Below are 56194 nucleotides of genomic sequence, written 5' to 3' on the forward strand. Positions count from 1 at the left end.
CGGTCCTTTGCCATACGTCGACAGTACGGCCTGTTTCCGACAACGAACGATGTGGCGGTCCTACTTGCGCCTATCTATATGTGGCGCGTTAGAGGCCAGTCACACCGCGGATCAGTTCCCCCGCTGTCCTTGTCGTCTGAAGCTGACAATCATCCACACGAGCGCAGTGATCCACAGTGCTGCGAGCACGTACTGGACGATCCCCCACGGCAGGTCGGGCGGCCAGGACACCACGAGGTCGACGAGCACCAGGACAGTGCCTAGGCACATTGCCACCAATAGACCGTGCACGAGCCGTCGGGTCGTCATGGACGTTCATCCCTCCCGTGACGACGTCGGCCGTGCTGCCACGCGTAGACCGTGAGTGAGACGGCGAGGAGGGTCACGGCCACGGTCAGGCCGGTCAGGATCCGCTCGAGACCGGACTCCGGTGGCCACGCCACCAGCTGCCCCAGCACCATGAGCCCGGCGCCAACAAGCATCGCGATCAAGAACCCGCGCAGCTGCCGGTTCCGATTCATCGCGGTGTCTCCATTCCGGGGTCGCGGCGGGGCCGGGCGTCCCAGGCCATCCGGGCCCCCAGGGCCACGATCCCGATGCCGGTAATGAGCCAGTCCCACTCCCCGAGGATGATCCGGATCCCGATCACCCAGGCGACGAGAATGATGACGTCCAGGGTCAGGAGCTTGGCTCGTCTGGACATGGCAGCCCTCCCGGATCGTCCTGGTGGTCTTCGCATCGTGCCACGGAGCACTCAGGCTCGTCTGACCCCTCATCGGCGGTCGGCTCAGTGCAGGCGCAGTCCCAGTTCTGCCCCGGCTTGGCGGTAGGCGTGGTCGTTGCCGTCGATGGGGCCGGCGCCGAGCAGGGACAGCTCGGTGCCCTCGAAGATCGCCCAGCACTCGTGGTTGCCGATCTTCGAGACGTACCTGATGCCGCAGTACATCGCGTAGTTCGTCTCCGGGTCCGCAGCGCGGTAGGCCCAGGTGGCGATGAGTCGGGTCACCAGCCGGCGTTCGGAGCGCACCGCGGAGACGTCCAGGTTGGCGATCCCGAGGGCGTCCAGTTCGCCGGCCAGATGGTGTTCCAAGGCCCGGTGGGTTCGCGGGGACTCGATGTCCACGAACGGGGTGGGGCTCTGGATGAGGAACTGCGCCAAGGACCGTCGTGCCCGCCAGTCCCGGGGTACGTCGCCGGCGAGCATCAGGTGGGGCTGGTGGGCCTGGGCGGCGGCACGGGTGGCGGTGGTAGGCCGGAATCTCTGCAACGTCTCGGCGTAGGCCCCTGTGGGGTTCGAGGCGGCGTAGAGCACTCCACCCCCGAGGACGTCGAAGCGGTTGCCGGCCCGGTCGTCCTCGGCGATCTCCAAGTCGAGCCGCGAGAAGTGCAGGGGCCCGGTGGAGCGCCCGACCCGCCACAGCTCTGTCTGTGGCTCGCAGACCATCACGTTGTTGCGGTCGACCCGCTCGTGGGTGCTCACTCGTCGCGGAACGCGCGTGCTGCGGCCAGCACGGCCTTGAACCGGCCGGCGGCCAGGGCCTCGGCCGGGGAGTCGTCGCCCAGCAAGGGGTTCGAGCCCATGAACCACGCCCGCACCGTGTGCGGGGAGTCCACCCGGACCAGGTCGGTGTAGATCGTGTACGCCTCACGCACCCGGCGCTCCATCGCCGGCCTCGGGTCCTTGTTCTGCCCCGAGGCCCACCGGCTGACCGTCTCCGGGCGGACCCCGGCGATCAGCGCGAGAAGCCCGTTGCCCAGGTTGGTGTTCAAGGCGTGCACGATGACCTGCCAGTCGGCGCGCACGGCCTGGTGATGGGTCGACTGCCGTCGGAAAGACAGGGCATCGGGGCGCGGCACCAGTGGAATCTCAGACATAAATCAAGTCTAGATCAGCTCCACATCAGAAAGAATAGGGTAGCAGGCGTAGCCACAGACTTTTGGGTCTGTCTTGAGGTTCGCGCCCATGCGGACGCGAGGAACTGGGCAGTGCCTCAATAGTATGTTGACATATCAACAAAAGAGGAGTTAGCTGGTGCGTGTTCTCGAAGATGGTCGTGGAGGTGCTGGGTAGCGTGTGAGGGAGATTCCCGATCGCAATCAGGAGATCCCCCCATGGCCAGAGCCCGCAGAAGGACACAAGTCGAGGGGCAGCTGAGCATTGATGCCTTTCTCTTCCCGGAACCCGAGGAGGTTCGTGATGAACACGTACGGCAAGTTCGCGCAGGAAGCGTGGAAGACGACCGCGCCGGCGGAGTACGCCCTGATCCCGGACCCGCAAGCGTGGTTCGAGGCGCTGGGGGAGGAGGCCTCGATCAGGGTGGAGGACCTGACGAGGGAGCTGGCCGGCCCGGACCCAGCGGGGGAGACCTTCCTGGAGAAGTGGGGGCGATTGAACGCGGCGAAGATGCAGGCCGAGGAGATCGTGCGCGCGGAGATGCTGACTCCGGATCCGTCGGTGCAGGAGGAACCGGTCGAGGAGGACGAGGAGGAGTCTGGGGTGGCGCGGAGGCTGCGGATCGTGCAGCAGCTGAACCGGGAGGACCGGGAGTACTGGGACGAGGTGCGCCGGCAGGAGACCGAACAGGCGTAGTTCAGGCTTTTGCGGACCTTGCGGAGTCTGTGGCCTCGGGGCGCTTTGTCCCGCGTGCCCATGACGAGTTGGCCCCGTCCGGGGCGCAGGCGAGGTTCCGGGCCAACCTGGCAGCCCTGCGGGTGCTGCGCACCCTGCAGGCCGAGGAGCGGGCGGCTACCGAGGCTGAGCGCGCCACGCTGGCCCGGTGGGGGTCCTGGGGTGCCAGTGGGGTCGCGGAAATCTTCGACGAGTCCCGTCCCGAGTACGAGGCCGAGCGGGCCGAGTTGCGCGAGCTGCTGGATGCGGCCGAGTACGCGGCCGCACGGCGCACGGTCATCAACGCCCACTACACCGACCCGGCGATCGCCGCCGAGGTCTGGGGTGCCCTGGAGGGGCTGGGTTTTGAGGGTGGGCGGGTGCTGGAGCCCGGCTCCGGTGCCGGCACCTTCATCGGCCTGGCCCCGGAAGGGGCGCGGATGACCGGGGTGGAACTGGACCCGGTGACCGCGGCGATCTCTCAGGCCATCTACCCGGAGGCCACCATCCGCACGGAGTCGTTCGCGGACACCCGGATGCCCGGTGGCGCCTTCGACGCCGCGGTGGGCAACGTCCCCTTCTCGAAGAATTCCTTGCACGATCCCCGGCACAACGCGGCGGGGCATTCGATGCACAACCACTTCATCCTCAAGTCTCTGGCCCTGACCCGCCCCGGTGGGGTGGTCGGGGTGCTCTCCAGCGCGTTCACCCTGGACGCGCAGAACCCCGCGGCGCGCCGGGAGATGGCTGCGATCGCCGATCTGCTGGGCGCGGTGCGCCTGCCCACCGGGGCTCACCGGCGGGCTGCCGGGACAGATGCGATGACCGACGTGCTGGTCTTCCGGCGCCGGCTGCCCGGGGAGGAGCCGCTGGATCTGTCGTGGGTGGAGTCCGCCCCAGTGGAGCTGGGTGGCCAGCAGGGGCGGATGAACGCCTACTTCCTCGCCCACCCTGAGCGGGTGCTCGGTGAACCGGTGATCGGCAATGGCATGTACGGGGCCGCCACCCTGACCGTGCGCGCGGAGGACCTGGCGGCCATCGGGGTCCGGCTGCGTGAGCAGCTGACCGACATCACCGAGCAAGCCGTCTCAGTCGGGCGCGGGATGGCGCAGCGCGGCGACGAGCAGGAGCTCGAGGCCGCGGCGCTGATCCCGGCGGGTGAGCAGGAGCAGATCGGGCACATCACCGACCGCGGGAAGGCGGGTTTCACCCAGGTCACCGTGGAAGGGGTGAACGCTCTGTTGAAGGTGCCGCTCACTCAGCAGACCGAACTGCGGGCCCTGCTCGGGTTGCGCGATGCCGGGCGGGCTGTGCTGAGTCTGGAGGCGGCCAACGTCGAGGACACCGACGAGCTCAATGCCATGCGCGAGCAGCTGCGCGGCAACTATGAGGCGTATGTGGATCGGTACGGGCCGATCAACCGGTTCACGGAGCGGCGCACCGGACGCACCAACGATGCCGGTGAGGACATCCTGGCCCGTATCACCCCTCCGCCGGTGCGCCTGTTGCGTGGGGACCCGTTCGGGCCGTTGGTGAAGGCCTTGGAGCACTTCGACGAGGGCGCAGGTACCGCGGCCCCGGCGGGATTGCTGTCGGAGCGTCAGGTGCAGCCGCGTCGGCCCGTGCTCGGTGTCGACACAGCCGATGAGGCCCTGGCCGTCACCCTGGACACGGTGGGGACCGTGGATCTGACCCACATCGCCCGGCTGCTAGGCACCGACGAGGAATTGGCGCGCGAGACATTGGGGGAGCTGGTCTACGAGGTGCCCGGCGAGGACGGGGTCTATGAGACCCGGGCGGAGTACCTGTCCGGGGACGTGCGCGAGAAGCTGGACACGGCCCGAGCCGCAGCGGCCGCCGGCGGGCGGTTCCAGCCCAACGTGGCCGCCCTGGAGGCGGTGTTGCCGGCCCCGTTGGGGGCCGATGAGATCGAGGCCCGCATCGGGGCCGTGTGGGTGTCCCCGGAGATCCATGAGCAGTTCTTGCGCCACATCCTCAGAGACCACAGTGCCCGGGTGGACCGGATTAGTGGGGCCACCTGGGAGGTGCGCGCATCGCGCCACGTGTTCGCCGCCCGCAATGACTGGGGCACCGAGCGGATGGCCGCTGGCGACATCTTCGCCCGCCTGTTGGAGCAGCGTCGGGTGCAGGTCACGGACCCGGACCCGTCGGATCCGGAGGGCAATCGGCGGGTGGTCAACGCCACCGAGACCACGGCCGCCCAGGAGAAGGCGTCCCTGATGCAGGAGCGGTTCGGGGAGTGGGTGTGGGAGGACCCTGCTCGGGCGGCGGAGTTGGTGGATGAGTACAACCGTCGGTTCAACTCCATCGTGCTGCGCGACTACACCGTGGAGGGGGAGCGGTTGTCCTTCCCCGGGCTGGTGAAGAACTTCACCCCTCGCCCGCATCAGCGGGCGGCGGTGGCGCGGATGCTTTCGGAGCCCTCGGTGGGGCTGTTCCACGAGGTGGGGGCGGGCAAGACCGCGGAGATGGTGATCGGTGCGATGGAGCTGCGCCGGTTGGGCATGGCGCGTAAACCGGTGATCGTGGTGCCCAATCACATGCTCGATCAGTTCTCCCGGGAGTGGTTGCAGCTCTACCCCCAGGCCCAGATTCTGGCCGCCTCTTCGGAGGATCTGGCCGGAGACAAGCGGCGGGTGTTCGTGGCCCGGGCTGCGGCCAGTGACTGGGACGGGATCATCATGACCCGCACCGCGTTCGAGCGCATCGAGCTCTCCGAGGAGTCCAAGGCCGCCTACGACCTGGCCGAGATGGGCCGCCAACGGGCCGAGCTCGAGGCAGCCAACGAGCGGGCCGCGGCTAGTGGGGCGGACACCATGTCGATCAAGCGGATGGAGGCCCGGCTGCAGGCGAGGGAGGAGAAGCTGAAGGAGAAGTCCGACCGGGCGACGGATCCGGGGATCACCTTCGAGCAGACCGGCATCGACTACCTGCTGGTCGATGAGCTGCACGAGTACAAGAACCTCGACACCGCCTCGAACATTCAGGACGCTGCGATCGACGGGTCCAAGCGCGCCAGCGACCTGCACTCCAAGGTGGAGTACCTGAGGGCCAAGCACGGGGACCGGGTGATGACCGGGGCGACCGCGACACCGATCGCGAACTCAGTCACGGAGATGTACGTGATGCAGCGTTACCTGGGCCCGGAGCTGTTGGAGCGGGCCGGGATCCACGACTTCGACACCTGGGCGGCGACCTTCGGTCAGGTGGTGTCCGAGATGGAACTCTCGGTGGCCGGCGGGGACACCTTCAAGATGAAGGAGCGCTTCGCCAAGTTCCAGAACGTCCCCGAGTTGCTGAAGATGTTCCACACCTTCGCCGACGTGAAGACCGCCGAGGACCTCAAGCTCCCCACCCCGGGTCTGGTGGCGCGGGAGGACGGGAAGCGGCTGCCGCGCATGGTCCCGGTGGAGGCCTCGGCGGAACTCGAGGCGTACATCGCGGAGATCGGGAGGCGGGCCGAGGCGATCCAGGCGCGGTTGGTGCCCCCAACCGAGGACAACATGCTCAAGATCAGCTCCGACGGGCGCAAAGCCGCCCTGGACCTGCGCCTGGTGGATCCCGAGCTGGGCTCGGTCGTGGCGGAGACCAAGATCAGCGCCGCCGCGGACCTAATGGCCCGGGTGTACGAGGAGCACCGGAACGACGTGTTCCTGGATCCTGCCACGGGGGAGGAGCACTCCACCCGCGGTGGGCTGCAGATCGTGTTCTGCGACCTGGGCACGCCCTCGGAGTCTTGGAACGTCTACGACGAACTGCGCGCCCAGCTAGCCGAGCGGGGGGTGCCGGCGGAGAAGATCCGGTTCATGCACGAGGCCAAGAACGATGCGGAGAAAGGTCGGCTGTTCTCGGCCGCGCGCACCGGGGAGGTGGCGGTGCTGATCGGGTCCACCCAGAAAATGGGGGTGGGGACCAACATCCAGGCGAGGGCGGTGCACCTGGTGGATCTGGACGCTCCGTGGCGCCCGGCCGATGTCGCCCAGCGGCACGGGCGGATCATTCGGCAGGGCAACCAGAACCCGGAGGTCGCGATCTCGCAGGTGGTGACCAAGGGGTCTTTCGACACCTTCATGTGGCAGACGCTGGAGCGGAAGTCGAAGTTCATCGATCAGATCATGCGCGGGCGCCTGGACGTGCGTGAGATCGAGGACGTCGGGGACAACACCCTGTCATTCGCCGAGGTGAAAGCAATCTCCAGCGGCAACCCGTTGATCCTGGAGAAGTCGAAAGCCGACCAGGAGCTCGCCCGGTTGGAGCGGTTGAACCGGGCCTGGCACCGCAACCAGTCCTCGCTGGTGTTCCGCAAAGACGCCGCCCAGACGCGCGCCGACGCGCTGGAGCGGGAGATCCCCGTGCTTCGCGCAGCGGCGGAGCGCACCACCGATGAGCTCGGCGGGGAGAAGTTCCGGATGACCATCGACGGGGCCACCTACGACAAGCGCGCCGAGGCGGCGGAAGCGTGGCAACGGTGGGCTGGGGTACACGCCACCTCCCGCCCGCCCCGGGGCGGGGAGATCGACCTCGGTGTCGCTGGTGCCATTGGTGGCCACGACATCCGGGTGGTGCAGCGCCCAGGGAACCTGGCCGACTTGAGTGCATCCCCCGTCGAGCTACGCATCGACGACGCCCCCGGGGTGGCCGTGGAAGTCACCCGGGCGACGTCGTTGAATCCGAGCGTGGGGATGATCCAGCGCCTGGAGAATCAGGTACGGGCACTGCCGGAGGAAGTCACCAAGCGCGAAGCGAGGCTGGCCTCCGCTCGGCAGGAAGCCGTCGAGGCCCGGGAGGCGTTGGGCGTGCCGTTCAAGCACCAGGACGCCCTGGAAGCCGCCCGGTGGGAGGTCGAGCGAATCGGGCGCGCGATGCGCGGTGAGGAGACGCCGCAACCGACTTTGGATCCGGAGCTGGAGGCGTTAAAGAAACGGATGCGCATCAACTTCCCCGACGCTCCTACCGCGGGTCGCAGCACTGCCGGGCGTGGTGAAAACGGCTCCGGGCGTCCGCTCGAAATGGCGCGGCGGCACGACGAGCAGCGTCCCCAGCAGGGCGGCTTGGAGCTGTAAATACTCGCTCTGCTTGGTCTGCTCAGACAGACGGTGCCCGCTCCCCATCGGGGGAGCGGGCACCGTTATTGCGTGGTGACCACCGTGGAGGAAGCCGTCCACAGCCGGCGGCTACGGAAGTGGAACGGTCCGTGCGTGAGGTGACCTGCCGGCTGTGGTCGGGTGGTCGGATGGGGTCCCCGTGTCCATCATGTGTGCGGGAAAAGCCGCGGAGCGGTGGGAGCTTTTGCCGTGCCCATGTGGGCACGGGGCCAGGAACTCAGCCACGGTTGTCGAGGTCGCGTTTCGCGCGCACCTGGTGTGCTTCGCGCCAGATGACGAGCAAGGACACCACCAAGAACAGGCCGGAGATCAATCCGATCTTCGAGCCCCGGGCCACCAGGGCGATGGAGAGGATTAGGAGCGTCCCGTAACACGTCGTGAGAATCCAGCGACTGGCTGTCACTGCTCCGGCTCGGTGTCGCCACCGTTCTGAGCGGACGAGGCCTGCACGTCCGGGGTGGACTGAGTGGTCTTCCGCCGGCGCTGTACGCGCTGCATCTTCTCGGGTGCCGCCAGCCCGATCTTTTTCAGTTCGTCGGCGGTCCAGCCGCCGTTGTTCACGGCGGCCTGGAACGCGGCGGTGTCGTTCTTCTCGGCCTCCTTGAGTGCCTCGCGGGCCTCGTCGAGAGCGCCTCGTGCGGTGATCGCCCGGCGGATGTAGTCCATCCGGTCGTTGAGCAGCCGCTGCGCGGCTTCTTCTGCTTGCTGGGGGTCGGTGAGCTTCGCCATGCCCCCAGGTTAACGGACGCACACGATCCGTTCCAGAGGAAGCGCCCGCTCCGCCGGCGCTTCGCACCCGTGGTGACCCAGCGGAGCAAAGCTATGTTTTATGTGCCATAAAACGGATGCACCGCTAGCCCGTGGGGCTTTGCGGTGGCACACTGGTCGTGTGGGGCCCACCGGTGTGGGGGCGCTGCGCTGGGCCGTAAAGAGAGGAGGTGCTGTGGTGGAGCAGGAGAATCCGCGCCACGTGTGGAAGTCGAGGCGGAAGCGGATCGAGGGCAAGACCCAGTACGTCCGGGTGTCCATGTCGGAGTCGGAGCGTGCTCAGTTGATGGTGTTGGAGCAGCAGACCGGGCTCTCACCGTCGGCGCTGATGGTGCAGGCGGTGTTCGGTTCGGCGGATCCGGTGGCGGTGCAGCTGCGGCGGAACCAGTTGGTCGAGTTGCTGGCGATGCGCCGGCTGATGGCCACGATTTCGAACAATGTGAACCAGATCGCCCGGCACGCCAACAGCACCGGTGAGGTGTTGCCGGAGGCGGTCGAGACGATGCGGGAGGCTCGGCGGTTCGGTGAGGAAGTGCTGGCGAAGCTTGAGGAGCTCGCGCCGTGATCCCGAACATCACCAAGGGTGACAAGCCGGTCGGTTTGATGAAGTATCTGGTGGGTCCGGGCCGTTCCAATGAGCACACCGACCCGCACCTGGTGGGCGGCTCGCCGCTCATCATGGCGTGGTACGACGATGTGCAGCTCAACGAGGAAGCCGCGGTGGGGATCGCCCGCGAGGTGGACCTGAACCGGCGGATGCTGGGGTTTGATGCAGACACCAAGCACATCTGGCACTGCTCGTTGTCGATCCCGTACCAGGACCGGGAGGTCACCGATCAGGAATGGTCGGACATCGCGCAAAAGTTCATGGACGAGATGGACTTCACCGAGGCCGGAGCCAAGGCCGGCTGCCAGTGGGTCGCGGTGCATCACGGGCGTTCCACCAAGGGCAACGACCACATTCACATCATGGCCTCCACGATCCGGGAGGACGGGACGAAGTGGGCCGACGGCAACGACTACGCGCGGGCGCAGAAGGTCGCCCGTAGCATTGAGAAGGACTTCAACCTCATCCAGCTTGGCAACCACTCCGAACGGTGGTTGCAGCAGGGTGAGATCTCCCGGGACAGCACTCGGGAGCCGACCCGGTTCGCGCTGGAGCGCACCGTGCGGGCGTGCGCGGTGGCAGCCGAAACCGAGGCCCAGTTCGTGCGGCAGATGCGCCGGGCGAACCTGCTCGTGCACCCCCGCTTCGCCGCTGGAACTGATTCGGTGGTGACCGGGTACTCCGTGGCGGAGCGTCCGCCGAAGGGGATGCGGCCGCTGTGGTTCGGTGGTGGCAAGCTCGCCCAGGACCTCACGCTCCCGTCCCTGCGGACCCGCTGGCCGGACACCCCGCACTCCTCGCAGGAGGCATCGGATGAATGGATGGCGGCCAAGCGGCACCGCCGCATCGTTCACCCAGACGCCCCCGGTGCGGTCCTGGACGAGGAGACCGCCCGACGGCTGGCCGGGGAGTTGAGGCAGGTGCGCCGGCGGCTGGTCAAGATCGCCCCGGACGATCACCAGTCGTGGGCGCACGCGGCCCGGGAAGCCTCCGGGGTGTACGCAGCCTGGTCCCACGCAACCGAGGACGGCCAAGGGCCGCTGGGGCGCACCGCCCGGGTGCTGGCACGCTCGGCGCACCGGTCGGGGCTGAAGATCACCACCCCGTTGGAAGCTCCACTGCGTACCAGTGGCACCACGGCGTTCCTGCTGGCGGTCACGAAAGCGCCCTCCCCGATGGCCCAGGCATTGATCATGAACCAGATGCTGCGGATGACTCGGGCGTTCCAGGACATGCATCAGGCCAACAAAGAACTGCGCGAGACCCAGTTGATCGTGGACACCTTCCGGCAGCACCTCTCGGTGGTGGCGGAGCCGCTACCGGAAGTCGAGCCTTGGTCTCCCAAGCGCAGTGCCTCCCACGCCGGACCCGCCCGTGCCCGTGGTGCGCTGCGCGAGACCCAGGGGCCCACGGTTGAGCACCCTTACGTAGATCACACCCCCCGCACGGACTACGGAATGGAGCTGTAGAGATGAGCACACAACCCGATGGCGTGAACGATTTGATCGGCCGTGACCTTCAGGCAGCGATGGCCGTCGCCGGGCGCTGGGGCGAGATGATGGCCCGTCAGCGCGCCGAGCAAGTGCGTCAACGCCTGATGGAGCAGCAGCAGCGGCGACGGGAGCTGGAAGACCGGTTCGAAGCCGAACGAGCAGTGATGCGCACCGAGCTCGCCCCGGTGGATCAGGACCGTTTCTGGGAGTCCGCCAAGCCGGAAGACATCGCTGCCCACTACGGGCTGGCCCGGCAGTGGGAGCAGCACGACGAGGTCGCCCGCACCGCGCGAGGACGGATCGAGTCGGAGGTAAAGGACCGCTACGGGCTGGCCGTGGAGGACTACCTGGAAGAGCGCATCCCGCAGCAACAGCGCACTGAGACCGTCGAGCAGGGGACCGCGGCCCGCGAAGCCGTGGACGCCCAACGTGACCACGCCGAGGCCGCCCTCAACGCCGCAGAGGCCGTCCGGGGGGATCTGCAAAACGACGCCGACACCCGCCACTCGACTGCCGAAGCCGAGGAACTCTGGGACTCCGGAGACCGGCGGGCGAACCTGGCCAAGAAGCTCATGGCGGCCTTTGGTGGCACCGAGGAGGGCCGCGATGGGGTACGGGCACGCCTGGCCGCCGACCGGGACCAGGGCACGCCTCCCATCGAGGCTGTGCGCTCCACCAAGCGTGGCCCCAAGGCCCGCAAGAACACCGGGCGCCCAGCAGGACGAGAAAGAGGCTTGGAACTCGGCTGATGCCATGAGGGCAACAGCGAGAGGGGCGCAACCCGTGATGACGGGTTGCGCCCCTCTCGCTGTGACGTTCAGTCGAACAGGCCCTCTGGAGGTGGCTCCAAAGTCAGTGGAACTCCCTTGGGGCGGTGCTCCCTGGGAGTGCAGCCGTGGAAAGGACCCTTCTCCTCAAAGAGGACCCGCATGGTCGGGTCGGCGTAGTTCTGCCACCACACCGCCAGCCCGGTAGTGGGATCCAAGCGCAGGTTTTCCCACGCCCTCCACAGCCCCGTCAGACGGCTCACCGCTTCATCATGCCGCCACCACTGGGCACACCAGGTGAACGTGTTCGAGCGACCAGCTGGGTCCAGCTGACGCCGGTACATCGGCGCCAACATCTCGGTGACGAACTCCACCACGTTCGCGTAGACCAGCTCCGCAGGAGGCTGCTCCTCCACGTCCTCGTTGCCCTCACTGGACGATTTTTCTTCCCAGTCCATGACCTACTCCTTCACCAGCGCCGCCCACCGGTTCCCGGCAGGCTCAGGCACCACTGGCTCGGCGGCCGGCGCTGAGGGCTCGTGATCGACGGTGTCCACTGTGGGGCGGTTGTGGGCCTCTTCGGAAGCCCTGGACGCACCCGCGTAGGGGCGGTGGTCAATCGGAATGGTGCGCAGCAGCACGGCCCTCGCCCCGGAGCCGAACATCACAGCCCTGCCCTTGGGCAGGGCGGACAGGTCAGCCACCGACATGATGTCGTCGGTGGCGTCCTGGCGGGAGGTGGACCCGCTGTCCATCTGCCTCGAGGAGGAGACAGAGGTGTAGGTGTACTTGCCGATCAAATCGACAAGCATCTTCAAGTAGCCCTCCTCCTTGACGTTGCCGCCGTAGGTGACGACGTTGGCGGTGGAGAACAGCTTGCGCATCCCGGACTCCCCCCACACGTCCACGCCCTGGGACCAGGACTGCAAGAACGTGGAGACCACGATCCCGCGAGACCCGTAGTGGCTGTAGAGGTCGGGCAGACTCGCCCACCGGCACAAGGACGTCAGGGCAGAGGCGCGGGGCCTCACTCGGGACTGTCCATGGTTACCGGATTATCGCCGTCAGCATCAGTGGCCTGCTCCTCGGCGCCGGCTTCCGCAAGGGGCGGCTCGCTCAGACGCTGCTCAACGGCTTGCTGGAACTTCTCAGCTGTTTGCGCATCGACTAACCCGTCCGAGATGTCTGCGGCCGGGTTGGATAGGTCCTGGGCGTTCTCTTCCTCTGGCGCGGAGGTGCGGGGGTTACGGGCATTGGGGTTCATCGATTGCCTTTCGTCTCGGCGGGGCAGATCCACGCCGGCTCACCGCCGGAGAGCGCGGGTCGTGGGGCGGGATCATCTCTCGGTGCTAGAACACCGCGGTGGGGGGGAGTCATCGTGATCGACCCGAATCGCCAGTCGGGGGCGGAAGGATCGTGGTCTCTTCTTTCCGGAAGCTCCTCGAGGAGCTTCCCTGCTGTCGTTCCTATCGTGGCCTGACCCGTGGTGACAAGAGCCGCGGCCGCACCGTCTCGAGTGCTTCTCGTCCAAGGTGAAGGACCCAACGGCGCAACTTCGCCGGCCCCCACTCGGCCGCGACGGTCGCGGGAAGTGGGACAACGGGTGTTGCCAGAGGTGACATTCGATATGTGATTGTGCTGGGGATTTGGTGGGGGAGCGGGCATGATGGGGGTATGTCCACCGCTCCCATGGCACCGCGCACCGGTCTTCAAGCCCACCGTGATTCCCAGCGGTGGTCGATCCCGCAGGTCGTCGAGGCGCTGCGGGAGATCCTCGGTGCGCGTCTGGTGGCTTATCTCGGGGGCGTGAAAGAGACCCGTGCGGTCCGGGAATGGGTCGAGGGCACGCGCGAGCCCGGCTCCGAGGCCGTCAAGCAGCGGTTGCGCGATGCCTACTACATCGCCGCCCTGCTGGCCGAGCGCGAAGCCCCCGGGGTGGTTCAGGCCTGGTTCACGGGGATGAATCCGCAGCTGGGGGACCGCGCCCCGGCGCGACTGCTGCGTGAAGGCGACCCGGAGCGCACGGTCGCCGAGGTCACCGCCGCTGCTCGCGCCTTCGTCGCCTCGGCGAGATAGCGGTGGGCCTGGTCATCGTTGCGGCGCCACAGGAGCCGGTTTGGAGAGTCGGGTACCGACCCGAGCCGTTGGCCTGGAGCGGGTGGGAGCACGCCACCGATGGGCGCTTCCACGGCCGCTGGGACGACCCGGACGGGACGTTCCGCACCCTGTACCTGGGCGAGTCCCTACTGGCGTGCCTGCTCGAGGTCCTGGCCTTCGCCCGCAAGGACAAACACCTGGCCGCGGCCCTGGCGGAGATCGACGAAGACCCTCAAGACGCCCGGGAACACCCCACCGCGGACCCCGGGACCCTGGATCCCGCGTGGCTGGAGCCCCGTTGCGCTGCCTCCGCGGTGCTGAGCGGTCGGTACTGCCAGGTGGGTGCGGCAGACACCGTGGCCACCCTCTACCCACGGTTCATCGGAGACGCCCTGGATGCCGGCTATGACGACTTCGACGCCAGCCTGCTCAAAAACGGCGCCGCCCGGGCCATTACCCAGGCCGTCTCCGCCCACCTGTACCTCCAGGAAGGCATCGACGGCATCGAGTTTGCCTCCCGGCACGGCGACGAACTGGACCTGTGGTGCCTCTATGAACAACCCCACGACGCACAGATCAGCTCACACCTGTTGAGACTGACCGAAGTCACCCTGCACCCGGACACCCCGGAACTGCAGCAGGCCCTCGACATGCTCGGACTGCACTGGGCCCCCACGTCCTAAGGCGCGACCTGCGTCCCGTGCCAGCAAAGTGGGACGAGTCGCTGCATTAGATGCGAGAACTCCCCTCTGACCGTTGTCCGATAATCTGCGTTATGTAAAGTCGAAGGCGCCATGTTGGCGAAATGTGCGAATTCGCCAGCGAGGACGACTCTCCCGTCACCGAGCCAGCGTGATGAGTCTCTGGATGCGGTGTTGGCCCCGCGTGAAGCCTCGAGGCTTAGAAGGTGGTCGACGGGCCGTGCTCTGACCTGCGGTTTCTATGGGGGTTGACCGGATTTCGCGTTTCGTGCGAAGGTTTCGCGTATTATGCGAGATGATCCGCGGGGTCCGGCCGGTGCGGTGCCGGGCGTGCTGCGCTCCGGGACGGGCGTGCTCCACGAGGCCGAGACGGTCTGGATCGCGATGTTGGATGGTTGGGCGGCCCAGCAGTTCGCGCGGAATCTTTCCCCTGGCACGGTCGAGGCGCGGCGGGCGACGGTGCTGCGGTTTCGCCAGTTCGCCGACTGCTACCCGTGGGAGTGGACGGCGGGGACCGTGGATGAGTTCTTCCTGGAGCTGCGGGCGCTCAAGGGCGCGGCCCGCTCGACGGTTCTGGGGTATCAGAACGCGCTGCGGATGTTCCTGGAGTACCTCACGGACCCGGCCTACGGGTGGGCTGAGCAGTGCTGGGACCGGTTCGGTGATCACCCCGCGCAGGTCTTCCACGAGTGGAACACCGCCCGGCACGCCCAGGACACGGTCGGGGCCCCGGGCAAGCGCCCTTACACCCGGGATGAGCTCGAGGACCTCTTCGACTGCGCCGACGAGCGGGTGCTGCGCATCCGTCGGGCCGGGGCCAAGGGCTGGATTCCGGCGTTCCGCACGGCCACGATCATGAAGGTCGCCTACGCCTGGGGGCTGCGCCGCAATGAGGTGCGAAGCCTGGATCTGGTCGACTTCGCCACCAACCCGCAGGCGAGGCAGTTCGGCGGGGCCGGGATCGTCTACGTCCGGCACGGCAAGGCCATGCGCGGGTCCCCGCCCAAGCGCCGGGCCGTGCTGACCGTGCCGGAGTTCGGCTGGGCGGTTGATTGCGTGCGGCAATGGGCCGAGGACGTCCGTCCCCTTTACGCCCCGGCCGGGTCGACGGGCATGTGGCCCAGTGAGCGTGGCCAGGATGCGATCACGGCGGATTCGCTGAGCCGGGCGTTCACCGAGGTCAAGCGCGAGGCCGGCCTGGACGAGGACCTGGACTTCCACTCGCTGCGCCGCTCCTACGTCACCCACCTGGTCGAGATCGGCTATGACGCGTTCTTCATCCAGCAGCAGGTCGGCCACGAGCACGCCTCGACGACCTCCATCTACACCGGCCTGTCCCCCGACTACCGGGCCCGGGTCGTGGACCGGGCCATCGCCCGCATGGCGGAGGCGGCGACGAGCACCGACACCGACAAGGAGTCCTGAACGATGAAACGGCACGTGGAGTACACCTGGCGGCTACGAGAGATCATGGCCGCGCGCGGGATGAACAACCTCTCCGACCTGATCCCCCTCCTGCAGGACCGCGGGGTGAGTCTGTCGTCCTCCCAGATCTACCGGCTGATTGGGTCCAGGCCCGAGCGGATGAACCTGGCTCTGCTGGCGGCGTTGCTCGATGCCCTGGACTGCACCTTCGAGGAACTCTGCCCCACCACCGTCGTCGCCACCGAGACCCGCCACCGCCTGACCGGCACCGAGGCGGGCATCGCGAAGAAGGACGCCATCCGCCCGATCCGGGCCCGGATCCACCGACCCGAATGAGCAGGCCCGCCCACGGCGGTGGCTGCACCCGCTGCCACCGCACCGGGGTCAGGATCGTCACCATCTGGCCCGAGGGGCGGATCTGCCGGCGCTGCTACGAACGCGCCACCCGCATCCACGGCACCTGCCCCGGCTGCGCCCAGCACCGGCTGTTGCCCGGACTCCTGGAAGGCGCCCCGGCCTGCACCGACTGCACCGGGATCCCGAGCAACTTCCGCTGCACCCGGTGCGGGCGCGAGGACGAACCCGTGCGCACCGGGCTGTGCGCGCACTGCTGCCTCGCCGATGACCTCACCACCGTGCTCGATGACGGCACCGGCACCATCGCCGCACCGCTACGGCCCTTGTTCACCGCCCTGACCTCGCAGAAGAACGCACGCAGCGCCCGGATCTGGCTCACCGTCAACCGGCAGGCCGAACAGCTGCTGCGGGACATCGCCTAGGGACATGTCCCCCTGACGCATGAGACCTTCCGGAACCACCCGTCAGCGGCCAAGGTCGCCTTCCTGCGCGCCCTGTGCATCGAGCACCAGCTGCTGGAGCCGGTGAACCTCGACATCGAAGGCTTCCACACCTGGCTGCAGACCAAGACCGGCGCCCTGCCCGACCCAGACGCACTGCTGATCAGCCAATACGCCCGCTGGACCCACCTGAATCGGATGCGCCACCTCGAGAGCACCGGGGCGCTGAAGAAGGGCACCTTCCTGGCCGCCAAGCAGTCCACCACCATGGCCATCGGCTTCCTGGACCACCTCAGGGCACGCGGGCACTGCCTGCAGGAATGCACCCAGCACGATGTGGACTCCTGGCTGGCCGAGGGGCCCACGACCCGCAGCCTGGCCCGAAGCTTCGTCCGCTGGGCCATCGAGCACGGACACCTGCCAGCCGTGGAATTCCCTTACCGCACCGCGCAGACCACACCGGTCATCAGCCAGGCCCAACGCCTGGCGCACATCCGCGCCCTCGCCGACCCCTCAGCGCCGATCCCCGGAGCACAACGAGTCGCGGCCCTCTTCCTGTTGCTCTACGGCCAGCCCCTCACCCGCATCTCGCGCATGAGCCTGGATCAGGTCCACGACACCGGAGACCGGCTCACTGTGGCCTTCACCAATGATCGGCTCGAGATCCCGCCCCCGTTCGACGAGATCGTTCGCGCCCACCTGAATGCCCTGCCGAACACGAACACCTCCGCGCACCGCCAGAACACCTGGCTCTTCCCCGGCACCCGGCCAGGACAGCACATGCACCAAAACTCGATCATGATGGCCCTGCGTGAGCGCGGCATCGAGATCCTCGGCGCCCGCAACGCCGCACTCCGGGCCCTGGTCCTGGAAATGCCCGCGCCCGTCGTGGCCGACGCCCTCCACTACAGCTACTCCGTCACCGACCGCCACCGCCGCGACGCCGGCGCAACCTTCACCGACTACATCACCAGCAGAAGCACCGGCCCCTGACCGCCAGACTCCCCCGCCCCGAACCGCCTTGCTCACGCAGAAAGTCGATCGAATACGCCGGTCTCGAACACGTAAGGCCAGCACTCATTAGGACAAACTCCCCCGTCGCCCAGTATCCAGGACCGACCGGTAAATGCACAGCGGCACCCTCGGACCTCGGCTGTGCCCGCCCTGGGGGCAAGTCAGATCAAAATGTCACCTGATCGCGCGGCAGTCCCCTGCCAGCACTGGCTCGACGAGACTGACCGACAACACCTTAAACCGATTGACGCCAATAGGAGCATCCGTTCCTGCGACAGTTCCTCAGAAACCGGTAGGGCTCTGGCCGGCCGGAGTGCTTTGGCAGGATGAGGCCATGAGCATCGATGTCAAGGCCGCGCGCGAGGACACCCGGGGGACGGGGCACGTCACCCACCTCAACAACGCAGGTAGCTCCCTGGCTCCGCACCCGGTGATGGACACCGTGGTCGGACACTTGCGCCGTGAGGAGGAGATCGGCGGGTATGAAGCCGCCGCGGAGGCCGAAGAACGGATCGCGAGCGTGTATTCGTCCCTGGCTCGATTGATCGGCGCGACCCCGGGCGAGGTCGCCGTGCTGGAGAGCGGGTCCACCGCGTGGGCCGCCGTGGTGTCCCGCCTCCCGTTGACCGGTCGGCGCATTCTGCTGGGCCGCACGGAGTACTGGCACAACGTGCTGGTCCTGCGTCAGCTGGCCCGCCGCGACGGCCTTGAGCTGGTGGTGCTCGACGACGACGCGCACGGGCAGGTGGATGTGAAGCACCTGCAGTGCGAGCTGGACCGGGGCGGGGCCGGGATGGTGGCCCTCACCCACGTGCCCATGGGCGGGGCGCAGGTCCAGCCGGCGGCCGAGGTGGGCCGGGCCTGCCGGGCTGCTGGCGTGCCGTTCGTGCTGGATGCCTGCCAGTCGGTGGGGCAGCTGCCATTGGACGTGGAAACGCTTGGTTGCGATGTCCTGGTCGGTACCGGGAGGAAGTTCCTGCGCGGGCCCCGGGGCACCGCCTTCGTGCACGTGCGCCGCGAGCTGCTGGACCGGCTCGAACCCGCCCTGCACGACCGGCACCGCTCGGCCGGTGGCACAGACAAGATCGAGGCCCGGGCGCTGGAGAGCTGGGAGACCAATGTGGCGGGCCGGTTGGGGTTGGGCCGGGCGGTGGACTACGCCCTAACGCTGGGGCTGGAGCCAATCCGTGGACGGGTCACCACGCTGGCCGAGGCCCTGCGGGCCCGGCTCGCGGCGGTGCCCGCGGTGCGGGTGCACGACCGGGGGCTCCGCCGCGGCGGGATCGTGACGTTCTCCGTCGACGGGCGAACGGCCGAGCAGGTGAAGAACCAGCTGAGCAGGCAGACAATCAACGTCTCCACCGTTGCGCTGCCGCCGTCGGCTGCTCCCCTGGTCCTGGACCCGGCCCCCGAGCAGCACACCGTGGCGGTGCGGGCATCGGTGCACTACTACAACACCGAGGACGACCTCGACCGGCTGATCACCGCGCTGCCTTGAGCAGGGGCGGGTTCTGTCCGTCGAGGGACGATGGGGCGCACGTCCACGTGCTCGGCGGTGGCGGTGAGCACGGAGCCGTCCGGGACCTGGTGCCATCCCGGACCGTCGTCGGAGGGTTCGCTGGCCACCACGGTCCCGGAACCGTTCCGGCGCCAGCACAGGGTGTCCCCGGCGGCCGTGGCGGCGATCGTGGTGCCGTCGGTGAGCAGGAAGTTGAACCGGCCGGTGGTGGCAGCGGAGACGTCGGCGACCACCGTGGCCAGTGCCTCCGGCGCGGCAGCCCCGGCGGCGAGCCGGTCCTGGACCAGGGCCCACAGCACGGCCGAGTCGACGCGCGCCTCCAGGCTCAGCAGGCGGGCCGGGGGCAGCTGCGCGGCCAGTGCGGCCACGGAGGTCGGCCAGCCGTCCACCCGTCCGTTATGGCTGAACAGCCAGTTGCCGTCCGTGTAGGGGGCGGCCGCGGCCTCGTCGGGGGTGGTGCCGGGTGTGGCCGAGCGCACCGCGGCCAGTACCGCGGTGCTGGTGGTCACCCGGGCCACGTCGGTGAAGGAGGCATCCGCCCACATCGGTACCGCCCTCCGGTATCGGGCCGGCACCGGGTCCCCGGGGGCGTACCACCCGGCGCCGAAGCCGTCGGCGTTCATGGTGCCGTTGCGTTGGCGCCGCGGTGCCCAGGACTGGGTGAGCAGCCCGTGCGCCGGGGCCAGCAGGAGATCCGCTAAAGAGGTCGGCGGGCCGAGGAAGGCCAGATGGCGGCACACCCGTCTACCGCCCCTCGGCCGCGGCGTCGCGGGCGGTGCGGAAGCCGGTGAAGATCTGCCGCCGGATGGGGTAGTCCCAGTTGCGAAACGTTGCCCGGCAGGCGGCCGCGTCGGTGGCCCAGGACCCGCCGCGCAACACCTTCTGCTCGGATCCAAAGAACACCTCGCTGTACTCCCGGTAGGGGAAGGCACGGAACCCTGGGTACGGGAGGAAGTCGCTGGAGGTCCACTCCCACACGTCGCCGATGAGCTGGCGCACGCCCAGCGGGGAGGCGCCGTCGGGGTAGGAGCCCACCGGCGCCGGGCGCATCGCCGTCCCGCCGAGGTTGGCGTGGCGGGCCGTTGGCTCCTCGTCCCCCCATGGGAAGCGCCGGGACCGGCCGGTGCCCGGGTCCCACCGGGCGGCCTTCTCCCACTCCGCCTCGGTGGGCAGCCGGCGTCCGGCCCACCGGGCGTAAGCCTCGGCCTCCCAGTAGGACACGTGCTGGACCGGTTCGTCGTCGGGCACGGCTTCTTCGACGCCGAAGCGCCGCCGCCACCATTGTCCGCCCTCGCGCCGCCAGAACCCGGGGGCGCCGAGCCCCGTGCGCTGCCGGTGCGCCCAGCCCACGGGGCTCCACCATTCCTCCCGGTCGTAGCCGCCGTCGGCCACGAACCCCGCGAACTCAGCGTTGCTGACCGGTACGGTGTCGATCCAGTAGCCCGGCACGTGTACCTCGTGAGCGGGGCGTTCATTATCCAGGGCCCACGGCTCCACGGAGGAGCCCATGGTGAAGGGCCCCGCGGGCACGTGCACCTCCCGCGGCAGATTCGCTCCCCGGGTGCCGAGCACGGCCGGATCCAGCGGCTGCGCGTGCAGCACCGGTTCCCCGGCGCGCAGTTGGTGGGTGGCGAGCATGGTCTCGGCGTGCTGCTGCTCGTGCTGGATGATCATCCCGAAGGCGAAGCCGGCCTCCAGCAGGGGCGAGCCTTCCAGGGGCACGCGGTCCAGGATGTCGAGGGCCTTGGCGCGGACCTCGCCGATGTAGGCGCGGGAGTCGGCCGGGTCGAGCAGCGGCAGCGACGGGCGGGCGCTGCGGGAATGCTCGAAGGCGTCGTAGAGGGAATCGATCTCCGGGCGCAGAGGATCCAGCCCGCCCACATCCCGCACCAGCCACAGCTCCTCCTGGCTGCCCACATGGGCCAGGTCCCACACTAGCGGCGACATCAGCGGGGAGTGCTGGGCGAGGAGCTCCTCCTCATCGCAGGTGGTGAGCGCGTGCACCCGGCGGCGGGACCGTTCCAGGCCGCAGGCGATCCGTTCCTTGAGCGCGCCGGCGGCCTCGGGGCCGTGCGGGGGGAAACCGGGGTGGTTCATGCGGCGTTCTCCTTGTCGTCGGTGATGTCCCAGAAGTTTCCGGTGCGGTGCCAGTGCTCCAGCCGCTCGTCGGCCGGGCACCGCCCACGGGCCGTATGGCGCTCGAGGAAGCGCTCCACCAGGAAGCGGGTGCGGGCGTCGACGCCCAATCGGCCAAGTGCCCCTAGGGCGGCCTCCGCGCATAAAAGCCCAGCACGTGCCAGCGCCGGCTCGGCCATGGCGTTCCGGGCAGCGGCGCGCATCGGGTCTATCAAGACGCCCACCGGGCCGCAGGCTTCGGCCGCTGCGTCCGCGGCCTGCTCATCGTCCACCACCGCGGTGGTGATCGCCGCCACTGCTTCCCAGTCGGCACCAGCCTGAGCGTCGATCACCCGGATCTCCAGGAAACCGCGCGGACGCACGAACGGGAACAGGGTGCTGAGGTGATAGTCCAGATCGGCGCGGGTCACCGGCCGTGGGCCCTGCCCGCGCAACCACCCCCGCATCGTCAGGCCGCGGGGTGCGTCCCAGGACCCGTCGTGGGACGGGATGCACAGCACCGAGGCGTCCAGCGCGTAGTCCGCCCAGGCCTGCGCCGGATCGCCCGAGGGCGGCACCGGGGCGGTGCGGGACGGGTCGGTGGCCAGCCACACCGACTGCCGGGTGCTGGCCCAGCCACTGGGAGTGCCGTTGCGGAAAGGTGAGTTGGCGAACAGTGCCACCAGTACCGGAGCCAGCCGGTGCAGGCGCTGCCACCGCTGCACCGCGCTGCCCGTGCCGGTGCCCGGCAAGCCGGCGTCCAGGCACACCTGCAAGGAGGCGGTGGAGCACATCATCGTGCGCCCGGCCACCCCGTCACGGTCGAAGTGGCGTTCCATGGTCGCGTACCGCGGATGCTCCAGCGTGCGCGCCGGGGCGCGCACCGGGTCCATCCCCAGCGGCCCGAACCGCAGTCCGGCATCGGCGAACCGCCCGTCAATCGCCGCCAGGTCGGCCCGCACCGCACCGATCACGGAGGGAAGGTCCGGTGCGCAGGCTGAGCTCAACTCCAGCTGACCGCCCGGTTCCAGGGTGATCGCCCCGGCACCCGGCAGATGGCCCTCAAGGCCTGCGGCCACCGCCCTGACCTCGGGCACCGGCACCGGGCGGGCGCAGTTACCGGCGTCGTGGATGGTGCGCTCCAGTTCCAGCCCCACGGCCCCGGCGGGTCCAGTCCGGAAACAGCCGGCAGTCACATGCTCCTCGGCCTCCGCCTCGGAGAGCACCTCGAGATCGTGTTCCAGACCTGGATGGATCATGACCACACCTCGCCCTTTCAATGGACACCCCCGGGGACTGACAACGACCTCCAGTACCGGCCTCAGGGATCACCGGCAACGGGCGCACCTGCTCGTGGCCGCAGCCGTCAAGAACGCGCAATGCACCGTGCATGACGCCTCGCTGCTCACGGCATGACAGCCAGCCTTCCGGGGACAACCGAAATACTCAACCCGTACCGCCACGATCGCCGCTGCTTCCCGAGGCGTCATGTCTGGCCGAGGACCGGCCAGAGCGGAAAAGACACGCAGCCCGCCACACACGCGCCGAAGGCCCCACCAGCGCCTGTCCGCCTCATCCGTGCTGACCGCTGACCGTGAAGACCGGGCCAGAGCTCGCCGCGTCGCATAAGCTGACCATCACGCCAAATCAGGGCCGGACACTCTCGGTGGAGGAACCTGACATCGGGAGGCCCCAGCGGAAGCACAGCAGCAGGTCACCGGCGGCAACACCATGCGCTGGTGCGAACACGGGAGAGGGAAGCCCATCCCTTGCTGCACGGAATCCCGGCCTCACCGACGCCATCGGGCCACGGCATGCCTTTCATCACGGGTCCAGCTTGACCCGGCAGATGCCCCGGTGGGCACCTGCAAGACACCAACTGATAGGAAAACCACGATGACCCTTGGTGCTGCAACCCGCCCAGCTGTCCCCGTATCGACCCTGGGCGCAGCCCTGCTTCTGGGGCTGACCGCCTGCGGGGGTGGCGGGGACCCCCTCGCCGGGGACGGCGGGTCCGCGGAGTCGGCGGTGGAGACCGTGACCGTGGGCTCGGCCGACTTCCCGGAGAACGAAATCCTGGCCCAGCTCTACGCCGGAGCACTGGAATCAGCCGGGATCCAGACCGAAACCAACCTCAGCATCGGTTCCCGCGAGGCCTACGTCGGGGCCGTCCAAGACGGCTCTATCGACGTCATCCCGGACTACTCCGGCAACCTCCTGCTCTTCGCGGACCCCGAGGCCACCGCCAGCTCCGCCGAGGAGATCATGGACGCCCTGCCCGAGGCCCTGCCCGAGGACCTCATTGTCCTGGAACCGGCGCAGGCGCAGAACAAGGACACCCTGGTCGTCATCCCCGAAACCGCCCAGCAGTACGAGCTGGAGAGCATCGCCGACCTGGCCGAGGTCTGCGACCAGCTGGTGCTGGCCGCCACTCCGGAATTCGCCGAACGGGCCTACGGGCTGAAGGGGTTGGAGGAGAACTACGGGTGTGTGCCGGCTTCCTTTGAGCCGATCAACGACGGCGGCGGACCTCTGACCCTCCAGGCGTTGTTGGACGGGGACGTGGACGTCGCTGACATCTTCAGCACCACACCCTCGATCGCCGAGAACGACCTCGTGGTCCTGGAGGACCCGGAGAACAACTTCATCGCCCAACAGGTTGTGCCCCTCACAGCACAGGATCGGCTGCCCCAGGAGGCTGTGGACGCCCTGAACGATCTCTCCGGCAAGCTCACCACGGAAGATCTGATCGGGCTCAACCAGCAGGTCAGCGGAGAGAACCCGATCAGCACCGCCGACGCCGCACAACAGTGGCTGTCCGCCAACGGCTACTGAGCCCAGCAACAGCACACCATCCCAGCTACACATGGTCCTCATGGAAGGCAGTCCTTGTTGGGGTCGCCAGTGAAACTGGGATCGCCGCGGCGAAAGCACCACCACCAGAACCGATGATGGCCAGATCCGTCTCGATCACTGCAGTTCCACCCATGACAACCTCCGCAAATCGGTGAGGACCACTCCCACCGGAAACTTTCCGTGTGCCCTTCTCCGACCCAGCCTGCACCCTCCCCCACAGGGGAAGGTCAAGGTGTCACTGCGACAACAGCCCCCTGCCGGCGCCGGCTGAATACTGACCCTCGGGCGCCGGGCGGATGCAACGGTGGGTTCACCCCAAGCTCATGGCCCCATCAGCATCAGCCTGGTCGACCCTGACGTGGCGATCCCGCCCAGAACGCAGGACGCCCACTGGGCCGTCCCGACCGCACTACTCAGCTCCTCAGGGGCCTCCTCAGGATGGCCGGCCGATAGTCAGCTGCTGCCGGTGATGGTCGTAGTGCTGAGTGCCGTAGTGGTAGATCTCGGCCAGGCTCATCCAGTCCCGGAAGTACGGGTCCCAAGACACGGGCATGTGCATCCCACGGGCCAGTGCGGCCGCGGCCTCGGTCTCCAGCTGGGCCTGCAGGACCTCGACGGTGCGGTCGAACCACCGGATCAGCCGCGGACCGTGGATCACCCGCGCGGCCCCACGGTCGCTGAAGTAGTTGATCAGGTGGAAGAGCCGGGTGCCGGCCTCCAGCACCCGGGCGAAGGTGCGGCTGACCGGCTCGGGGAGACGACCCATCAGACGCACCAGCGGCAACAGGCGCCGCACGATCAGGTAGCCGAAGAACATGTGGAACAGCAGCTGCCCGTTGGTCCACCGGGTGCCTGACGAGAGCCGGTGCACATCCGCAGGGGTCGCTTCAGTGACCAGGGCGTGGAAGTCCGCGCGGACCCGCTCCAGCTCCTCATGGATGGTTCCGGGGGTGATGGGCGCGCTATTCATCGGCTGCTCCTGGAAGTGATGTCGCTGCCGGGAGCGTTCTGGGCATTGCCTGGCTTGTGGGCGATAAAACGTATGACCCGACCGCCGAAGGACAGCCGGAGGGCGAGTGGGGCAAGGCCGGCCTGGTCGAAGACTGGTCCGAAGGCTTCCGGTTCGATGAGCCGGTGCGGTGACCGGTCGGCACGGTGCACCAGGGATGCCATCGGTGAGGCCAGCAGGTCGTACCCCACGAAGGCCCCGCCCGGTCGCAGGACTCGGGCCGCCTCGGTCACCGCGTGTTCCCACTCGATGACGTGGTGGAGCATCAGAAAGCTCAGAATCGTGTCGAACGACTCGTCCTCGAAGGGCAGCCGAGTGGCATCGGCCTGACGCGCCTGGACCAAGGGGTGTCCGGCCAGGCGGTCCTGCGCGGCCTCCACCATCACCGGGTCGGCATCGGTCATGGTGAGCCGCACCCCGGGATGGGCTCGGGCGATGGCCTCGGCCATCGCACCGCTGCCTCCACCGATCTCCAGCACGTCCCCGGTGACGGGGAACCCCTGGGTCGCCCAAGGAACCATCCGCCGGGCCACAAGGCCCCATGGCGCGCTGCGACAGAAAGAGGCCTCTAAGGCGGACATCCTCGGCATGGTTTCCACCTTTCGGCGTACGCATCGTGTGCGCCGAGCCTAGTTCCACGATCGACGGTAGTGAACCGTTTAGGCAAAGGATGGGGGCGACCTGGCCATTCACACCGCCCGGGGGCGGGCCCGAGGGAGCCGGGGTCCCGTCGTAGGGCTGAGCTCAGCAGGCGGATGGGTTAGAGGCCGAAGGCGCCGCCTTCGAGGAGGATGACCACGCCCAGGCCGATCAGCACGATCGGGAACAGGATGTGTTCCCATCGTTCCAGGACTTCGGCGATGGGTTTGCGGGTGGCCACGTACTTGGCGATAGCCACCAGCACCGCGACCATGGCCAAAAAGGCGATGCAGTAGGCCACCATCGCGGTGGGGCCCACGGTGACGAATACGGGCACATAGACCCCGATGTTGTCCCCTCCGTTGGCGAAGGTGACTGCGGCGACGGTCCAGATGCTGACCTGTTTGCCGGCGACCTTCCCCTCGTCATCGTCATCATCGTCGTCGCTGCGCCAGACCTTCCAGGCCGCGATGAGGCCGAGGATCAGGGGGATGAGGCCGAAGTAGGGAATGGCCTCGGGCGGCAGGAAGGTGCTGGCGCCCAGGGTCACCAGCACGGAGGCGACCAGGATGCCGCCGAAGCCCAGGTACTGGCCGATCCCGATTTTGGCGGTGGTGCCGCGGGCCCCGGCTCCGCGGGCGAAGAACAGGGAGAGCACGATGATGTCGTCTATGTTGGTGGCCGCGAACAGCCCGATCGCCTGCAGCACGGGGGAGATGAGTTCCATAACCTGTCTTTTCTTCAGTGGGGAGAACCGCCGACCGGGACCTGGCGTGCTGCGCTGTGTCGGGCGGCCGAGCGCGCAGGCAAGGGAAGGCTGCCGGGAGCCGATGCCCCGGGCACCATCACCGGGGCACTGTCACCGGGTATGGGTCGCGGCGCCCGTCATGGGCACCCGAAGGCGCATCAGCACCCGCTTTCACCCTCAGTGCGTGGGCGGGCCCGGTGAGGGTGATGTATTTGTCAGTGTTCTTGGGTGGAGGTGCCGTAGGCGGGACACAGCGCGACCTGGGAACCGGTGGCTGCCAGCAGGGTCTCGGCGGCGGCGAGCACATCCATCAGCTCCGGGCGGGTCAGAGCGTAGAAGATCTGCCGCCCCTCGACGCGTCCGGCCACCAGCCCGCACTCGCGCAGGCAGGCCACATGGGCCGAGACGGTGGATTGAGCCAGGCCCGTTTCCTCCACCAGGTCCCGCACTCGGGCTTCACCGCCGGCCAGGCGCCCCACGATGGCCAGGCGAGTGGGATCGGACAGGGAGTGAAACAGGGCCACAGCCGGGGCCAGGCCGGTCGTACAACTAGTGTTCGTCATGACCCGATCCTATCGCCTAATTCCGATTGATTGGACGGGGTGGATCTGACGTTGCCCGCAAGGGACGGTGCAGGGCCTTTTGTCCAGGGAGTGGTGGGTCTCGGGCTGAAGACTACCTCGACCCGAGCCTACCCGGCAGAGAAGCTGTTGTGGCCGCCGTGCAGGGGCCTGAGATAGTCATCGGCTCGGTGCGACGGGAGGCCCGGGGGCCTCGCCTGCGGTGGCTGTGGCCAAAGAGCGGCGGGCATGGGCGTGACGAGTAAAGGCCCGGGGCGGGACCCGTGGTGGCCTGGGCCAGGGCCGCCGAGGAGGTCTCGGCGGCCCTGACGTTACGCGATGAGCAGGTGGGGGCTATTCGGCGGAGATGTCCTGGGGGCGCGGAGCCAGCAGCGTACCCAGGATCAAGAGGCCGACCCCGGTGGTGACGAAGACGTCGGCGAGATTGAAGGTGGGGAACCACCCGGTGTGCAGGTAGTCCACCACCCCTCCCCCGTCGAGGCGGTCCAGGAAGTTTCCGATAGCGCCCCCGAGCATCAGGGTCGCTCCGGTACGGGCCAGCCCGGTCAGGGTGGGTGCCGCAACGAGCAAATACCAGATCAGCCCGGCGATGATCGCCCCGGTCGCGGCGATGATGACCCAGGAGGGCAGGGCCGCCCCGAGGCTGAAGGCCACCCCGGTGTTGTGGTGCAGCTGCAGCGTGAGCGGCCCCAGATCTACCGTGGTCCCGTCGGTGAGACGGGCTGAGGTCACGGCTTTGAGAATCAGATCGACGGTGGCCAGCGCCGCTGCCCCGGCCAGCAAGAGGGTCCGGGACCGGCGAGCAGATCGGGACGAAGGGCCGACCTGCCCGGCGACGGGGGCGCTCATGCGGCCGGTTCCAGAGCCGGTGCGGGCTGGGCGGTGGGCAGCTGGGTGCGGCGGGAGATCCGCCCGGCGCGTACCCCGTTGGCGATGATCAGGATTTCGGCCACCTCGTGTACCAGCACCACCGCGGCCAACCCGAGGATCCCGAACAGGGCCAGGGGGATCAGCACCGCGATCAGCGCTAGGGACACCCCGACGTTCTGCAGCATGATCGAGCGGGTCCGCCGGGCGTGCTCCAGCGCTTGGGGCAGGTGGTGGAGGTCCTCGCCCATCAAGGCGATGTCGGCGGTCTCGATGGCCACGTCGGTGCCCATTGCGCCCATGGCGATGCCGATGTCGGCGGTGGCCAGGGCGGGGGCGTCGTTGACGCCGTCACCGACCATCGCCGTGGGGCGCTGCGCCTTGAGGGTGCGGATGATCTCGGCTTTGTCCTCCGGGCGCAGGTCGGCGTGGACCTGGGTGATGCCGGCGGCTGCGGCCAGGGCATGGGCGGTGAGAGTGTTGTCCCCGGTGAGCATCGCGGTGGTGTATCCGGCGCGGTTGAGCCGGGTGATCACCTCTCGGGCTTCCGGGCGCAGCTCATCGCGCACCGCGATCGCCCCAAGAACCTTCCCGTCCTGCTCGATGAGCACGGCGGTGGCCCCGGAGCGCTGCATCCGCTCGATCTCGGCGGCCAGGGGCCCGGGGTCGATCCACCCGGGCCGGCCCAGGCGCAGGCGGGCGCCGTCCAGGGTGCCGTAGAGCCCGGCCCCGGGCACGGTGTCCACCTGGGTCACCTCGGCCCGCTCAGGTGTGGCGGCGAGGATGGCCCGGGCCAGGGGGTGTTCGCTGCGGGCCTCCAACCCGGCGGCCAGCCCCAGCACCTGCTGCCGGCTCACCCCGCCAGTGGTGGCGACCTCGATGACGGCCGGGGCGTTGCGGGTGAGGGTGCCGGTCTTGTCCAAGGCGATGGTGCGGATCTTGCCCAGGGTCTCCACCGCGGCCCCGCCCTTGATCAGCACCCCGATGCGGCTGGCGGCTCCGACCGAGGCCACCACGGTGACGGGCACCGAGATCGCCAGGGCGCACGGGGAGGCGGCGACCAGCACGACCAGGGCGCGTTCGAACCACAGGGCCGGCTCCCCGACGATGAACCCGTAGGCGATGATCAGGGCGGCGACGATGAGGATGCCCGGCACCAGGCGTTTGGCGATCGCATCGGCCAGTCGCTGGCCGGGGCCTTTGCGGGACTGCTCGGTCTCGACGATGTGCACGATCTTCGCCAAGGAATTGTCCTCGGCGGTGCTGGTGACCTCGACCTCCAGCGGGCCGGTGCCGTTGATGGACCCGGCGTAGACTTCCGCGCCGGGGCCGGCCTCCACGGGCACGGACTCCCCGGTCAGCGCCGAGGTGTCCAGGGAGGTGCGCCCGGTGAGGATCCGCCCATCGGTGGCCACCCGCTCCCCGGGCCGCACCACCATCCGGTCCCCCAGTACCAGCTCAGCCGGGGGCACGGTGACCTGCACCCCGGCCCGGAGCACCGTGGCCTGATCCGGGACCAGCTCCAGCAGCGCGCGCAGCCCGCGCCGGGTGCGCGCCACCGAGTACTCCTCCAGGGCCTCGGCGATGGCGTAGAGGAAGGCCAGCATCGCCGCTTCCTCGATCTGCCCCAGGGCGACCGCTCCGACGGCGGCGATGGTCATCAGGGTCCCGACCCCGATCTTGCCCCGGGCCAGCCGGCGCAGCGTGGAGGGCACGAACGTCCATCCGGCCGCCAGCAGCGCGCCCGTCTCCAGGCTCAGCGCCACCCACAGAGGAACCCCGGCCAGCGACAGGATCCAGCCGGCCAGCAGCAGGATCCCGGCCGCGGCGGCGAACCGGACGTCGCGCACCTGCCAGAAGCCCTCGGCCTCCTCCCCGGCCTCACCGGTTTCGTTCTTCTCGTCGCTGCATCCGCAGGCATCGCTCATCGGGTGATCTCCTGAATCTGGGGGGTGTCACGGGCATCCAGCCCGTAGTTCGGGCACAGACTCACGGCGTTGCCGGTGGCCGCCAGCAGCACCTCAGTGGCGGCCAGCACGTCCATCAGCTCCGGGCGGGTCAGCGAGTAGTACACGCTGCGCCCCTGCGCCCGACCCTGCACCAGCCCGCAACCACGCAAGCACGCCACATGGCCGGACACGGTCGACTGGGCCAGCCCCAGCTCGCTGGTGAGATCACGCACCCGCACCTCCCCGGAAGCCAAGCGCTGCACAATCGCCAGCCGGGTCGGGTCACTGAGGGAGTGGAACAACGCCGCCGCCGGATCCAGCACCTCACAGGGGGCATCCGGAACATACTCTGAAATCGTCATGGACCGATGATAACCGTGTTTTGGGCTGACAGTGGTCATGTGCGGTAGTCTCAGGGCGCCCCCTGGCCCGAGGAGATGGTGATGACGATTGGCGGCTACTTCGCCGAGACGGTGAACTCCGGGGCCCTGCTCATCGCCGTGCCCTTGGCGGTGATCGCCGGGATCGTCTCTTTCATCTCCCCGTGCATCCTGCCGTTGGTGCCCGGCTACCTCGGCTACGTCTCCGGGCTGACCGATCCGACCCGGGCCGACAACCGGCGGCGGATGCTGGCCGGGGTGGGGCTGTTCATCCTGGGTTTCGCGGCGGTGTTCACTGTCTACGGGGCGGCCTTCGGCGCCATCGGGGGCTGGTTGGTGCGGTGGCAGGATCCGCTGATGCGGGTGTTGGGGGTGTTCGTGGCGCTCATGGGCCTGGTGCTGGTCGGGAAGTTCCCCTTCCTGCAGCAGACCAAGAAGCTGTCCTTCCAACCCCGCACCGGCATCGCCGGCGCCCCGCTGCTCGGGGTGGTCTTCGGCCTGGGTTGGACCCCCTGCATGGGCCCGACGCTGAGTGCGGTGCTGGCGCTGAGCACCACCACCGGCGGGGCCTGGCGCGGAGCCCTGCTGGGCTTCACCTACTGCCTGGGCCTGGGCATTCCATTCGTGCTGGTCGCGGCCGGGCTCAACTGGGTCACCACGACCCTGAGCTACATCCGCCGCAACATCCGCACCTTCAACATCGCCGGCGGATCCGTACTGATCGCCGTGGGGCTGCTGATGGTGACCGGGATCTGGATGCAGTGGATCTATCAGCTCCAAAGCCTCGCCGGCACCTTCATCACTCCTGTCTGAGCCCGGGAGAACATCCCCGGCTTGTGACGCACCGAATCCCAACACCCACCGATTCACCACACCACCACCCAGGAGCACACCATGGCGAAGATCTACCACGACGTGACCGAGCTCGTGGGTCGCACCCCGCTCGTCCACCTCAACCGGCTCGACGAGGGCCTGCCCGGCAACGTGGCCGTGAAGCTGGAGTTCTACAGCCCCGCCAGCTCCGTCAAGGACCGCATCGGCGTGGCCATCGTCGACGCCGCCGAGAAGTCCGGGAAGCTCAAGCCCGGCGGCACGATCGTCGAGGGCACCTCCGGCAACACCGGCATCGCCCTGGCCATGGTCGGCGCGGCCCGCGGCTACAAGGTGATCCTCACCATGCCCGAGACCATGTCCACCGAGCGGCGGGTCATGCTGCGCGCCTACGGCGCCCAGATCGTGCTCACCCCGGGCGCGGAGGGCATGCGCGGGGCGGTCGAGAAGGCCCAGGAGATCGTCGAGTCGACCGAGAACGCCGTGCTGGCCAAGCAGTTCGCCAACGAGGCCAACCCGGCGATCCACTACGCCACCACGGGCCCCGAGATCTGGGCGGACACCGACGGCGAGGTCGACGTCTTCGTCTCCGGCGTGGGCACCGGCGGCACCATCACCGGGGCGGGCCGCTACCTGCGCGAGCAGAAGCCGGACATCCGCCTGCTCGTGGTCGAGCCGGCCGACTCCCCGCTGCTGACCGAGGGCAAGGCCGGCCCGCACAAGATCCAGGGCCTCGGCGCGAACTTCGTCCCCGACAACCTCGACCGGCAGATCTACGACGACGTCTACGACGTGACCGTCGAGGACTCCGTGCGGGTCGCCCGCGAGCTCGGCACCAAGGAGGGCATCCTCGGCGGGATCTCCTCGGGCGCCATCGTCTGGGCCGCCCTGCAGGAGGCCGCCAAGGAGGAGAACCGGGACAAGCTGATCGTGGCGATCGTGTGCGACTTCGGGGAGCGCTACATCTCGACGCTGCTCTACGAGGACATCCGCGGCTGAGGCCCTGCCAGGGTTGCCGACCCACATCACCGATCCGCAGCTGCCGCAAGCCATCACTAAGGCCGAGCTGATGGCCCGCGTGCTGGCCGAGAACGGCCTGGGGCACGTGGGTCTCGCCCTCGATTTGGAGTCCCCGTAGCTGTCCGCCGGAGGAGAACTGCGCGTGGTCATTCCCTGGAGTCCGCCCTAACCGCGGCACCTCCGTCTCGGGCCGCATCGCCATTGCCCGGAGAGCCAATGCCCCCGCAGCCGGTGGTCGCCGCCCCGACGGCAACGGTGATTCCCGTTGCTATGATCGACGTATAACGATCATCTCTGAGTGTGCCGGCGTGCGCCTCAGGTCCTCGACAACAGGCCCGCCGTGTTGCGCTCAGAGGCCTATCGGCTTCCCGGTTCATCGTTTCCGGGGTCAGCCCCTACCCGTCCCCGAGCCCGTTTCGACCCTGAGGTGAAATGCCCGTGCCCTCGAACTCTTCACTGCCCACCCACCCGTCCCGCCGCCGTGTGCTCTCCTTGGCCGGTGCAGGAGTCCTCGGGGTGGTCATGGCCGGCTGCGGTGCGGAGGAAGATCCCCTGGCCCAACAGGCCAACACGGGAGATGAGAAGGGCTACATCGCCGGGGACGGCACCGTCTCGGAGTACGCCCCGGATCAGCGGGGGGAGCCGGTGCAGTTCAGCGGCACCCTTTTCGATGGGACCGAGCTCTCGGCCGAGGACTTGCGGGGGAAGCCCGCGCTGCTGAACTTCTGGTACGCGGCCTGCCCTCCGTGCCGGGTGGAGGCCCCGGACCTCGCCGAACTCGCCCAGCAGTTCGAGGGGCAGATCGCCTTCTACGGGGTAAACCTGCGCGATGATCAGGCCACGGCCGAGGCCTTCGAGCGGACCTTCGGGATCCCGTACCCCTCCTTCGAAGACAAGGACGGGAAGGTGGTGATGGCCCTGAACGCCTATGTGCCCCCGCGGGCGGTGCCCACCACGCTGGTGCTCGACGCCCAAGGCCGGGTCGCAGCCCGCATCCTCGGGATCGCAGACCGGTCCATCCTCGAGACCCTCCTCGAGGACACGGTGGCCGAGACAGCATGACTTCCGGCACCCCCTCCGCCGTCCCCGCACAGGGAGCTGAAAGGTCACCATGAGCACCACTAGCAGCAGGCAGAGCACCCCTGAGGACACCCCCGGCAGGGGCCCCCGAGGCTCTTCGCCCACCGGACCCGGCAAGAACCCCAGGGATGTCGAGCTGCCGGCGCTGGGGCCGGTCGGGATGGCCCGGTGGGCGTGGGCGCAGCTGACGAAGATGAACACCGCCCTGTTCCTGCTGCTGTTGCTGGCGGTGGCGGCGGTGCCCGGCTCGACCTTCCCGCAGCGGATCCAGGACACGGGTGCGGTGGCCGACTACATCGATGCCAACCCGACCCTGGGCCCGTGGCTGGACCGGCTGCAGTTCTTCGACGTGTTCTCCTCCGTGTGGTTCTCCGCGATCTACATCCTGCTGTTTGTCTCCTTGGTGGGGTGCGTACTGCCCCGGGCGGGCAAGCACTGGCGGGCCTGGCGGGCGCAGCCCCCGCGCACCCCTAAACGGCTGGAACGGCTGCCCGAGCACCGCCGCCTGGTCCTCGGTGGGCCCGCGGACGCCCCGGCCCCGGACGAGGTCGTGGCCCAGGCCGCCCGCCTGCTGGGCAAGCGCGGCTACCGGGTGGCCGTGCGCGACACAGGAGGACCGGCGCCGTCGGTGGCCGCCGAGCGGGGAATGTGGAAGGAGGTCGGCAACGTCGTCTTCCACCTGGCGCTGCTGGGCGTGCTGGTCTCCGTGGCCGTGGGGTCCCTGTTCGGCTTCAAGGGCCAGAAGATCCTCGTGGAGGGCGATTCGTTCGCCAACTCGTTGATCAACTACGACGCGTTCATCCCGGGCACCAACTTCGACGCCGACCAGCTGGAGCCGTTCTCCCTCACCCTGGAGAACTTCGAGGTCGAGTTTTACCGCGACACCGCCGTTCCCAGTCAGTACGGGACTCCGGTGGACTTCACCGCCGAGGTCACCGTCCAGCAACCCGGAGGACAGCCGCGGCAGGAGACCCTGAAGGTCAACGCCCCGGTCAACGTCGACGGGGTGAAGTCGTTCCTGATCGGCAACGGCTACGCCCCCCTGATCCGGGTGACCGACGGCAACGGCGACGTCGCCTTCGAGGGGCCGGTGGTGGGCATTCCTTCCGACGGGGTCTACACCTCCTCACTCGTGCTCAAGGTCCCCGACGCTGCCCCGGACCAGCTAGGCTTCACCGGCCTGCTGCTGCCCACCGCCGTCACCGGGGCCGATGGGCTCCCGCGGTCGGCGGATCCGGGACTGGCCAACCCGAAGCTGATCCTGTCCTCCTACTCCGGGGACCTCGGACTGGACTCCGGAGTCCCCCAGAACGTCTACGCGCTTGACGTCGAAGGGCTCACCGAGCTCAACGGCATGCTCACCCCCGATGGGCCGATCACCCTGGATGCCGCGGGCCCGGTCTACGAGCTGCCCCAGGGCAAGGGCAGCATCGAGTTCCTCGATGTGAAGCGCTACGTGGGCCTGGATATCGTCTACGACCCGGGACGGACGGGCGCCTTCGTGTCCTTCGTGCTGGCCTTCACGGGCCTGTTGATGTCGATGTTCATCGCCCGCCGCCGCCTCTGGGTGAGGGCCTCGAAAGGCGTCGACAAGGACGGGGCCCCAACCACAATCCTGGAGTACGGTCTGCTGGCTCGCGGGGAGGACCCCCGGCTGGCGGCCGAGGCGCAGCGGCTGGGCGAGCTGTTCACCCAGCAGTGGGGCACCGCGCCCCCGCCCGCTGACGCTGCCGCACACCCCAAAACGAGCAGGGCCCACAGCGGGCCGGCCCACAACTGAGAGGACATCACCGATGACCGTCAATGAGGACCTGGGCGCCTGGAGCCAGTTGTTCATGCTCCTGGCCGCCATGACCTACCTGGTGGCCTTTGTGGCCTTCGCCTGGGACATGGCCTCCCACTCCAAGATCCTGCGCAGGGCCCGACCCGAGCAACACAACAGATCGGAAGGGCAACTGGTCGGCGCGGCAACCACTGCCACGGTGAACACGGTGGAGGCCGATGATTCCCGGGCCGGGCTGGGCACCGGTGACCGCGGCCGCGGGTACCCGGCCTCCGCCCAGTCGGTGCTGGCCGAACACGTCGCTGACTCCTCCATGCGCTACACCGGGACCCGCCGCCCAGCGGCCCGGGCGGCCGTGACCGTCATGGTCCTGGCCTTCGCCCTGCACGCCGTGGCCGTGATGGCCCGGGCGGTGGCCGCCGGACGGGTGCCCTGGGGCAACATGTACGAGTTCGCCACCACCGGGGCACTCGTCGTGGCCGGGGTCTACCTGGGTGCGCTGCTGCTGAGGGACCTGCGCTTCGTGGGCACCCTTGTCACCGGGCTCGTGGTGATCATGCTCACCGCCGCCACCATCGGCTTCCCCACCCCGGTGGGCCCGCTGGTCCCCGCGCTGCAGTCCTGGTGGCTGGTCATCCACGTGTCCATCGCCGTGGCCGCCTCCGGGATCTTCACCATCACCTTCGCCATGGCCGTCCTCCAACTGCTGCAGGCCCGCCGGGAGAAAGCCATTCTGGCCGGTGAGGCCCCCGGCATGGGCTTCCTGGGCATGGTGCCCTCCGCCCAGGCGCTGGAGAACCTGTCCTTCCGGCTCAACGCGATCGGCTTCGCGTTCTGGACCTTCACCCTGGCCGCCGGCGCCATCTGGGCCGAGCAGTCCTGGGGCCGCTACTGGGGCTGGGACGTCAAAGAAGTCTGGACGTTCGTGATCTGGGTCGTCTACGCCGCCTATATGCACGCTCGCGCCACCCGCGGCTGGACCGGCACCCGCTCAGCCTGGCTGTCCATCGTCGGATACCTGTGCGTCATCTTCAACTTCGCCGTCGTCAACACGGTCTTCACCGGCCTGCACTCTTACTCCGGGCTGTAACCCCGGCGGCGTAGACCGCCAGCTACGGGGCGGGATTCGTCGTGATCCAGCAGGGAACGGATTGCAGAAACAGGCACGGAAAGAACCCATGGGCCGCTGCCCCGCGGCGCTGGGGCGCGCATCAGGGATACTCCCGGCGCCGCCCTGCGATGGCGTCCCGATCACGGCACCCCGCCCCAGCACTTCCTTGATTTCCGGGCCCGAGAAGGGCCCCTTTCGCAGCGCCCATCCAGGCACCACCACGGCCAGGCGGATATCTTCTTGGCGCATCGACCGGCCGGTGCCGGTGCCCGGTACTCAGACATCCAGCAAAGGTCACCCGTGAAGCGCTCTGCCACCATCACCGCCCTCGTCCTGGGGTGCGCTCTGGTGCTGCCCGGATATACCGGCAGCATCGAAGAAGCAGCCGAGGAGAAATCCTCCGGAACTCCCTTTGCTGCAAGCGGAGTCAGCGCCCTGGAGGCGGTTGGCATTCACCTAAGGCTTCCCCCCAGTAACATGCACGCGAACCACGTGCCGGAGTGAATCGCACCAGGTCCCGTGGAGGCTCTGTCCCAGGTTTCGCCCTATCAGCGGCCGCCGGCTCCGGCCAGGAAGAAGAGAACGGCGGCAGTGCACAGGAGATATGCGATCAGAGCCCCACCGAGCATGACGACATCGCGGAGGATGAACCCGTAGGAGTCGTGGCGTTCGCGGCGGTAGCTCAGAACGGCGAAGAGCACCGGCATGAGCGCAACGAAAGCCATGACGGTGAGCACGACCGGGTAGTTCTGCACCGGCACGGTCACGATCGCCAGAGGCAGCACCGCAAGCGTGAAGGTCATGGTGTGGTCGGCGAAGACGCTGGTGATCCCGCTGGTCACCTGCCCACTGCGGACCACGGACCAGGTGGTGAACACCTGCGGCAGAGCAGTCATGAACGCGGTGATGAACAGCCCGCTGACCAGCGGTGCCAGGCCAAGCGCTGAACCGATCTGCTGGGTTCCGGTGACGAGGACGTAGGAACCCACGGCAAGTGCGGCTACACCGCCGAGCGTCAGCAGGGTCTGTTTCCCCGACCACGAGACCTGACCACGTTCACCACCACGACCGCGGAAGAGGGCCTGCCCGAGGTAGATGACGTATGCGACCACGGCGATCAAGCCATCGATCGGCTGCAACCCTCGCCAGGCCGGAGGCAGGATGAGCACCGCGAACAGGGCGACGACGGCAAGGTAGGGCAGTGCATCGATGAGCACCGCGCCCTTCTCGATCCGCAGGCCCTCGCCCTGCTCGGCAGGTTTCTTGTCGCTGGTCGCCCGGTTCTTCCGAAACGCCGCGTAGCCGACCGCGACGGTGATCGGGATCGAGACCACGGTGGAGCCGAGCATGCTGCCCAGTCCGACCGCTCCGGCCCCGGTGGCCGCGCTGACGACGTTGATGCCGACATCGGGGCTGGCGCTGCCGAGAGCGACCAGTGGGCCGCCGGCGGCGCCGGTGAACCCGTACCGCTGCCGTACCGCCTTCAGGGGAGCGGCCAGCTGCTCAGCGCCCCAGCGGGTGGCGAATGCCGCCAAGACCAAGCCCACCACCCACACCCACGTCATCGCGGCCCTCCCCCCACCGTTGCGCTCGACGGTACGGAGCGCACGTCGGAGATCACGAATCCGCTGGATGGCAGGGTGGGCATGCGACGCAGGCTGATCCGCAGATCCTGGGACGGGACGTCATAGGTCATCTCCCGCGTCAGGATGGCCAGCGCCGCCTTCATCAGGGCGATGGTGATCCACTCCCCCGCGCACCGGTGGCCGATGTGGTGATCCCCGCCGCCTTGTGGGATGAGACCGTAGGCGCCGCCGTCCCAAGTGGTGAAGCGGTCCGGATCGAAGATCTCGGGGTTCTCCCACAGGTCGGGGTGGTGGTTGGTGCCGTACAGGTCCAGGAGCGTTCTACGCCCCTGGGGGAAGTGCACGCCCTGCCAATCGAAGGCAGTGCGCACCCGAGCACCGACCATCGGGAAGAAAGGATAGAAGCGGCGGACCTCCTGAACGAACAACTCGGCGTCGCGGTCACCGCCCTGGCGCAACCGGCTTCGCCACTGGGGGTGCTGGTGCAGGGCCAAGGCCGCGAAGATGATGAAGCGGTCGACCGCGACCGTGGGACGCACGAGGTTGAGCAGCTCGACCGCGGCAATCCGGCTGCCCAACAGCTGCCCACCAGGCTCGCGGTGAGTGGACACGACCTGCAAGGCGCTGCCCTCCGGGGCAGCGTGCTCCCCGCGGCGTACCCGATCCACCAGGTCCGCAATGGCTTGTTCGGCCCCGTGGCGGGCGCGCCGGCCCCGCCAGTGCCGGGGACCGACCGCAGCGGGAGCCTCGATCATGGCGTGCAAGGACTGGGTGCGGCCCCTGACCTGGGACTCGGTGACGGGGACACCGACCCAGCTACTGACCGCCTGGCACAGGATCTGCCCGACCTCCTCGTACAGCACGATGCGGTCAGCGGCTTCCCACCCGATAATCCGGGCTCTCCAGCCGTCGGCGACCAGGCCCGTCAAAGTACGGATGTCGTGCGGGGTCATGAGATCCATGAACATCTGCTTGCGCGCCCGGTGGGTCTGTCCGTCTAGGCCCTGCACGCCACCGACACCGAGCAGCGTCTTCTGCACCCGCATTGGGAAGGCACCTCGTCGCTGGAACCGGTCGGCGTCGTAGAAGACCTGCGCGGCCTCCGCACCGCGCAGACACACCGTCGGCTCCAGCAGCAGGCGGGTCTGGAACACATCGGTTCCGTACCGTTCACACCGCCGGGACACGAACTCATAGCCCTGCCAAGCCAAGGCCAGAGTGCTGTCCATACTGAGGTCGTACGCCATGCGTCCCATCAGGACTCCCTCTCACGGTGGACTCGCGGCATCGTGGCCTCGGACCTCGGACCTCGGACCTCGGACCTCGGAAAGCATGATCGCGACTGAAGGATGACATTACCCTGGCGAGGTACCAACGTCAGATGCCGATCGAAGCGCTACAGCGGTAATACCTTCCAAGACGGGATCCCGAGCCCCTGCGATGGCGACCTGATGCAACGCGTCCGACCGGACGCGGCCGGCGATCACCCGATGTCTGTCAGCGGAACATGGGCCACGGATGATGAGTCTGATGGGCAAGCTGGGTCTGACACCGTCGACGGTGTCGACCCCCGTGGGAGCACCGCGACCGGTGGGTGTCAGAGGCCGGTGAAGGCGGTGAAGAAGCGGAAGAACACCGAGGCGGCCACCGCGACGTAGGTGATGGACACCAGGGTCCAGGCCCAGTCGGCGGCGAAGCGCACCAGCCCCGCCGGGGCGGGGATCACGCCGTGGGCGAGGTTGCGGACGGTGAGCAGGATGGTCAGCGGGATCATCGCCGCCCACACGATCATGCAGTACAGGCACAGGATGTAGATGGAGAACAGCGCCTGGGACCACAACCAGATCGCGAACACCGCCCCGGCGGTGACCCCGACCTGCAGCCCGATCCAGTACCAGCGCCCGAACCGCGCCCCCGAGAGGGCCGCCATGGCGGTGGTAATGACCACGGCGAAGGCGACGATGCCGATCAGCGGGTTGGGGAAGCCGAACAGTTCCGACTGCCAGGTGCCCATGACCTGCCCGCAGGAGACCCAGGGGTTGATGTCGCAGCTGGTGACGTGGCCGGGGTCGCGGTAGAGGGCCAGGCGCTCGAGCACCAGGACACCGGAGGCGATCCAACCGATCACCCCGGTCACCAGCAGCAGGACCGCGAAGGGCCGGTACCGGGCGAAGCCGGGCAGGTGGGTCTCGGTGGCCGGGCCGGCGTCGGTGTGATGGGTGGTGCTGGTGGTGGGGTCAGCCATGGTGGGTGTCCTTGACGGTTCCGTTGTCGATGACAGGGGTGTCGGCCTGGGGTCTTCGGGCCAGGACGGCCAGGGCGGTGGCCAACAGGGGCAGGGCCCCGGCCAGGAGGATGGAGCTGGCCGCGGATTGCTGGTCCGCCAGCGGGGCGGGGCCCCAGTCCCTCCCCAGCCCGGAGAACCACTCCGGTTGGATCAGCGCTGGGGACAGGGCGGTGGCCCCCGCCCAGAGCCCCAGGGCGGTGGCTGTCCCGACCAGCGTCAGAGCTTGGGTGTGCACCGCAGCCCGGTCGCGTGGTGGGACCAGCACGGCGGCGGCGAAGATCAGGCCCAGGACCAGGGCGGTGGTATTCATCAGTTCGTGGCCGACGTGGGTGTGCAGGGCCAGGGCGAAGGCGGGGGTGTAGTAGAAGACACCGAGCCCGGCCAGGACCAGGACCGCGGCCGGGATCGGGTGGGCCATCAGCGCCCCGGTCCGGGAGGTGCGCCATGCGGTGGTGAGCTCGCGCGCCCCGGTGGAGCCGTCGGTGCGGGCCGGCACCAGGGCCGCGGCCAGAAGCCCGGGTCGTCCGGCGATCAGCAGCAACGGCACCGGGAAGGCCAGCAGCAGGTGGGCGGTGGTGTGGATGCTGAACAGGATCGGGGCGTAGACGGCCGGCAGCCCGCAGGTGACATAGACCAGCAGCACGAGTCCGGCCAGGAACGCCACCGTGCGCGCCACCGGCCACGGTGTCCTGGTGTAGCGCAGGCGTCGCGCCCCGGCCAGGTAGAGGCAGGCTGCGAGGATCGCCACGGCGATCCACAGCCAGTCCAGGCGCCACTGGGTGACCCACCCGGAGGCGCTCAGCGGTGGGGGCAGCAGGTAGCCGGTGAGGATCTCGGCGGCGGTGATGTCCGGTTCCCGTTCCAGGGGCACCGGGGTGGGGGTGCGCCCCAGGGCCACGCCCAGGGCCATCACCGCGCAGAGGATGAAGGCCTCCACGGTGATCAGCCGCCACACCCTGCCCCGGCTCGCAGGCCCGGCAGCAATGACCCGGCCGTTGAGGTACCCGAGCACCCCCAGGGCCACGGTGGCGATCGTCTTGGCGATCACCAGTGCCCCGTAGCCGGAGGCCAGCCCGTCCCACCCACCGATCCGGTAGACGGTGTTGATAACCCCGGAGACGGCCACCACGACGAAAGCCACCGCGGCCAGGGCGGAGAAACGCACCAGCACGCCGTGCGTGGCCTGCGGGGTGGTCAACAGCGGGACGAGCAGGGCGAGCACGATGATCCCGCCGGTCCAGATCCCGGCCCCGAGCAGGTGCAGGGCCAAAGCGTTGACGGCCCCGTTGTGGTCATCGACCCCGGCCACGTGCCCGAGCTGGGACAGCGGAATGACGGCGGCCAGGGCCGCCACGGTGGTGGCGGTCACCGGCCCCGGGGAGCGGGCGAGCACGGCCAAGGTGGTGGTGAGCGCGGCCATCACCGCGGTCACCGCCCACGCCTGGCCGGGAATCAGGCGGGTCACGTAGTAGCCCAGCTGTCCGGTGAACTCGGTCGAGCCCGAGACGGGGGCACCGATGGTGTCGGCGTAGCTGAGCACGATGATCGCCACCGCGGCCAGCGTCCACACCGCCGCCGCCCCCGCGGCCACGTTCAGCACCCGGGCGAAGGCCGGGTGCTCGGCTCCGGGTGTTCTCGCGCCGTGGGCCGGGGTGGACCGGGGCACGACGGTGGTGGCGAAGACCAGCCCTGCCCAGGTGATGGACATGGCCAGATGGTGCACGGTCGTGGCCGCCGGCAGTCCCCAGCGCACCATCGCCCCGGGATCGAGCACCTCCCGGGCCGCGGTGGCCCCGGAGGAGCTCAGGGCCACCCACAGCACGGTGAGGGTCATCAGGCCGACAACGATGAGAGCAGCGGTGGCGACGCCCCGGCGCCGTCCAACCACTGCCAGGGCCGGCGCCGACGGGGCGGGCGGTGGTGTGGTGGTGGTGCGGGATGGACTGGTCATCGGGTCAGTCGGTGGCTGCGGTCTCGACAGCGGCCCGGAAGGCTTCCAGGGATTCGGGGTTGAGCACTTCTCCGTCGAGGTAGAACGTCGGGGTCCCGGCCACGCCCAGGGCTTCACCGTCAGCCACATCGAGCTTGATCCGCTCTTCGGTGGCCGGGTCGGCCACCGCGGCATCGAAGGCGGCCATGTCCAGGCCGAGGTCCTCGGCGAAGCCGCGGAAGAGTGCGCTCTGGTCCTCGGCCGATTCCCCCCATTCGGCCTGGGTCTCGAACATGCGCTGATACATGGCCTCGTACTGTCCCTGCTGGGCGGCGGCCTCCACGGCCACCGCGGCGTTGACGGAGTTGCGGTGACCCGGCAACGGGAAATAGCGGTGCACGAAGGTGACGGTGTCGCCGTACTCGGCCCGCAGGTCTTCGACGAAGGGGTAGGCGGCCCGGCAGGCCTCGCACTCGTAGTCCAGGAACTCCACCAGCACCGCCTGCTCATCCGGGGCCTTCGAGAGCACTCGGCTGTTCTCTCGCACCAGCTGCCCCACATCTTCGGGTACTTCAGGGGTGGAATTGGCACGGGCGATGAGGATCGGGATGGCCACGGCGGCCACGATGGCGACCAGGAGGATCCACACGAGGATCTTGGCCTTCGAGGGTTTCCGCTGGGGGGCGCTCGTACTGGCGGTAGTGCTCACAAGGGGTTTCCGTTCTGTCTCAGGCAGCAGGGCATACCGGGAGTGGAGGGGTTCTAGTGGCGGAGAGTCTCGTCCCCGCGGTGGGAGGCCGGTTCGATCTGGAAGGTGGAGTGCTCGATGGCCACGTCGAAGTCACGGGCCACACAGGCCTGCAGATCCGCCAGCACGACACCGGCGTGCTCGGCGCTCAGGCAGCCGTCGTGGACGGTGACGTGGGCCGAGAGCACCGGGGTGTCGGAGTCGATGCGTGAGGCGTGCAGGTCGTGCACCCCCACCACGTGGGGCAGGGACTCCAGGCGGGTGCGGACCTCATCCAGATCCAGACCCTTGGGAGTGGTTTCCATCAGGACCTCGATGGTGTCGCGCAGCAGAATCAGGGCCCGGGGCACGATCAGGGCGGCGATCAGCAGGGACACGATCGCATCCGCCTGGGTCCACCCAGTGGTGGCGATGACGATCGCGGAGACGATGACCGCCACCGAGCCCAGGGCGTCGTTGGCGACCTCCAGGAAGGCGGCCTTCATGTTCAGGTTCTCTCCCCGCCCCGAGGCCAGGATGATCAGCCCGATGATGTTGCCGACCAGCCCGATCACCCCGAACCACAGCATGGCCGAAGACTCGACCTCCGGGGGCTCCAGCAGCCGGCGGATACCTTCGACGGCAACGAACCCGCCCACGGCCAGCAGCACCGAGGCCTGGGCGGCCGCGGCGACGATCTCCGCCCGCTTGTACCCCCAGGTGCGTTTGTCCGTGGCCGGCTTCAGGGCCAGGGTCGCCGCGATCAGCGCGATCAGCAGCCCGGCGGAGTCGGTGAACATGTGCCCGGCATCGGCCAGCAGCGCCAGGCTGCCCGAGATCACCGCGCCGATGATCTCGGCGACCATGATCGTGGCGGTGATGGCGAAGACTACTGCCAGCTTTCCCCGCCGCCCGGTGGCACCGTGGGCGTGATCGTGCTCACCGCTCACGCCGGAACCTCTTGGGTGCTGGCCGCACCGGCGAGCTCCTCGGCGGCGCACTCCGGCGTGCCGCACTGGCACACCGCCTCGACGGTGAGAATCGTGCCCAGCAGGTCCTCCAGGGCGTGGGCCAGCTTCGGGTCCGAGAGCTCATAGCGCACATTGCGTCCGGCCGGCACGCCCACGACCAGCCCGCAGTCGCGCAGGCAGGCCAGGTGGTTGGACAGGATCTGCCGGCTCACCCCGATCTGGGCCGCCAGTTCCGAGGGCACCGCCGGGCCCTGCTGCAGCTGCAGCAGCACCGCGGCCCGGGTGGGATCGGCCAGTGCTTTGCCGAACCGGGACATCACCTCGACCGGGGACAAGATCCTCATGCCACAACCGTACAGCAGAATCTGTATCAAAGAGGGGCGGGGTCGAGCGAGGCTCGGGCAATGTCCAGCTTGTGTCCCTACGGTGTGGGCGGATGGGGGTGCCGTCCGCCACTGCGGCGCCCCCGTCCTCGAACCACCACGGCACCTCGTGCGGCCGTTGCCGCAATGCCCCTGCGGGGAGGGAAGGCGATTGTCTGCCTCCGGCAGGAGACGGGTGGAGCCCATGATCACTTTCTGCGCTGCTCCGCTGGGCAGCCCGCCCGTGCGCCGTTTCCCGACCGGGTGCAAGGCGGCCGGGCCGTGGCGACCGATCGACTCTGCGATCCAGGCACGAAGTACCCCAAATATGTCGCCGATGACGATCCTCTCGGAGCACTTCGCACCTGACGGAAGGCCTCCCGTCAACCGGCCACCACTGGTGGGGCGAAGCTCAGCGGTAGGTGTAGTACCCATCGAGGGGCATGGCGTTGACGGAGTGGACGAAGGTGCCCTGGGTCGGGTTCAGCGCAGAGACCATCTTGCCGCCACCGATGTAGATGCCGATGTGGTTGCCACCGTTCTGAGACACCAGGTCCCCGGGCTGCGGAGTGGAGGTCGGGGTGGCGGCTGCGATCTGCTGGAAACTGGTGCGGGGAATATCGATACCCTGCTGGGCGTAGACCCACCCGGTGAATCCAGAGCAGTCCCAGGCACCGAAGGAAGTGCCGCCCCAGACATAGCCGGTGCCCACACCCTGCATGGCCGTACCCACGATGCCGCCAGTGGCGGGGGCGATCTCGGTGATCGCGGTGGACTGCGGGCTCACGCTCGAAGCCGTCTGCGCCGCCACCGGGGCCGGGGTGACGTAGGAGCCCTGGCTCCCCAAAGAGGACGAAGCCGGGGCCCACGACGTGGCGGCCGGGGCAGCCGGGAGCTCCGCATAGGCCTGGGCCGGGGCCACGGATCCAAGGATTGCCACGCCAGCAGCAGCAGCGATGGTGGTGTTACGCGCCCGGCACGAGGGGGTCTCGGCGCGGTGACGAGCAGAAGTGTGCTTGAAGAATGCCATGGATGTACTCCTCCCTTTGCCTACGAGGTGAGCTGTCGGATGCGGGTGGGAGACACCCGGTCGCAGGGCGGGATGCTCTGGCGACTTAACCCCTAGGACCCGAATCATCGGGACCGCATGTGGTTCCCCCGCTTCTGCCAAGCAGTTTCTGTGTAATGAACCTCGGGCACCGGCAGAATTCGGCGATGTGCCCGAAGGCGCCGACAGGATCAGTGGCCGGCACGCATCGAAGAGTACAAGAAGATCACGAAACAATCACAATCCCATTCGGGAATGTATAGGAACTATAAAGAAAACAATCAAGATTTGATGAAGTTGTAAATTTTTCTCGACTTTTTCCTATTAATGTCCTGCAAATTATGGCGCCTCGTGGCGGGCGGCACATGCCTTTGTGGTGCGTGCGGACGGTACGGGGAGCCGTTGACCGCGCTGTGGCGGGGACGCGTGCCGCCCTAAAAGGCTCGGTGGCCGATGTCAGGGAAATTTCCACGGATGGCGGTACAAGAATCGTCCCCGAGCAGCTCCAGCTATGTGCGCTACGGTAATCGGCGTTTGAATACGTACGGCATTTGGGCCCGAGGAGACCGCATGGCTATTTATGATTACACCGCCGACCAGCTCCGAAGCACAGCCCACCCGACGGTCGTGCCGCGCTCCAAAGGCCGGATGGTGGTGCAGTGGTTGACCTCCACCGACCACAAGACGATCGGGTACATGTACCTGATCACCTCCTTCGCCTTCTTCTGCCTCGCCGGCGTCATGGCGCTGCTGATCCGCGCCGAGCTCTTCGCCCCGGGCATGCAGATCCTGGAGACCAAGGAGCAGTACAACCAGCTGTTCACCATGCACGGCACGCTGATGCTGCTGATGTTCGGCACCCCGCTGTTCGTCGGCTTCGCCAACGTCATCGTCCCCCTGCAGATCGGCGCCCCCGACGTCGCCTTCCCGCGGCTCAACGCCCTGGCGTTCTGGTTCTTCCTGTTCGGCTCGCTGATCGCGACCGCCGGCTTCCTCACCCCGCAGGGCGCGGCCTCCTTCGGCTGGTACGCCTACGCACCGCTGAGCAACGCTTCTTTCACCCCAGGCTCCGGTGGTGACCTGTGGGTGTTCGGCCTGATTTTGTCCGGTTTCGGCACGATCATGGGCGCGGTCAACTTCATCACCACGATCATCGCGATGCGCGCCCCCGGCATGACCGTGTGGCGGATGGGCCTGTTCACCTGGAACACGCTCATCACCTCGCTGCTCGTGATCATGGCGTTCCCGCCTTTCACCGCTGCACTGTTCGCCCTCGGCATGGACCGGACCCTGGGTGGGCACATCTTCGACCCGGCCAACGGCGGGGCGGTGCTGTGGCAGCACCTCTTCTGGTTCTTCGGCCACCCCGAGGTCTACATCCTGGCGCTGCCGTTCTTCGGCATCGTCTCCGAGATCATCCCGGTGTTCTCCCGCAAGCCGCTGTTCGGCTACAAGGGCCTCGTGTTCGCGACCATCACCATCGCCGCGCTGTCGGTGACCGTGTGGGCCCACCACATGTACGTGACCGGAGCCGTGTTCTTGAGCTTCTTCGCGTTCATGACCATGATGATCGCCGTACCCACCGGGGTGAAGTTCTTCAACTGGATCGGCACGATGTGGCAGGGCTCGATCACCTTCGAGACCCCCATGCTGTGGGTCCTGGGGTTCATGTTCACCTTCCTCTTCGGCGGCCTGACCGGGGTGATCCTCGCTGCCCCGCCGCTGGACTTCCACCTCAATGACTCCTACTTCGTGGTCGCCCACTTCCACTACGTCATCTTCGGCACCGTGGTGTTCGGCATGTTCGCCGGCTTCTACTTCTGGTGGCCCAAGTTCACCGGCAAGATGCTCAACGAGCGGATCGGCAAGATCCACTTCTGGCTGCTGTTCCTCGGCTTCCACATGACCTTCCTGATCCAGCACTGGCTCGGGGTCTCAGGGATGCCCCGGCGCTACGCGGACTACCTGCCGGAGGACAACTTCACCTGGATGAACCAGATCTCCACGGTCGGGGCGATGCTCCTCGGCGTCTCGATGATCCCGTGGTTCTGGAACGTCTACACCACCTGGCGCAACGGCACCAAGGTCGAGGTCGACGACCCCTGGGGCTTCGGCGGATCCCTGGAGTGGGCGACGTCCTGCCCGCCGCCGCGGCACAACTTCACCTCGCTGCCGCGCATCCGCTCCGAGCGGCCGGCGCTGGACCTGCACCACCCGGAGCTGGCCGCGGAGTCCCCGCAGCAGTCCCCGGTCGACGACGCCGCCATCGCCACGCGGAAGGAATAATTTTCTCGCTGCCAGGATCTTCATCGGTGCGGTGACGGCCAGGGAAACCCTCGTAGTGCTGCGGCACGGGAGGGGCGGATTGGCCCTGCAACCGAAAAGGGACGAGGCTCCTGCTGGTCGCCGACACACCACGGGGCTTCTCCGAAAAAGGGAGATGGCATGTCCGCTTCACCTCCCGGCCGAGTTCTACTGGTCGACGGCGAAACGAACCGGGCGCCACTCATCCAGGGACATCTGCCCAACGCCGGTGGTGAAGTTGCGCTACGGCACACCGGGACAGGGGCGAGATGTGGGCAAGGGTCACCACGCTTCCCCCCTAAAAGTACAGGTTTCCGTGTACTGTTAGGGGGTGGTTTGAGTATGCCTCCACGCCCCGCCAGGGCCAGCCCGGGGGCTGGAATGAGCCTGATCGAGGAGGACTATGATGGCCGCGGCTCTGGCGCTGAGCCTGTATCTGGCCGGCCTGGCGGTGGCCTTCGGTGCGCGGTCGTGGATCCATCGGCGCCGCACCGGGTCCACCGGTTTCCGCGGGTTGAGCGGGGCGCCTGGCTCTGCTGAGTGGTGGGGCGGAATACTTTTCGCGATCGCTCTGGTCCTCGGCGCAGCAGGGCCTGTCCTCGCCCTCACCGGCGCCGTGGCCGCGCCCCGACTACCAGCGGCTTTCACCTGGGCCGGGGCGTTCATCACCATCGTGGGGTTCTTCGGTGTACTGGCCGCCCAGGCCGGCATGGGCGCCTCCTGGCGGGTGGGCGTCGACGCCACCGAACGGACAGAACTGGTCACCACCGGGGCTTTCGCCGTGGTGCGCAACCCTATTTTCACGGCGATGCTCACCACCATGGCCGGCTTGGCCCTTCTGGTGCCCACCGCGGTCAGTGCAGCAGCCCTGCTGTGCCTGCTGGTGGCCGTCGAGCTACAGGTCCGTCTCGTCGAAGAGCCTTACCTGCTGCGCACCCACCGACAGGTATACGCCTCCTATGCCGCAGCCACCGGCCGGTTCGTGCCCGGCCTCGGCCGGCTCCGCCGCGCAACCCCGGGTAAGCCGAGATCCTGAGCGTGTCGTGCCACCGCCACTGGCCGGCAGTTCACCCGCCCGGGAAGCCCGCACCTCTGACGTTCCGCGCCACTGTGATCGGCCGTCGATGCCATCCACCTTTCGTGGAGGCGAAGCCCGGGAAATCATGAGCGTGCCCGGCAGTCAGGCTTCCGGTTCCCCGCAGCGAAAAGTTCGTATAGGTTAACTTTCTATGAGGATCGGGACGGGGCGCACCGGCTCCACGGGCGCTGCCGCCTCTTCCCCCGGGGAGCGGTGGGTGCGCCGGCAGCCGCTGCCGTGGTTACTGGGCCCGGCTTTTGTGGCCGCCGTGGCCTACGTGGATCCGGGCAACGTCGCGGCGAATCTCACTGCCGGCGCCCAGTACGGATATCTGCTGGTGTGGGTGCTGGTGGCCGCCAATGCCATGGCGGTCCTCATCCAGTACCTTTCGGCCAAGGTCGGGCTGGTCACCGGATCGAGTCTGCCCGAGTTGCTGGGTGACCGTCTGCCCCGGGGCCGGCGACTGGGGTACTGGGTCCAGGCCGAGCTGGTGGCCGCGGCCACGGATCTGGCCGAGGTGATCGGTGGGGCGATCGCCCTGCACATTCTCTTCGGGATCCCTCTGCTGGCCGGGGGCGTGATCGTCGGGGTGATCTCGATGCTGCTGCTGGTCCTCCAGACCCACCGCGGCCCCCGGTTCTTCGAGTTCGTCGTGACCGGATTGCTGGCGATCGTCACCGCGGGTTTCGTCACCGGCCTGTTTTTCGGCCCCGTGTCCTGGGGTGAGGCCGTCGCCGGGATCGTGCCGCGGTTCGAGGGCACCCCGACGGTGCTGCTGGCCGCGAGCATGCTCGGGGCCACGGTGATGCCCCACGCCATCTACGCCCACTCCGCCCTGGCGCGCGATCGCCACGGGCGCTCAGTGCCCACCGAGGCCTTGCCGCGGCTGCTGAGCGCCACCCGGTGGGACGTGCTGCTGTCCCTGCTCGTGGCCGGGTCGGTGAACATCGCGATGCTGTTACTGGCCGCGGGCAACCTCGCCGGGGTGCCCGGTACCGACAGCATCGAAGGAGCCCATGCGGCGATCACCGCCGCCCTCGGTCCGGCCGTCGGGATCGCCTTCGGCATCGGGTTGCTGGCCTCCGGGCTGGCCTCGACCTCGGTGGGCTCCTACGCCGGGTCGGCAATCATGGGCGGTTTGCTGCACCTGCGCATCCCGGTGTTCGTCCGTCGGCTGATCACCTTGATCCCCGCCTTGGTCATCATCGCGGTCGGAGTGGATCCGACCTGGGCGCTGGTGCTGTCCCAGGTGCTGCTGAGCCTGGGCATCCCTTTCGCTCTGATCCCGTTAGTGCGGCTGAGCAGCAGCCGCGCCCTGATGGGGGTCTTCGTGAACAAGGTGGCTCTGACCGTCGCCGCCTGGGTGGTGGTGGCCCTGATCGTGTCGTTGAACGTGGCGCTGATCATCCTGACCGTCGCCGGAGCCGATTGAATGGGCCCGGCAGCTGCGGTGCGGCACTCGGTAGCGTGGGTCCTATGGACTTGAGTGAGATCACCCCGGTCGCCCAGGACTATCTCAAGGCGATCTGGTCGGCCACCGAATGGGGCGACCCGCCGATCACCACCACAGCCTTGGCGGCACGGATGGGGACCTCTGCCCCCAACGTCACCGACACGGTCAAGCGATTGGCCGGCCAGGGGCTCGTCGAGTACCAGCCCTACAAGCCCGTCACCCTCACCCCTCAGGGGCGTGCGTACGCGGTGGCGATGGTGCGCCGGCACCGGCTGCTGGAGACCTTCCTGGCCACCACGCTGGGGTATCCGTGGGAGGAGGTTCATGATGAGGCCGAACGTCTTGAGCACGCCGCCTCCGACGCCATGATCGAACGCATCGACGCCCGGCTGGGTCGCCCCACGGTGGATCCACACGGGGACCCGATCCCCACCGCGCAGGGACGCACCCGCCGCCCGCTCAATACCACCCGACTCACCGAGGCGAAGCCGGGACGATACGAGATCATTCGTCTTTCCGATGCCGACCCACACCGCCTCACCCGGTTCCGCGACTGCGGCCTCGTGCCGGGTGGGGCTTTTCGTGTCATCGCTCAGGAAGCCAGCGGAACGACCGGTGTACCGGGGTATCACCACACCGCGATCGAGCTGGCACCGACGGAAGCCGAAGCCATCTGGGTGACACCCACCCTCAAGACTCACCGGAGCCTCTGAAAGCTGCGCCCACCGGGGAATGCCCCGGTGGGCGCCGCGCTCAGCCGGCGGAGAGAACCTCGACCATGCGCTCCGGGTGACGGGTTGAGGTCAACCAATACGGGGTGGGGTCCACGGGATCGGTGATCTGGATGCGCACCACCGGGCCCACGGAAACGCGGAAGTTCATGTAAGCGCGGGCGTCCAGTTCAGGGCCGCGCACTCTTTGGACGGCGCTGCCGCGAAACGCTTCAGCCTCACCCACGAATCGGCGCTCAATACGAGCGCGCCCCACTTGCAACGACTCCCCGGTGATCACGATTCCGGTGCTCGAGGCAATCAATGCCACGGCAGTGCCGCCGGCGACCACAGCCCCCACCGCCGCCCCGACCCACATGTTGATCGGAGCCAGGGCGATCAGACCCACCAGACCCGCGAAGAGCACGAGCAACCACATCCACCACGCGGCAGATAATCTCTCCTCGTACAAGACCGTTTTCGGGTCGACCTTCGCGGGAGGGTCCTCGACAAGTCTGTCCGGCGACGTCCCCTGGGCGCCGCGGGATTCATTGGGCGGGAAGGCGCCGAGCGTCGCAGGGTAGGACATGTTCCAATTCTCTCATGACAGCGATCCGGTGGACCGGCTGGTCTGCCATCACGGGGCGCAGACCCAGTGCATGCTGAGGCTCCTGGGCTGATCGGACAGTCCAACCGTGTGCTCCGTGGCACAGGCGATGGTCACCCCCCGGCATCCGTGGTTGGCAGAGTGGAGTACCTGATCTATCACCTCGCCCAGGACGGCCTGGTCCTTGGGGACCGGCTGTGCAGAGGGGCCCGGCGGGGTGACCCCCTCCTGCCCCTCCATCTCGTGGGCTTCAGCCCTCACCCGTAACGGGGAAGCTTCCCTCCCTTCATCTTCGCGACGGCGCGAAGGACACCCTCTACGTGGGGGGACGGAACCGTGCCGCTGCCCACGGAGTTCGACCCCCGAGACCGGGACGGTTCAGTCATGGTTCCGTCGCCCCAGAACTAGTTTTCGCGAGTGGTGCAAGACGGGATGCTGCGGGGCGCCGTGATCCGCTACGGCGGTGTGCGGAGAAGGCCCTCGCCGCGGTCGAAGAGTGAGGGCCAGCCGCGAGCCGGCTGGCCCCCACCAGAGCCCGATCAGTGCCCGAGGCTGGTCTTGTGGCTCACATCCTTGTACCAGTCCGACCAGCCGTGACCGTCCCAGTAGCGGTACTTGACCACGTGGTACACCTTCTTGTCCTGGTGGTGATTGACGTGGCGCCAGTGTCCCCCGCCCCAGGTTTCACCGCCGTGGTGGTTGAAGCTGTACTGGTAGTAGTCGCTGCCGTGCTCGTGGGAATTACCGTGAGTTGAGCCCCGCATAGTGGTGTAGCCCGGTGGCCTTGCTCATCGTTCCCGACGAGAGCGCGGCCACCGTGTGATCCTTCGAGTGAACCTCTCACAGCACTCTCGAACGGAGTCATCACGATGACCGCACCTCATATTGTCGACCCGGCCGGCCTGCTCGGTGAAGCCCTGGCCGACGCCTCCCCGGATCTGATGCGGCAACTGCTGCAGTCGATGATCAACCAGCTGCTCTCCGCCGATGCCGAGGCGGTCGCCGGCGCCGAGTGGGGCCGCCCGTCCCCGGATCGGGTAGCCCAGCGCAACGGCTACCGTCACCGCGACCTCGACACCCGCGTCGGCACCATCGACGTCGCGGTCCCCAAGCTGCGCTCGGGCACGTACTTCCCGGAGTGGTTGCTCGAGCGCCGCAAGCGGGCCGAGTCCGCCCTGATCACCGTGGTCGCCGACTGCTACCTCGCCGGAGTCTCGACCCGCCGGATGGACAAGCTGGTGAAAACCCTGGGCATCAACTCCCTGTCGAAGTCCCAGGTCTCGCGCATGGCCGGCGACCTCGATGAGCACGTGGAGTCCTTCCGACACCGGCCCCTGGACGAAGCCGGGCCGTTCACCTTCGTCGCCGCCGACGCGCTGACCATGAAAGTCCGCGAGGGCGGGCGCGTGGTCAACGCGGTCGTCCTCGTCGCGACCGGGGTCAACGGCGACGGGCACCGCGAGGTCCTGGGGATGCGCGTGGCCACGTCCGAGACCGGGGCGGCCTGGAACAGCTTTTTCGCCGACCTGGTGGCCCGCGGCCTCGGCGGGGTCCGCCTGGTCACCAGTGATGCCCATGCCGGGCTCGTGGAGGCGATCGCCGCCCACCTGCCCGGGGCTGCCTGGCAGAGGTGTCGCACCCACTACGCGGCGAACCTCATGGCCATCTGCCCGAAGTCGATGTGGCCGGCGGTGAAGGCGATGCTGCACTCGGTCTACGACCAGCCCGACGCGGCGGCGGTCAACGCCCAGTTCGACCGGCTGCTGGACTACGTGGGCGAGAAGCTGCCCCAGGTCGCCGATCACCTCGATGCCGCCCGGGTCGACCTGCTGGCCTTCACCGCGTTCCCGAAGGACGTGTGGATGCAGATCTGGTCCAACAACCCCGCCGAGCGGCTGAACCGGGAGATCCGGCGTCGGACCGACTCGGTGGGGATCTTTCCCTCCCGCGAGGCGATCATCCGCCTGGTCGGGGCGGTGCTGGCCGAGCAGACCGATGAATGGGCCGAAGGCCGCCGCTACCTCGGCCTGGAGGTCCTCACCCGCTGCCGGCTCGGCGTCGTGCCCGACGCCGGAAACGAGGTGACCACCGACCCCCTGACCGCGCTCACAGCCTGACCCCCAACCGGAGGACCGTTACACCACTACTCGGGGCTTGACCTTACCGTGCTTGTCCTCGGCGTAGTAGTACTGCTTCACCTGCACCTTGGTGTAGCCCTTGTCGCACTTCACCTTGAAGGGGAACGCGGCGTAATGCTTCCCCTGATACTTCTTGTAATGCGGCTTGTAAGCATCCACCTCACAGCCCTTCTGCTGCTGTTGACCCTGGGTCTCCACCGCGGCGGATGGCACCTGGGTGGTCGGCGTGAGCGCGGCTTGGGCCGGTGCACCGAGGGTGGCGAGGCCGCCTGCGGCCAAGGTGAGCGAGGCCATGGACAAAATAGCCTTGGAGAAGTAACGCCGGCTGTTGAGATTGGCGGTAGGCGTGGACGATGCGGGAGTGGAAGACATTTTGATCTCCTGGCGAGATGCGGGGATTGAGTGTGCCAGAGTCCCTGCCCCCGATGTGGGGGCTAATTCTTGGTGGGCCGACATCTAAAGCATGTCGGCCAGGTCGTTGCGCAACGTCCACCCGGAGGTTGATTTCCCCGGTACACCCAGGGGTGCACACGAGCCAATCCGAAGGCCTGCCGTACGGCGCGACGAAACTTACTGACCCACCAGGTTGTCGACGCGGTGTGAGACCCGTGGGTCCGGTGTGGAGTTGTCCAGAACTCCGTCCGCCCAGACCTCCCCCTGGCGCAGCACCGGCAGGCGGTGGGTGGCCTGACGCTGGCGCAGGACGTCCTGCCGAGTCATGCGAGTCCCCTTGAGCTCGGAAGACCCGGGTGACACCAATCTTTGTCGGGTCTAGAACGAGCTGGTTCAAACCGTTAGGGGCTTGACCCTAGCTCGCGATCAGGAGGGAGAAGTAAAATAAGAGGGCAAGACTGGCGTTGGTCCCGCCAAGGACCGGGAAGTATCTAGATGGACATTGCTCCCCGCCTGGGGCGATGTCAGGAGCTCGGGGGCACTGCGGAAACCGCTGTGCGCAGTGCAGACTGTGCGCGGCGGAGAGCTCCGGGGCTGAGGGCGTGAACCATCCTTTCGTGGATGGGCACGCCCTTCTTGCGTGTCCAGTCCGTTATGGCCGACACCCGCCAACAACAGGCCAGGCCCACGGGCGGGTGGCTTTCGGTGTGGGGATGACCCTCGGTCTCGACCCAGCCGGTCCTGGCATGAATGAACGAGGACGACGGCCACGGTGGGCCGCGCAGGTCCATCCTGGCTGCCCCACCAAAAGTTGCGGCGATGCTGGGCAGCTCGCCAGCCTCGAGAACGCTGAGAGGGCAGAGGCCGGAAGACGGGACCTGTAGCTGATGACCCCCCGCCACCAGGCCGGCCCCAGCGGGGCTGCCGCCATCCCGGGGTGCACGGAGGATCCAGCCGTGACGTCCTTGGCGTAGTCGATCGTCACCAGCCAGCCGCCCGAGATCCAGTACCTGGAAAAGTTGCTGGCCACCCACTGGCCCCCGAGCCACCCAGAGGCCGCGTATGAGGCGGTGAGATTCCCGGCGCAGCCCAGAAGGCCGTCGCTGAGACCTGCTGAGGGGCGGGGCCGATCCTGTGGGGCTGGGTGGGGTGCCCGGCAGGGACAATGGAGGCAACCCGCCTCCCCTTCTGCAGCGGCGGGTGAAGGAGATCAGCTCATGAGTACGAGAACGCCCGAGCACACCGGGCAGGCGCACCCCGGGCTGGGCAGGCTGGGCGGTCCCGGGGTGAGGCCGTGGCAGCTCGTTGTTGCCGTGGTGGTGGCCTTGGTGGTGTTGATTCTGGCGATGGTCTACAGCGGCTCGGGGGCCGCTCGTCTGGCGGCGGATCCGGGGGCGTTGGTGCGCTGGGGTCTGCCCGTGGTCGAGGTGGTGCACAACAGCGCCTTGGTCGTGGTGCTGGGTTCCCTGCTCTTCGCTCTGGGGGTCGTGCCGAAAACACGTGGTGGGTTCCGCCGCCGCGCAGACGGGCGCAACGGTGGCCAGGAGGCGGAGCACCCCCTGTTCACGGCCACGATGGGTCTGGCCGAGGTGGCGTCGGTGGTGTGGACGGTGGCTGCCGTGGTGGTGCTGGTGCTGTCTTATTCCGATGTGGCGGGGGTGCCGGTGGGCGGGGACGAGGCCTATGCGCAGCAGCTGTTGTACTACGCCACGGATCTTTCCCTGGGGCAGGCGCAGGCGGCGACCGTGGTGGTCGCTGCCGTGGTCACCACCCTGGTCTTCGGCGTCCGGGCCCTGATGGGGCTGTTGCTCACCTTCGGCCTGGCGTGCACGGCTTTGGTGGCGATGGCCCTGACCGGTCACTCCTCCGGAGGCACGGACCATATGGGTGCGGTGAACTCCTTGGGCCTGCACCTGCTGGGCGTGTGTCTGTGGACCGGTGGGCTGGTGGTGCTCGCCTGGCTCTCCCCGCAGCTGAGCGGATCGGCTGCCGGCACCGGCAGCCTGCCGGCAGGGGCCGGCCGCGGCGCTGGTGTGCGGCCTCAGGTGCCGATAGCCGCCGTGGTGCTGCGGCGCTTCTCCACGGTGGCCTTCGGTGCCTTCTTCTTGGTGTTTCTTTCCGGGACCATCAATGCGGCGGTGCGCATCGGATCCTGGGAACAGCTGTTCAGTCCTTACGGGCAGCTGGTGCTGCTCAAGGCCGCCCTGACCCTGGGGCTGGGTTTGGCGGGGGTGGCTCACCGCCGGTGGCTGATTCCGGCCCTGGAGGCGGGCCGTCTCACCGCGACGCGTGCCGTGTGGCAGCTGGTGGCCGGGGAGGTGCTGGTCATGGGTGCGGTCATGGGCGTGGCCGTGGCCCTGTCGCGCACCGCCCCACCGGTGCCCGAGGAGATCGCCCCGGATGCCACCCCGGCCGAGATCCTCACCTGGTACCCACTGCCTCCCCAGCCCACCGCCGCCTCCTGGTTCACCACCTGGCGGGTGGACCCGCTCTGGTTGGCGGTGGTGGTCTTCCTCGCCGCCCTCTACCTGTGGGCGTTCGTGCAGGTCCGCCGGCGCGGGGACTCCTGGTCGGTGCTGCGCAGCCTCTCCTGGTTGACCGGGCTGGCGGTGCTGTTCTACGTCACCTCCGGTGGGGTCGCCGTCTACGGGCTGGTGTTGTTCTCCGCGCACATGGTCGAGCACATGATGTTGACGATGGTGGTGCCGA

Annotated in this window: 57 protein-coding genes and 1 riboswitch (2 of these 58 only partly in view); of the genes, 26 read left to right on the forward strand and 31 right to left on the reverse strand. The window is 68.2% G+C overall.

The window, feature by feature from the left end; translation table 11 throughout:
* From AYX06_RS20010 to AYX06_RS18130, 6 genes are all read right to left on the reverse strand, one after another.
* Positions 1-14, reverse strand: partial view of a hypothetical protein gene (locus tag AYX06_RS20010; RefSeq protein ID WP_143709999.1) — the 5' portion only. Its footprint begins 886 nt before the window's first position; 14 of the gene's 900 nt are visible here — the first part of the coding sequence; the start codon lies at positions 12-14; its stop codon lies beyond the left edge, outside the window.
* 97 nt (positions 15-111) lie between these two features.
* Positions 112-270 carry a hypothetical protein gene (locus AYX06_RS18110; RefSeq protein WP_157093485.1) on the reverse strand — a complete coding sequence of 53 codons (159 nt, stop codon included), beginning with the start codon at positions 268-270 and terminating at the stop codon, positions 112-114.
* 35 nt (positions 271-305) lie between these two features.
* On the reverse strand, positions 306-521 hold the full coding sequence (locus AYX06_RS18115; protein WP_062737326.1) for a hypothetical protein: 216 nt from the start codon (positions 519-521) through the stop codon (positions 306-308).
* Positions 518-703 (reverse strand): hypothetical protein, encoded by a 186-nt coding sequence (locus AYX06_RS18120; RefSeq protein ID WP_062737327.1) that lies wholly within the window; start codon positions 701-703, stop codon positions 518-520. Before AYX06_RS18120 ends, AYX06_RS18115 begins: the two co-directional genes overlap by 4 nt.
* An 84-nt stretch (positions 704-787) precedes the next feature.
* A complete protein-coding gene (locus AYX06_RS18125) occupies positions 788-1480 on the reverse strand; it encodes an RES domain-containing protein (RefSeq protein ID WP_062737328.1) in 693 nt (230 codons plus the stop codon).
* Complete coding sequence (locus AYX06_RS18130) at positions 1477-1875, reverse strand: hypothetical protein (protein ID WP_101853470.1); 399 nt, start codon at positions 1873-1875, stop codon at positions 1477-1479. Before AYX06_RS18130 ends, AYX06_RS18125 begins: the two co-directional genes overlap by 4 nt.
* A 322-nt stretch (positions 1876-2197) precedes the next feature.
* Between AYX06_RS18130 and AYX06_RS20650 the strand changes: the two genes are divergently transcribed.
* Positions 2198-2590 (forward strand): TnpV protein, encoded by a 393-nt coding sequence (locus tag AYX06_RS20650; protein WP_232319484.1) that lies wholly within the window; start codon positions 2198-2200, stop codon positions 2588-2590.
* Positions 2591-2658: 68 nt separating this feature from the next.
* Complete coding sequence (locus AYX06_RS18140) at positions 2659-7692, forward strand: helicase-related protein (protein ID WP_232319485.1); 5034 nt, start codon at positions 2659-2661, stop codon at positions 7690-7692.
* A 441-nt stretch (positions 7693-8133) separates the two neighbouring features.
* Here the strand turns inward: AYX06_RS18140 and AYX06_RS18150 are convergent, their stop codons facing one another.
* The gene (locus tag AYX06_RS18150; protein ID WP_062737332.1) at positions 8134-8463 is read right to left on the reverse strand and encodes a hypothetical protein; all 330 of its coding nucleotides are present in this window, start codon (positions 8461-8463) and stop codon (positions 8134-8136) included.
* A 214-nt stretch (positions 8464-8677) separates the two neighbouring features.
* Here AYX06_RS18150 and AYX06_RS18155 point away from each other — a divergent pair, with 214 nt between their 5' ends.
* From AYX06_RS18155 to AYX06_RS18165, 3 genes are read left to right on the forward strand one after another with little or no spacing between them, the layout of a single operon-like run.
* On the forward strand, positions 8678-9067 hold the full coding sequence (locus AYX06_RS18155; RefSeq protein WP_062737333.1) for a MobC family plasmid mobilization relaxosome protein: 390 nt from the start codon (positions 8678-8680) through the stop codon (positions 9065-9067).
* The gene (locus AYX06_RS18160; protein WP_062737334.1) at positions 9064-10578 is read left to right on the forward strand and encodes a relaxase/mobilization nuclease domain-containing protein; all 1515 of its coding nucleotides are present in this window, start codon (positions 9064-9066) and stop codon (positions 10576-10578) included. The genes AYX06_RS18155 and AYX06_RS18160 overlap by 4 nt, the downstream gene beginning before the upstream one ends.
* A gap of 2 nt (positions 10579-10580) precedes the next feature.
* The gene (locus tag AYX06_RS18165; protein WP_062737335.1) at positions 10581-11351 is read left to right on the forward strand and encodes a hypothetical protein; all 771 of its coding nucleotides are present in this window, start codon (positions 10581-10583) and stop codon (positions 11349-11351) included.
* A gap of 68 nt (positions 11352-11419) precedes the next feature.
* On the opposite strand, the gene AYX06_RS18170 is transcribed toward AYX06_RS18165, so the two are convergent.
* The 3 genes from AYX06_RS18170 to AYX06_RS18180 are packed head-to-tail and all read right to left on the reverse strand — an operon-like array spanning position 11420 to position 12633.
* On the reverse strand, positions 11420-11827 hold the full coding sequence (locus AYX06_RS18170) for a DUF4913 domain-containing protein (protein ID WP_062737336.1): 408 nt from the start codon (positions 11825-11827) through the stop codon (positions 11420-11422).
* Between the two features lie 3 nt (positions 11828-11830).
* Positions 11831-12400 carry a TraG/TraD/VirD4 family protein gene (locus tag AYX06_RS18175; RefSeq protein WP_062737337.1) on the reverse strand — a complete coding sequence of 190 codons (570 nt, stop codon included), beginning with the start codon at positions 12398-12400 and terminating at the stop codon, positions 11831-11833.
* Positions 12397-12633 carry a hypothetical protein gene (locus tag AYX06_RS18180; RefSeq protein WP_062737338.1) on the reverse strand — a complete coding sequence of 79 codons (237 nt, stop codon included), beginning with the start codon at positions 12631-12633 and terminating at the stop codon, positions 12397-12399. Before AYX06_RS18180 ends, AYX06_RS18175 begins: the two co-directional genes overlap by 4 nt.
* Positions 12634-13043: 410 nt before the next feature.
* Here AYX06_RS18180 and AYX06_RS18185 point away from each other — a divergent pair, with 410 nt between their 5' ends.
* The 7 genes from AYX06_RS18185 (at position 13044) to AYX06_RS18215 (ending at position 18901) form a co-directional block, all read left to right on the forward strand.
* A complete protein-coding gene (locus tag AYX06_RS18185) occupies positions 13044-13445 on the forward strand; it encodes a hypothetical protein (protein WP_062737339.1) in 402 nt (133 codons plus the stop codon).
* A gap of 2 nt (positions 13446-13447) precedes the next feature.
* Positions 13448-14149: an RES domain-containing protein gene (locus tag AYX06_RS18190; protein WP_062737340.1), complete on the forward strand. Its 702-nt coding sequence runs from the start codon at positions 13448-13450 to the stop codon at positions 14147-14149.
* A gap of 306 nt (positions 14150-14455) precedes the next feature.
* Entirely contained in the window at positions 14456-15592 is a 1137-nt protein-coding gene (locus AYX06_RS18195; protein ID WP_062737341.1) for a tyrosine-type recombinase/integrase, read from the forward strand.
* A gap of 3 nt (positions 15593-15595) precedes the next feature.
* Positions 15596-15928: a helix-turn-helix domain-containing protein gene (locus tag AYX06_RS18200; protein ID WP_062737342.1), complete on the forward strand. Its 333-nt coding sequence runs from the start codon at positions 15596-15598 to the stop codon at positions 15926-15928.
* Positions 15925-16371, forward strand: a complete 447-nt coding sequence (locus tag AYX06_RS18205; RefSeq protein WP_062737343.1) for a hypothetical protein — start codon at positions 15925-15927, stop codon at positions 16369-16371. Before AYX06_RS18200 ends, AYX06_RS18205 begins: the two co-directional genes overlap by 4 nt.
* 102 nt (positions 16372-16473) lie before the next feature.
* On the forward strand, positions 16474-17382 hold the full coding sequence (locus AYX06_RS18210) for a site-specific integrase (RefSeq protein WP_062737344.1): 909 nt from the start codon (positions 16474-16476) through the stop codon (positions 17380-17382).
* A gap of 355 nt (positions 17383-17737) precedes the next feature.
* On the forward strand, positions 17738-18901 hold the full coding sequence (locus AYX06_RS18215; protein ID WP_062737345.1) for an aminotransferase class V-fold PLP-dependent enzyme: 1164 nt from the start codon (positions 17738-17740) through the stop codon (positions 18899-18901).
* Here AYX06_RS18215 and egtC read toward each other — a convergent pair.
* The 3 genes from egtC to AYX06_RS18230 are packed head-to-tail and all read right to left on the reverse strand — an operon-like array spanning position 18853 to position 22296.
* Complete coding sequence (gene egtC, locus AYX06_RS18220) at positions 18853-19662, reverse strand: ergothioneine biosynthesis protein EgtC (protein ID WP_062737346.1); 810 nt, start codon at positions 19660-19662, stop codon at positions 18853-18855. The two genes, AYX06_RS18215 and egtC, sit on opposite strands and share 49 nt — an antisense overlap.
* A 4-nt stretch (positions 19663-19666) precedes the next feature.
* A complete protein-coding gene (gene egtB, locus AYX06_RS18225; protein WP_062737347.1) occupies positions 19667-21019 on the reverse strand; it encodes an ergothioneine biosynthesis protein EgtB in 1353 nt (450 codons plus the stop codon).
* Positions 21016-22296 (reverse strand): glutamate-cysteine ligase family protein, encoded by a 1281-nt coding sequence (locus tag AYX06_RS18230; protein WP_062737348.1) that lies wholly within the window; start codon positions 22294-22296, stop codon positions 21016-21018. Before AYX06_RS18230 ends, egtB begins: the two co-directional genes overlap by 4 nt.
* 637 nt (positions 22297-22933) lie before the next feature.
* On the opposite strand from AYX06_RS18230, the gene AYX06_RS18235 reads away from it, so the two are divergent.
* Positions 22934-23872 (forward strand): ABC transporter substrate-binding protein, encoded by a 939-nt coding sequence (locus AYX06_RS18235; protein ID WP_062737349.1) that lies wholly within the window; start codon positions 22934-22936, stop codon positions 23870-23872.
* 454 nt (positions 23873-24326) lie between these two features.
* Here the strand turns inward: AYX06_RS18235 and AYX06_RS18240 are convergent, their stop codons facing one another.
* The 7 genes from AYX06_RS18240 to AYX06_RS18270 form a co-directional block, all read right to left on the reverse strand.
* Entirely contained in the window at positions 24327-24863 is a 537-nt protein-coding gene (locus tag AYX06_RS18240) for a DinB family protein (RefSeq protein WP_062737350.1), read from the reverse strand.
* Positions 24860-25492, reverse strand: coding sequence for a class I SAM-dependent methyltransferase (locus tag AYX06_RS18245; protein WP_062737351.1), 633 nt, complete (start codon positions 25490-25492; stop codon positions 24860-24862). Before AYX06_RS18245 ends, AYX06_RS18240 begins: the two co-directional genes overlap by 4 nt.
* 170 nt (positions 25493-25662) lie before the next feature.
* A complete protein-coding gene (locus tag AYX06_RS18250) occupies positions 25663-26268 on the reverse strand; it encodes a cadmium resistance transporter (protein WP_062737352.1) in 606 nt (201 codons plus the stop codon).
* Between the two features lie 236 nt (positions 26269-26504).
* Positions 26505-26852, reverse strand: a complete 348-nt coding sequence (locus tag AYX06_RS18255; protein ID WP_062737353.1) for an ArsR/SmtB family transcription factor — start codon at positions 26850-26852, stop codon at positions 26505-26507.
* A 351-nt stretch (positions 26853-27203) separates the two neighbouring features.
* Positions 27204-27719 (reverse strand): signal peptidase II, encoded by a 516-nt coding sequence (gene lspA / locus AYX06_RS18260; protein WP_062737354.1) that lies wholly within the window; start codon positions 27717-27719, stop codon positions 27204-27206.
* The gene (locus AYX06_RS18265) at positions 27716-29665 is read right to left on the reverse strand and encodes a heavy metal translocating P-type ATPase (protein ID WP_062737355.1); all 1950 of its coding nucleotides are present in this window, start codon (positions 29663-29665) and stop codon (positions 27716-27718) included. Before AYX06_RS18265 ends, lspA begins: the two co-directional genes overlap by 4 nt.
* On the reverse strand, positions 29662-30048 hold the full coding sequence (locus AYX06_RS18270; protein ID WP_062737356.1) for an ArsR/SmtB family transcription factor: 387 nt from the start codon (positions 30046-30048) through the stop codon (positions 29662-29664). The genes AYX06_RS18265 and AYX06_RS18270 overlap by 4 nt, the downstream gene beginning before the upstream one ends.
* An 81-nt stretch (positions 30049-30129) precedes the next feature.
* Between AYX06_RS18270 and AYX06_RS18275 the strand changes: the two genes are divergently transcribed.
* The 7 genes from AYX06_RS18275 to AYX06_RS20015 all read left to right on the forward strand — a co-directional run bounded on the left by AYX06_RS18275 (position 30130) and on the right by AYX06_RS20015 (position 36395).
* Positions 30130-30879, forward strand: coding sequence for a cytochrome c biogenesis CcdA family protein (locus AYX06_RS18275; protein WP_062737357.1), 750 nt, complete (start codon positions 30130-30132; stop codon positions 30877-30879).
* Between the two features lie 81 nt (positions 30880-30960).
* On the forward strand, positions 30961-31896 hold the full coding sequence (gene cysK, locus AYX06_RS18280) for a cysteine synthase A (protein ID WP_062737358.1): 936 nt from the start codon (positions 30961-30963) through the stop codon (positions 31894-31896).
* A 13-nt stretch (positions 31897-31909) separates the two neighbouring features.
* A complete protein-coding gene (locus AYX06_RS20800; protein WP_255219693.1) occupies positions 31910-32035 on the forward strand; it encodes a hypothetical protein in 126 nt (41 codons plus the stop codon).
* 314 nt (positions 32036-32349) lie between these two features.
* On the forward strand, positions 32350-32979 hold the full coding sequence (locus AYX06_RS18285; protein ID WP_062737359.1) for a TlpA family protein disulfide reductase: 630 nt from the start codon (positions 32350-32352) through the stop codon (positions 32977-32979).
* A gap of 49 nt (positions 32980-33028) precedes the next feature.
* A complete protein-coding gene (gene resB, locus AYX06_RS18290; protein WP_084271833.1) occupies positions 33029-34777 on the forward strand; it encodes a cytochrome c biogenesis protein ResB in 1749 nt (582 codons plus the stop codon).
* Positions 34778-34790: 13 nt separating this feature from the next.
* Positions 34791-35870: a c-type cytochrome biogenesis protein CcsB gene (gene ccsB / locus AYX06_RS18295; RefSeq protein WP_062737360.1), complete on the forward strand. Its 1080-nt coding sequence runs from the start codon at positions 34791-34793 to the stop codon at positions 35868-35870.
* 321 nt (positions 35871-36191) lie between these two features.
* Complete coding sequence (locus AYX06_RS20015) at positions 36192-36395, forward strand: hypothetical protein (protein WP_136341273.1); 204 nt, start codon at positions 36192-36194, stop codon at positions 36393-36395.
* 44 nt (positions 36396-36439) lie between these two features.
* Here AYX06_RS20015 and AYX06_RS18300 read toward each other — a convergent pair whose 3' ends face one another.
* The 8 genes from AYX06_RS18300 to AYX06_RS18335 all read right to left on the reverse strand — a co-directional run bounded on the left by AYX06_RS18300 (position 36440) and on the right by AYX06_RS18335 (position 44784).
* A complete protein-coding gene (locus tag AYX06_RS18300; RefSeq protein WP_062737361.1) occupies positions 36440-37456 on the reverse strand; it encodes a sodium:calcium antiporter in 1017 nt (338 codons plus the stop codon).
* A complete protein-coding gene (locus AYX06_RS18305; RefSeq protein WP_062737362.1) occupies positions 37453-38733 on the reverse strand; it encodes a cytochrome P450 in 1281 nt (426 codons plus the stop codon). The genes AYX06_RS18300 and AYX06_RS18305 overlap by 4 nt, the downstream gene beginning before the upstream one ends.
* A gap of 341 nt (positions 38734-39074) precedes the next feature.
* Entirely contained in the window at positions 39075-39722 is a 648-nt protein-coding gene (locus tag AYX06_RS18310) for a vitamin K epoxide reductase family protein (RefSeq protein ID WP_062737363.1), read from the reverse strand.
* Complete coding sequence (locus tag AYX06_RS18315) at positions 39715-41715, reverse strand: cytochrome c oxidase assembly protein (RefSeq protein ID WP_232319481.1); 2001 nt, start codon at positions 41713-41715, stop codon at positions 39715-39717. Before AYX06_RS18315 ends, AYX06_RS18310 begins: the two co-directional genes overlap by 8 nt.
* A gap of 4 nt (positions 41716-41719) precedes the next feature.
* Positions 41720-42403, reverse strand: a complete 684-nt coding sequence (locus AYX06_RS18320; RefSeq protein ID WP_062737365.1) for a DsbA family protein — start codon at positions 42401-42403, stop codon at positions 41720-41722.
* 53 nt (positions 42404-42456) lie between these two features.
* Positions 42457-43371 carry a cation diffusion facilitator family transporter gene (locus tag AYX06_RS18325; RefSeq protein WP_062737366.1) on the reverse strand — a complete coding sequence of 305 codons (915 nt, stop codon included), beginning with the start codon at positions 43369-43371 and terminating at the stop codon, positions 42457-42459.
* Positions 43368-43736, reverse strand: coding sequence for an ArsR/SmtB family transcription factor (locus AYX06_RS18330; protein ID WP_062737367.1), 369 nt, complete (start codon positions 43734-43736; stop codon positions 43368-43370). Before AYX06_RS18330 ends, AYX06_RS18325 begins: the two co-directional genes overlap by 4 nt.
* Before the next feature lie 430 nt (positions 43737-44166).
* Positions 44167-44784, reverse strand: a complete 618-nt coding sequence (locus tag AYX06_RS18335) for a C40 family peptidase (protein ID WP_062737368.1) — start codon at positions 44782-44784, stop codon at positions 44167-44169.
* Positions 44785-44786: 2 nt separating this feature from the next.
* Positions 44787-44938: riboswitch (cyclic di-AMP (ydaO/yuaA leader) on the reverse strand.
* A 434-nt stretch (positions 44939-45372) separates the two neighbouring features.
* On the opposite strand from AYX06_RS18335, the gene ctaD reads away from it, so the two are divergent.
* From ctaD to AYX06_RS18355, 4 genes are all read left to right on the forward strand, one after another.
* Complete coding sequence (gene ctaD, locus AYX06_RS18340) at positions 45373-47088, forward strand: aa3-type cytochrome oxidase subunit I (protein ID WP_062737369.1); 1716 nt, start codon at positions 45373-45375, stop codon at positions 47086-47088.
* Between the two features lie 424 nt (positions 47089-47512).
* Positions 47513-48142 (forward strand): methyltransferase family protein, encoded by a 630-nt coding sequence (locus AYX06_RS18345; protein WP_309221587.1) that lies wholly within the window; start codon positions 47513-47515, stop codon positions 48140-48142.
* Between the two features lie 193 nt (positions 48143-48335).
* Complete coding sequence (locus AYX06_RS18350) at positions 48336-49616, forward strand: Nramp family divalent metal transporter (protein ID WP_186374934.1); 1281 nt, start codon at positions 48336-48338, stop codon at positions 49614-49616.
* 44 nt (positions 49617-49660) lie between these two features.
* Complete coding sequence (locus AYX06_RS18355) at positions 49661-50350, forward strand: metal-dependent transcriptional regulator (RefSeq protein ID WP_062737372.1); 690 nt, start codon at positions 49661-49663, stop codon at positions 50348-50350.
* A gap of 40 nt (positions 50351-50390) precedes the next feature.
* Here AYX06_RS18355 and AYX06_RS18360 read toward each other — a convergent pair whose 3' ends face one another.
* On the reverse strand, positions 50391-50936 hold the full coding sequence (locus tag AYX06_RS18360) for a DUF3093 domain-containing protein (RefSeq protein WP_084271834.1): 546 nt from the start codon (positions 50934-50936) through the stop codon (positions 50391-50393).
* 887 nt (positions 50937-51823) lie between these two features.
* Between AYX06_RS18360 and AYX06_RS18375 the strand changes: the two genes are divergently transcribed.
* Positions 51824-53071, forward strand: coding sequence for an IS256 family transposase (locus AYX06_RS18375; protein ID WP_062737375.1), 1248 nt, complete (start codon positions 51824-51826; stop codon positions 53069-53071).
* A gap of 18 nt (positions 53072-53089) precedes the next feature.
* On the opposite strand, the gene AYX06_RS18380 is transcribed toward AYX06_RS18375, so the two are convergent.
* Entirely contained in the window at positions 53090-53464 is a 375-nt protein-coding gene (locus AYX06_RS18380; RefSeq protein ID WP_062737376.1) for a hypothetical protein, read from the reverse strand.
* Positions 53465-53662: 198 nt separating this feature from the next.
* Positions 53663-53812, reverse strand: a complete 150-nt coding sequence (locus tag AYX06_RS20020) for a hypothetical protein (RefSeq protein ID WP_154676743.1) — start codon at positions 53810-53812, stop codon at positions 53663-53665.
* Between the two features lie 890 nt (positions 53813-54702).
* On the opposite strand from AYX06_RS20020, the gene AYX06_RS18385 reads away from it, so the two are divergent.
* On the forward strand, positions 54703-56194 hold the 5' portion of the coding sequence (locus AYX06_RS18385; protein ID WP_062737377.1) for a cytochrome c oxidase assembly protein. 668 nt of this gene lie beyond the right edge of the window; 1492 of the gene's 2160 nt are visible here — the first part of the coding sequence; the start codon lies at positions 54703-54705; its stop codon lies off the right edge, out of view.

This window comes from Kocuria turfanensis (genome assembly GCF_001580365.1).
Taxonomy (GTDB): Bacteria; Actinomycetota; Actinomycetes; order Actinomycetales; family Micrococcaceae; genus Kocuria; species Kocuria turfanensis.

Coding starts and splice junctions, on each gene's coding strand:
- AYX06_RS18110 (WP_157093485.1), bottom strand. CDS start 270: ATGTGCCTAGGCACTGTCCTGGTGCTCGTCGACCTCGTGGTGTCCTGG.
- AYX06_RS18115 (WP_062737326.1), bottom strand. CDS start 521: ATGAATCGGAACCGGCAGCTGCGCGGGTTCTTGATCGCGATGCTTGTT.
- AYX06_RS18120 (WP_062737327.1), bottom strand. CDS start 703: ATGTCCAGACGAGCCAAGCTCCTGACCCTGGACGTCATCATTCTCGTC.
- AYX06_RS18130 (WP_101853470.1), bottom strand. CDS start 1,875: ATGTCTGAGATTCCACTGGTGCCGCGCCCCGATGCCCTGTCTTTCCGA.
- AYX06_RS20650 (WP_232319484.1), top strand. CDS start 2,198: ATGAACACGTACGGCAAGTTCGCGCAGGAAGCGTGGAAGACGACCGCG.
- AYX06_RS18150 (WP_062737332.1), bottom strand. CDS start 8,463: ATGGCGAAGCTCACCGACCCCCAGCAAGCAGAAGAAGCCGCGCAGCGG.
- AYX06_RS18165 (WP_062737335.1), top strand. CDS start 10,581: ATGAGCACACAACCCGATGGCGTGAACGATTTGATCGGCCGTGACCTT.
- AYX06_RS18170 (WP_062737336.1), bottom strand. CDS start 11,827: ATGGACTGGGAAGAAAAATCGTCCAGTGAGGGCAACGAGGACGTGGAG.
- AYX06_RS18180 (WP_062737338.1), bottom strand. CDS start 12,633: ATGAACCCCAATGCCCGTAACCCCCGCACCTCCGCGCCAGAGGAAGAG.
- AYX06_RS18185 (WP_062737339.1), top strand. CDS start 13,044: ATGTCCACCGCTCCCATGGCACCGCGCACCGGTCTTCAAGCCCACCGT.
- AYX06_RS18195 (WP_062737341.1), top strand. CDS start 14,456: ATGCGAGATGATCCGCGGGGTCCGGCCGGTGCGGTGCCGGGCGTGCTG.
- AYX06_RS18200 (WP_062737342.1), top strand. CDS start 15,596: ATGAAACGGCACGTGGAGTACACCTGGCGGCTACGAGAGATCATGGCC.
- AYX06_RS18205 (WP_062737343.1), top strand. CDS start 15,925: ATGAGCAGGCCCGCCCACGGCGGTGGCTGCACCCGCTGCCACCGCACC.
- AYX06_RS18215 (WP_062737345.1), top strand. CDS start 17,738: ATGAGCATCGATGTCAAGGCCGCGCGCGAGGACACCCGGGGGACGGGG.
- egtB (WP_062737347.1), bottom strand. CDS start 21,019: ATGAACCACCCCGGTTTCCCCCCGCACGGCCCCGAGGCCGCCGGCGCG.
- AYX06_RS18230 (WP_062737348.1), bottom strand. CDS start 22,296: ATGATCCATCCAGGTCTGGAACACGATCTCGAGGTGCTCTCCGAGGCG.
- AYX06_RS18235 (WP_062737349.1), top strand. CDS start 22,934: ATGACCCTTGGTGCTGCAACCCGCCCAGCTGTCCCCGTATCGACCCTG.
- AYX06_RS18240 (WP_062737350.1), bottom strand. CDS start 24,863: ATGAATAGCGCGCCCATCACCCCCGGAACCATCCATGAGGAGCTGGAG.
- AYX06_RS18245 (WP_062737351.1), bottom strand. CDS start 25,492: ATGCCGAGGATGTCCGCCTTAGAGGCCTCTTTCTGTCGCAGCGCGCCA.
- AYX06_RS18250 (WP_062737352.1), bottom strand. CDS start 26,268: ATGGAACTCATCTCCCCCGTGCTGCAGGCGATCGGGCTGTTCGCGGCC.
- AYX06_RS18255 (WP_062737353.1), bottom strand. CDS start 26,852: ATGACGAACACTAGTTGTACGACCGGCCTGGCCCCGGCTGTGGCCCTG.
- lspA (WP_062737354.1), bottom strand. CDS start 27,719: ATGAGCGCCCCCGTCGCCGGGCAGGTCGGCCCTTCGTCCCGATCTGCT.
- AYX06_RS18265 (WP_062737355.1), bottom strand. CDS start 29,665: ATGAGCGATGCCTGCGGATGCAGCGACGAGAAGAACGAAACCGGTGAG.
- AYX06_RS18270 (WP_062737356.1), bottom strand. CDS start 30,048: ATGACGATTTCAGAGTATGTTCCGGATGCCCCCTGTGAGGTGCTGGAT.
- AYX06_RS18275 (WP_062737357.1), top strand. CDS start 30,130: ATGACGATTGGCGGCTACTTCGCCGAGACGGTGAACTCCGGGGCCCTG.
- cysK (WP_062737358.1), top strand. CDS start 30,961: ATGGCGAAGATCTACCACGACGTGACCGAGCTCGTGGGTCGCACCCCG.
- AYX06_RS18285 (WP_062737359.1), top strand. CDS start 32,350: ATGCCCGTGCCCTCGAACTCTTCACTGCCCACCCACCCGTCCCGCCGC.
- resB (WP_084271833.1), top strand. CDS start 33,029: ATGAGCACCACTAGCAGCAGGCAGAGCACCCCTGAGGACACCCCCGGC.
- ccsB (WP_062737360.1), top strand. CDS start 34,791: ATGACCGTCAATGAGGACCTGGGCGCCTGGAGCCAGTTGTTCATGCTC.
- AYX06_RS18300 (WP_062737361.1), bottom strand. CDS start 37,456: ATGACGTGGGTGTGGGTGGTGGGCTTGGTCTTGGCGGCATTCGCCACC.
- AYX06_RS18305 (WP_062737362.1), bottom strand. CDS start 38,733: ATGGGACGCATGGCGTACGACCTCAGTATGGACAGCACTCTGGCCTTG.
- AYX06_RS18310 (WP_062737363.1), bottom strand. CDS start 39,722: ATGGCTGACCCCACCACCAGCACCACCCATCACACCGACGCCGGCCCG.
- AYX06_RS18315 (WP_232319481.1), bottom strand. CDS start 41,715: ATGACCAGTCCATCCCGCACCACCACCACACCACCGCCCGCCCCGTCG.
- AYX06_RS18330 (WP_062737367.1), bottom strand. CDS start 43,736: ATGAGGATCTTGTCCCCGGTCGAGGTGATGTCCCGGTTCGGCAAAGCA.
- AYX06_RS18335 (WP_062737368.1), bottom strand. CDS start 44,784: ATGGCATTCTTCAAGCACACTTCTGCTCGTCACCGCGCCGAGACCCCC.
- ctaD (WP_062737369.1), top strand. CDS start 45,373: ATGGCTATTTATGATTACACCGCCGACCAGCTCCGAAGCACAGCCCAC.
- AYX06_RS18345 (WP_309221587.1), top strand. CDS start 47,513: ATGGCCGCGGCTCTGGCGCTGAGCCTGTATCTGGCCGGCCTGGCGGTG.
- AYX06_RS18350 (WP_186374934.1), top strand. CDS start 48,336: ATGAGGATCGGGACGGGGCGCACCGGCTCCACGGGCGCTGCCGCCTCT.
- AYX06_RS18355 (WP_062737372.1), top strand. CDS start 49,661: ATGGACTTGAGTGAGATCACCCCGGTCGCCCAGGACTATCTCAAGGCG.
- AYX06_RS18360 (WP_084271834.1), bottom strand. CDS start 50,936: ATGTCCTACCCTGCGACGCTCGGCGCCTTCCCGCCCAATGAATCCCGC.
- AYX06_RS18375 (WP_062737375.1), top strand. CDS start 51,824: ATGACCGCACCTCATATTGTCGACCCGGCCGGCCTGCTCGGTGAAGCC.
- AYX06_RS18380 (WP_062737376.1), bottom strand. CDS start 53,464: ATGTCTTCCACTCCCGCATCGTCCACGCCTACCGCCAATCTCAACAGC.
- AYX06_RS20020 (WP_154676743.1), bottom strand. CDS start 53,812: ATGACTCGGCAGGACGTCCTGCGCCAGCGTCAGGCCACCCACCGCCTG.